Origin of the sequence: Gordonia sp. Z-3, from assembly GCF_036233855.1 — a bacterium.
In the GTDB taxonomy this organism is placed as follows: Bacteria; Actinomycetota; Actinomycetes; order Mycobacteriales; family Mycobacteriaceae; genus Gordonia; species Gordonia tangerina.
The window spans coordinates 1-42,957 of sequence record NZ_JAZARS010000026.1 but is presented as its reverse complement, the minus strand read 5'-3'; the positions used below and the strand labels follow the sequence as shown (position 1 = coordinate 42,957).

At 66.5% G+C, this 42,957-nt stretch carries 39 protein-coding genes and 1 rRNA gene; 18 read left to right on the top strand and 22 right to left on the bottom strand.

What is annotated here, in order from left to right; genetic code table 11:
• A 16S ribosomal RNA gene (locus VX037_RS22330) occupies positions 1 to 75 on the bottom strand; the annotation flags it as partial.
• A 496-nt stretch (positions 76 to 571) separates the two neighbouring features.
• On the opposite strand from VX037_RS22330, the gene VX037_RS22325 reads away from it, so the two are divergent.
• Positions 572 to 1,342, top strand: coding sequence for an alpha/beta fold hydrolase (locus VX037_RS22325; protein ID WP_328715900.1), 771 nt, complete (start codon positions 572 to 574; stop codon positions 1,340 to 1,342).
• A gap of 88 nt (positions 1,343 to 1,430) precedes the next feature.
• On the opposite strand, the gene VX037_RS22320 is transcribed toward VX037_RS22325, so the two are convergent.
• Positions 1,431 to 1,811, bottom strand: coding sequence for a hypothetical protein (locus VX037_RS22320; RefSeq protein WP_328715898.1), 381 nt, complete (start codon positions 1,809 to 1,811; stop codon positions 1,431 to 1,433).
• A gap of 428 nt (positions 1,812 to 2,239) precedes the next feature.
• On the bottom strand, positions 2,240 to 4,489 hold the full coding sequence (gene dnaB / locus VX037_RS22315; protein WP_235723421.1) for a replicative DNA helicase: 2,250 nt from the start codon (positions 4,487 to 4,489) through the stop codon (positions 2,240 to 2,242).
• A 562-nt stretch (positions 4,490 to 5,051) separates the two neighbouring features.
• Here dnaB and VX037_RS22310 point away from each other — a divergent pair.
• Entirely contained in the window at positions 5,052 to 5,717 is a 666-nt protein-coding gene (locus VX037_RS22310; RefSeq protein WP_442903735.1) for a hypothetical protein, read from the top strand.
• Positions 5,718 to 5,736: 19 nt separating this feature from the next.
• On the opposite strand, the gene VX037_RS22305 is transcribed toward VX037_RS22310, so the two are convergent.
• Positions 5,737 to 6,015, bottom strand: a complete 279-nt coding sequence (locus tag VX037_RS22305; protein WP_328715896.1) for a hypothetical protein — start codon at positions 6,013 to 6,015, stop codon at positions 5,737 to 5,739.
• Positions 6,016 to 6,542: 527 nt separating this feature from the next.
• Here VX037_RS22305 and VX037_RS22300 point away from each other — a divergent pair.
• Positions 6,543 to 7,271: a GAF and ANTAR domain-containing protein gene (locus VX037_RS22300; protein ID WP_266063682.1), complete on the top strand. Its 729-nt coding sequence runs from the start codon at positions 6,543 to 6,545 to the stop codon at positions 7,269 to 7,271.
• A gap of 85 nt (positions 7,272 to 7,356) precedes the next feature.
• On the opposite strand, the gene rplI is transcribed toward VX037_RS22300, so the two are convergent.
• From rplI to rpsF, 4 genes are all read right to left on the bottom strand, one after another.
• Positions 7,357 to 7,809: a 50S ribosomal protein L9 gene (gene rplI / locus VX037_RS22295; protein ID WP_235723418.1), complete on the bottom strand. Its 453-nt coding sequence runs from the start codon at positions 7,807 to 7,809 to the stop codon at positions 7,357 to 7,359.
• Positions 7,810 to 7,826: 17 nt separating this feature from the next.
• Entirely contained in the window at positions 7,827 to 8,084 is a 258-nt protein-coding gene (gene rpsR / locus VX037_RS22290; RefSeq protein WP_160901853.1) for a 30S ribosomal protein S18, read from the bottom strand.
• Positions 8,085 to 8,102: 18 nt separating this feature from the next.
• Positions 8,103 to 8,612: a single-stranded DNA-binding protein gene (locus VX037_RS22285; protein WP_266063684.1), complete on the bottom strand. Its 510-nt coding sequence runs from the start codon at positions 8,610 to 8,612 to the stop codon at positions 8,103 to 8,105.
• A 113-nt stretch (positions 8,613 to 8,725) separates the two neighbouring features.
• Positions 8,726 to 9,007, bottom strand: coding sequence for a 30S ribosomal protein S6 (gene rpsF, locus VX037_RS22280; RefSeq protein ID WP_235723416.1), 282 nt, complete (start codon positions 9,005 to 9,007; stop codon positions 8,726 to 8,728).
• A 267-nt stretch (positions 9,008 to 9,274) separates the two neighbouring features.
• Here rpsF and VX037_RS22275 point away from each other — a divergent pair, with 267 nt between their 5' ends.
• From VX037_RS22275 to VX037_RS22250, 6 genes are all read left to right on the top strand, one after another.
• Positions 9,275 to 10,735 carry a class I adenylate-forming enzyme family protein gene (locus VX037_RS22275; RefSeq protein WP_328715894.1) on the top strand — a complete coding sequence of 487 codons (1,461 nt, stop codon included), beginning with the start codon at positions 9,275 to 9,277 and terminating at the stop codon, positions 10,733 to 10,735.
• A 120-nt stretch (positions 10,736 to 10,855) separates the two neighbouring features.
• Positions 10,856 to 12,700, top strand: a complete 1,845-nt coding sequence (locus VX037_RS22270; protein ID WP_328715893.1) for a DUF3556 domain-containing protein — start codon at positions 10,856 to 10,858, stop codon at positions 12,698 to 12,700.
• Positions 12,697 to 14,169: a phytoene desaturase family protein gene (locus tag VX037_RS22265; protein ID WP_328715891.1), complete on the top strand. Its 1,473-nt coding sequence runs from the start codon at positions 12,697 to 12,699 to the stop codon at positions 14,167 to 14,169. The genes VX037_RS22270 and VX037_RS22265 overlap by 4 nt, the downstream gene beginning before the upstream one ends.
• Positions 14,166 to 15,470: a PucR family transcriptional regulator gene (locus VX037_RS22260; RefSeq protein WP_266063688.1), complete on the top strand. Its 1,305-nt coding sequence runs from the start codon at positions 14,166 to 14,168 to the stop codon at positions 15,468 to 15,470. The genes VX037_RS22265 and VX037_RS22260 overlap by 4 nt, the downstream gene beginning before the upstream one ends.
• 203 nt (positions 15,471 to 15,673) lie before the next feature.
• A complete protein-coding gene (locus VX037_RS22255; protein ID WP_328715889.1) occupies positions 15,674 to 17,113 on the top strand; it encodes a hypothetical protein in 1,440 nt (479 codons plus the stop codon).
• Complete coding sequence (locus VX037_RS22250) at positions 17,110 to 17,691, top strand: GNAT family N-acetyltransferase (protein WP_328715887.1); 582 nt, start codon at positions 17,110 to 17,112, stop codon at positions 17,689 to 17,691. The genes VX037_RS22255 and VX037_RS22250 overlap by 4 nt, the downstream gene beginning before the upstream one ends.
• A gap of 8 nt (positions 17,692 to 17,699) precedes the next feature.
• Here the strand turns inward: VX037_RS22250 and VX037_RS22245 are convergent, their stop codons facing one another.
• The 6 genes from VX037_RS22245 to VX037_RS22220 all read right to left on the bottom strand — a co-directional run bounded on the left by VX037_RS22245 (position 17,700) and on the right by VX037_RS22220 (position 24,325).
• Entirely contained in the window at positions 17,700 to 18,107 is a 408-nt protein-coding gene (locus VX037_RS22245; RefSeq protein WP_235723409.1) for a hypothetical protein, read from the bottom strand.
• Positions 18,108 to 18,148: 41 nt separating this feature from the next.
• Positions 18,149 to 19,147, bottom strand: a complete 999-nt coding sequence (locus VX037_RS22240) for an acrylyl-CoA reductase family protein (protein ID WP_328715886.1) — start codon at positions 19,145 to 19,147, stop codon at positions 18,149 to 18,151.
• A 10-nt stretch (positions 19,148 to 19,157) separates the two neighbouring features.
• Positions 19,158 to 19,529, bottom strand: coding sequence for an HNH endonuclease (locus VX037_RS22235; RefSeq protein ID WP_287016358.1), 372 nt, complete (start codon positions 19,527 to 19,529; stop codon positions 19,158 to 19,160).
• Positions 19,530 to 19,658: 129 nt separating this feature from the next.
• Positions 19,659 to 21,305, bottom strand: coding sequence for a glycosyltransferase family 87 protein (locus VX037_RS22230; RefSeq protein WP_328715903.1), 1,647 nt, complete (start codon positions 21,303 to 21,305; stop codon positions 19,659 to 19,661).
• A 64-nt stretch (positions 21,306 to 21,369) separates the two neighbouring features.
• Positions 21,370 to 23,706, bottom strand: coding sequence for a transglycosylase domain-containing protein (locus VX037_RS22225; protein ID WP_328715884.1), 2,337 nt, complete (start codon positions 23,704 to 23,706; stop codon positions 21,370 to 21,372).
• A 229-nt stretch (positions 23,707 to 23,935) separates the two neighbouring features.
• Complete coding sequence (locus tag VX037_RS22220; protein WP_235723405.1) at positions 23,936 to 24,325, bottom strand: DUF5318 family protein; 390 nt, start codon at positions 24,323 to 24,325, stop codon at positions 23,936 to 23,938.
• Positions 24,326 to 24,694: 369 nt separating this feature from the next.
• Here VX037_RS22220 and VX037_RS22215 point away from each other — a divergent pair, with 369 nt between their 5' ends.
• The 3 genes from VX037_RS22215 (at position 24,695) to VX037_RS22205 (ending at position 27,603) form a co-directional block, all read left to right on the top strand.
• On the top strand, positions 24,695 to 25,402 hold the full coding sequence (locus VX037_RS22215; protein ID WP_287016360.1) for a PadR family transcriptional regulator: 708 nt from the start codon (positions 24,695 to 24,697) through the stop codon (positions 25,400 to 25,402).
• A complete protein-coding gene (locus tag VX037_RS22210) occupies positions 25,395 to 26,483 on the top strand; it encodes an inositol-3-phosphate synthase (RefSeq protein WP_235723403.1) in 1,089 nt (362 codons plus the stop codon). Before VX037_RS22215 ends, VX037_RS22210 begins: the two co-directional genes overlap by 8 nt.
• Before the next feature lie 139 nt (positions 26,484 to 26,622).
• Positions 26,623 to 27,603 (top strand): phosphatase PAP2 family protein, encoded by a 981-nt coding sequence (locus VX037_RS22205; RefSeq protein WP_235723402.1) that lies wholly within the window; start codon positions 26,623 to 26,625, stop codon positions 27,601 to 27,603.
• Here VX037_RS22205 and VX037_RS22200 read toward each other — a convergent pair whose 3' ends face one another.
• The gene (locus VX037_RS22200) at positions 27,604 to 28,332 is read right to left on the bottom strand and encodes a response regulator (protein ID WP_287016366.1); all 729 of its coding nucleotides are present in this window, start codon (positions 28,330 to 28,332) and stop codon (positions 27,604 to 27,606) included.
• Between the two features lie 184 nt (positions 28,333 to 28,516).
• Between VX037_RS22200 and VX037_RS22195 the strand changes: the two genes are divergently transcribed.
• Positions 28,517 to 29,125, top strand: a complete 609-nt coding sequence (locus tag VX037_RS22195; RefSeq protein WP_266063696.1) for a helix-turn-helix transcriptional regulator — start codon at positions 28,517 to 28,519, stop codon at positions 29,123 to 29,125.
• A gap of 123 nt (positions 29,126 to 29,248) precedes the next feature.
• The gene (locus tag VX037_RS22190; RefSeq protein ID WP_287016361.1) at positions 29,249 to 30,187 is read left to right on the top strand and encodes an NADP-dependent oxidoreductase; all 939 of its coding nucleotides are present in this window, start codon (positions 29,249 to 29,251) and stop codon (positions 30,185 to 30,187) included.
• Positions 30,188 to 30,201: 14 nt separating this feature from the next.
• Here the strand turns inward: VX037_RS22190 and VX037_RS22185 are convergent, their stop codons facing one another.
• The gene (locus VX037_RS22185) at positions 30,202 to 32,208 is read right to left on the bottom strand and encodes an aconitate hydratase (protein WP_328715882.1); all 2,007 of its coding nucleotides are present in this window, start codon (positions 32,206 to 32,208) and stop codon (positions 30,202 to 30,204) included.
• A 156-nt stretch (positions 32,209 to 32,364) separates the two neighbouring features.
• On the opposite strand from VX037_RS22185, the gene VX037_RS22180 reads away from it, so the two are divergent.
• Complete coding sequence (locus tag VX037_RS22180; protein ID WP_266063699.1) at positions 32,365 to 32,991, top strand: SRPBCC family protein; 627 nt, start codon at positions 32,365 to 32,367, stop codon at positions 32,989 to 32,991.
• Positions 32,992 to 33,334: 343 nt separating this feature from the next.
• On the opposite strand, the gene VX037_RS22175 is transcribed toward VX037_RS22180, so the two are convergent.
• Positions 33,335 to 34,399, bottom strand: a complete 1,065-nt coding sequence (locus tag VX037_RS22175) for a DNA polymerase domain-containing protein (protein ID WP_266063700.1) — start codon at positions 34,397 to 34,399, stop codon at positions 33,335 to 33,337.
• Positions 34,400 to 34,401: 2 nt separating this feature from the next.
• Positions 34,402 to 35,457, bottom strand: coding sequence for an ATP-dependent DNA ligase (locus VX037_RS22170; RefSeq protein ID WP_266063701.1), 1,056 nt, complete (start codon positions 35,455 to 35,457; stop codon positions 34,402 to 34,404).
• A gap of 248 nt (positions 35,458 to 35,705) precedes the next feature.
• Here VX037_RS22170 and gluQRS point away from each other — a divergent pair, with 248 nt between their 5' ends.
• A complete protein-coding gene (gene gluQRS, locus VX037_RS22165; protein ID WP_266063702.1) occupies positions 35,706 to 36,626 on the top strand; it encodes a tRNA glutamyl-Q(34) synthetase GluQRS in 921 nt (306 codons plus the stop codon).
• 20 nt (positions 36,627 to 36,646) lie between these two features.
• Here gluQRS and VX037_RS22160 read toward each other — a convergent pair whose 3' ends face one another.
• From VX037_RS22160 to tgt, 4 genes are all read right to left on the bottom strand, one after another.
• Entirely contained in the window at positions 36,647 to 37,657 is a 1,011-nt protein-coding gene (locus VX037_RS22160; RefSeq protein WP_266063703.1) for a hemolysin family protein, read from the bottom strand.
• Positions 37,654 to 39,045, bottom strand: coding sequence for a hemolysin family protein (locus VX037_RS22155; protein ID WP_328715881.1), 1,392 nt, complete (start codon positions 39,043 to 39,045; stop codon positions 37,654 to 37,656). Before VX037_RS22155 ends, VX037_RS22160 begins: the two co-directional genes overlap by 4 nt.
• A 180-nt stretch (positions 39,046 to 39,225) precedes the next feature.
• The gene (locus VX037_RS22150) at positions 39,226 to 39,915 is read right to left on the bottom strand and encodes a GAF and ANTAR domain-containing protein (protein WP_235723391.1); all 690 of its coding nucleotides are present in this window, start codon (positions 39,913 to 39,915) and stop codon (positions 39,226 to 39,228) included.
• A gap of 236 nt (positions 39,916 to 40,151) precedes the next feature.
• Positions 40,152 to 41,402, bottom strand: a complete 1,251-nt coding sequence (gene tgt / locus VX037_RS22145) for a tRNA guanosine(34) transglycosylase Tgt (protein ID WP_328715901.1) — start codon at positions 41,400 to 41,402, stop codon at positions 40,152 to 40,154.
• Positions 41,403 to 41,546: 144 nt separating this feature from the next.
• Between tgt and VX037_RS22140 the strand changes: the two genes are divergently transcribed.
• Positions 41,547 to 41,990, top strand: a complete 444-nt coding sequence (locus tag VX037_RS22140) for a hypothetical protein (protein ID WP_235723390.1) — start codon at positions 41,547 to 41,549, stop codon at positions 41,988 to 41,990.
• Positions 41,991 to 42,068: 78 nt separating this feature from the next.
• On the top strand, positions 42,069 to 42,848 hold the full coding sequence (locus VX037_RS22135; RefSeq protein ID WP_235723389.1) for a MerR family transcriptional regulator: 780 nt from the start codon (positions 42,069 to 42,071) through the stop codon (positions 42,846 to 42,848).
• Positions 42,849 to 42,957 lie beyond the last annotated feature (109 nt).

Below are 42,957 nucleotides of genomic sequence, written 5' to 3'. Positions count from 1 at the left end.
GCCTTTCCGTTCGACTTGCATGTGTTAAGCACGCCGCCAGCGTTCGTCCTGAGCCAGGATCAAACTCTCCATGAAAAAACACTGAAACCAAAAAGTTTCAACACAATCAGGAAAGCAAAACCTGACAAAAACAATCCAAAAAACTGGCAAAAAACTCCACAAACATCCCACACACGAGGAGTGCAGGACATCCACAAAACCAATGCCACAAAAAATGGCATCAGACAATCCATCAACACACTATCGAGTTCTCAAAGAACACACACCCACCAGCACCACCTCACAGTGAGGCGAACTCCAGCAAGCTTCATGTTCGACCCCGGCGCTATTCAGGCCGCAACACAGCGACCTAGATACTACTCTCAGGGGCGGCCAGCTCGAACCCGGTCTCCACTCCCGTTCGACCTTTCGGCCTCCCGGGCGGCGCCGTGGCGCGCTGACTGGAGAAAAGTTACGCACATACGCCGTTAAACGCAAATCGCCTGGTCAGCGCCTGCTTCTGCGTGCACGAGATGCTCGTGATGGACAGATACCACTGGGGGTTGCTGACCTTCGGTGCCATCCTCGTTCTGTGTCACCGTCGTCGCACCTGGTGTTGCTGCACGGTGTGGCCTGCTCGGACCGCATCTGGCAGGACGTGGTCCCACTCGTGTCCGCACATCACGATGTCCATGCCCTGACTCTCCTTGGCCATCACGGCGGGCCGGCGATACAGCGCCATCCACCGCAGGTGTCTGACGTGGTGGACGCTGCCGAACGCGATCTCGATGACCTCGGCATCGACCGACCTCATCTGGCCGGGAACTCACTCGGCGGATGCATCGCGATCGAATTGGCTCGTAGGGGTCGCGCCGCGAGCGTGTGCGCGTTCTCGCCCGCCGGCTTCTGGTGGGACCGCGCCTCCCACCGACGACCAGCGAACGCCATTCGCGTATCTCGTGCTCTCACGCACCTCTTGCGTCCGGCCGCGCGTTTCGCGGCGAGATCCGCTTCGGTCCGGCGGCGGAGCCTGCGGCCGGTTGCACTTCACGGAGACCGGCTGACCGCCGCGCAGGTCCTCGACATGATCGACGATTCTCTCGACTGTCCATTCATGGGCGAGTACAGACCGGACGAGTGGGCACATCCTCTGGACCCGCTGCCCTGCCCGGTGACCCTGGCATGGGCACAGTTCGCTCGCCTCATCCCGGCGGCCACCTATGGTTCTACAGCGCGTGAACGGCTTCCTGGCGCGACATGGCTGCCGCTACCCGATGTCGGCCACATCCCGATGATCGACGACCCGGACCTGGTCGCCCGGACCATCCTCACGGTAACGGGCGGCGACGCCGCACAGTCCTGATGGACCGGTCAGCCTTGACACGAGTTCCGCGGAACACCGAACGCCGCGTAGGCCTCGCCGAGCCGTCGATCCTGGGGCCGCCCGAGGTTCAGCTTGTCCGACGATCGGGCACAAAGACCGTGTCCAGGCCGCCGCAGAAAATCAGCACGGTGTCGGCCATGAACTCGCGCCGCGATACACCGCATGCCCGCAGCGCCGGACCGTGATCGACAGCGACTACGACGATGACTGCCACCGCCATGAGACACCACAACTCCCGCATGACTTTTCGGGCCGGCGTCGGTGTGGCGTGGAAGCCGATGCGGAGACGGCGACCCTGGAAGGGGACGTGATGGCGTTCGTCGTCGAGTATCCGTTCGGCGACGTCGATCAGGACTGAATCGCGACCGCCGTCGGCCAGAGCGCGGTAGTAGCGAAGCGCAACGACTTCGGCGATGGTGAGCACCATCAGCTCGAGTCGTAGGCCCATCAATCTACGCAGGTGTACGAAGACGGTGTCCGACAGTGCGAGCGCTTCGTCCCGGGGCCACCCGCGTTCAGCAAGTGCGCCAGCATTCGCGCGTGATTCTGTTCCTCTGCGACAAAGAGTTCGACCGCGATCGCATAATCCGGGTCACCAGTGGCTCGGGCATTCTCGATCAGGTGCCGTCCGTCGCCACTCTCGCCCACCTGGAACTTCTGCAGACTCCGCGCCACCGCCGGGTCAAGCCGACTGCATGCAGACCACTTGGGCTGAGGGGCCGATGCTCGGCGAGCTGCCCGCTCGCGAAACTCATCCGACCAGCCGGTCGCCTCGACCTTAGGTGTCTTGTCGTGGTCCTTCACTCTTCTGAGCTGCCGGTAGTCGACGACGACATGTGCCTGCAACCGGTCGGGCCAGCAGCTAGCAAGCAAGCCCTACCCGCGCGCCATATCCACGAACTTGCTCAAATGCAGTTGGTGCGCAACGGTAATCGTCGCCGTCGGACCATTCCGATGCTTACCCAGGATGATGTCGGCCTCACCGGCGCGTGGGTCGTCGCGCTCGAAGGCGTCGGGGCGGTGCAGCAGGATCACCATATCCGCATCCTGCTCGAGTGAGCCCGATTCGCGCAGGTCAGAGACCTGCGGCTTCTTGTCTGTCCGCTGTTCCGGCCCGCGGTTGAGCTGACTGATCGCGACCACGGGAACCTCGAGTTCCTTTGCCAGCAGCTTCAATTGGCGGGAGAACTCGGAGACCTCTTGCTGGCGGGACTCGACCTTCTTGCCAGAGGTCATCAGCTGCATGTAGTCGACGACGACGAGGCGCAGGTCTTGGCGCTGCTTCAAGCGTCGCGCCTTGGCGCGGATCTCCATCATCGTCAGGTTGGGCGAGTCGTCGATGAACAGTGGAGCCTCGGAGATCTCGCCCATACGGCGGGCGAGACGGGTCCAGTCGTCGTCGGTCATCGATCCGCCACGCATGTCGCCGAGTTTGACCTTCGCCTCCGCCGACAACAGACGCATCACGATCTCGGTCTTGCTCATCTCCAGCGAGAACATGGCGCTGGTCAGCCCGTGATGGATTGAGCACGACCGCAGGAAGTCCATCGCCAGGGTCGAGTTGTGGGTGGGCACCATCGCCTCGCCGGCGAGGTACATGTGGTCGTCGTTGTCCACCTCGACGCAGCGCACCGGCACCGAGTCGATGGGCCGCACGTCGACCAGCCTGCGCACCCCGGCGCGTCGGCGGAGCTCCTTGTGCCGAATTGCCTTGTGGTGCACGGTGAACACATCGTCGTCGGCGTCCACACGCAGCCAGCCGGTGGCCGAGCGCTTGTAGCTGTACCCCAAACCCGCCACCAGGTCGGCGACGACGGCAGTCATGTGCCGCGTGGCGGCCGGCACCGTGATCCAACCGTCGTCGTCGACCGTGGCACGCGCGTCGAGCAACCCCGCGAGCAGTGCCCGACGCTGCGCGATCGACCCCCGCAGATACTCGAACGGGATGCGCCCGCCGAGATCGGCCATCAATGTCATTACGTCGACGGGGCCCTCGGCGTCGATCCGCATGCTGATCTCTGGATCGTCGAAGGCCATCCCCGCCAGCGCGGCGACGGTATAGGGCCCGTAGGCGAAGCGCTTACGCGGCAGATCCAATGGCTCGGTGTTGCGGACCACCGCGCACCCGACGTGGGCCCGCAGGGTGCCGGTGGTGACGGTCTGGCGTTTGCCGTCGATATCGGCCACCCACTGGTGCTCTTCGTCGGCGACGAGCATGGTGCCGTCGTTGAATTCGACCTCGTAGCAGGGGCGTTCGGTCATCACGTCGGTCGCGGCGACCACCCGCGTCGGTCGGCCCCGGGCGTCGAGCAGCTGATCGCCGACGCCGACGGTACCCATGGTGGTCCAGCCGGTGGGGGTGGGCAGCGGCGTGTCGAGTGCGAGCGCCTTGCCCACACCAGGTCGTGCGGCGACGATGATCATCTGCCCGGGATGCAGACCGTTGGTGATCTTGTCCAGATCCACGAAGCCGGTCGGCACGCCGAGTGAGATCCCGCCGCGCGAGGCGATGGAGTCGATCTCGTCCATCGTCGGTTGCAGCAATTCCTCGAGCGGCACATAGTCCTCGGCGGTGCGACGTTCGGTCACCTCGTACACCTCGGCCTGCGCACGGTCGACGACCTCTGCGACGTCCTGTCCATCGGCACCGGCATAGCCGAACTGCACGATGCGGGTTCCGGCCGTCACCAGACGACGCAGAATGGCCTTTTCCGCGACGATCTCGGCGTAATAGCCGGCGTTGGCTGCGGTCGGCACGGTGGAGATCAACGTGTGCAGATAGGGCGCTCCGCCGACCCGGCGCAGTTCACCGGCGCGCTCCAATTCGGCCGACACCGTGACCGCGTCGGCCGGCTCCCCCTTGCCGTACAGCTCGAGGATCGCGTCGTAGACCGCCTGATGCGCGGGTCGGTAGAAGTCCGCGGACCGAAGTTTCTCGACCACGTCGGCGATGGCGTCCTTGGACAGCAGCATGCCGCCGAGCACCGACTGCTCGGCCGCCATGTCTTGGGGCGGTTGCCGCCCGAAGTCCTCCGCGGGAACGTCGTCGTTCCGACGGCCAGCTCGTCCACCGGACACCGGCTCCAAATGGCCCGGTTCATGCCCGCGGTCATCGACTACTGCCACCCGTGTCAAACCTCTCGCAGTACTTGCACCACTCGACCTCGAGTGGGTCCGACTCTGTGGCGTCTGCGGCGTGTGCCGCCGACGTCGGTCGTGCTTGCCTCCGTGGTATCCGGTGGCACCGACAGGTTTCCCCGACGGACCCCGAGCGCTCACGCAGAAGCACTGACGGAGCACATTAGATCCCCGATCCGCGCCCGCTCAAACGCACTTGTGCACAACACTGTCAGCAAACTGTGGACGGACTGTGGACGCGATCGGGAGTGTTGTTAACCCCCTGTGCACAACATGGGGAAACACTTCCTGTGGACAAATATCGTCGCAGGTCACGGGCATAATGCTTCATCCACAGTGGGCGTGGAAAATTCCCTCGGCGTGTCACGCGGAGCGACGGAATCGGCGTGTTGCGTTCAAGGATCAACCACGCGTTGCCAACAACTCGGTAAACATCGGATGTGACCCGGGTAACACCTGGTCAATGCGTCCGCCAGGTATCAGGCCGGAGTGGGTCGACTGTCCACAGAATCGCTACGACCGGGCCCGCGCACCTCGCACGTGTGCTGGAATGGTCGGCGTGGGGAGGCAACAACTTCTGCGCCAATTGCGCACACACCGACCGCGGCGCACCGTGGCCACGATCATCGCCGCGTTCGGCGTCGCCGTGGTCACCGTGCTGACGGGTCCCGCGCCGAGTTCGTCGGCCGCCCCTCCCGGCCCGACACTGCCGGTCGAGTTCGACCTGGCCCGATATCAGCCGGTCAATCCCGAGCAGTACCGCTCCCTGGCCTACGTCGACAACGGTCGCGGATTCTTGCGGGTCGGACGCTGGATGTGTCAGATCGGTCCTGGCTACCGCTACGTGGGTTGTCAGGGGCATCCGGCGACGGCGCCGGCGGGGATCCGAGGCGCGGCGATCTCCGGTGATCAGCAGGGTCCGTGGTGGGTGCCGCCGGCCACCACGTATCGCTTCGGTGCACCGTCGGGTTTCGTGCCGCCGACGTTGTCGGTGGGCAGCAGAGTCACCCTCTACGGCGTCACCTGCACCGCGCCTCGAGCCGATGTCGTGGCCTGCCGAACCGGCTCGCGGGCGCTGATCTTCACCCCGGGCTGGCACAAATTCTTCTTCCCCAGTGGCGACACCGCGCACAGCCCGAATCCGGCGCCGCGCTATCTGCCGCCGCGACTGCAGTACTGGAATCAGTTGCCGGCGTCCCCGGTTTCGCCGCGCTGACGGTTCCCGGGGTCCACGGTCAGATGAAGGACCGGAGTTGTGTGGCGAAATCGAACACCCAAGCATGCGAGCGTCGATGCGCCTGACTGCGTGACGGAGGTGCGCTCGCGCGAGCGGCAGCGGCAGCAACCCTCCGCTCGCGGCGTTCGACCATGCGTTGGGTCCGTTCTCGGGCCGCGATGACCTGGCGTTGCTCGTAGCGTGCGAAATCGATCGACGGCTGAAAGAAGTAGACGAGCACGGCGACGATCGCGCCGGCGATGATGATGGTGATGAGCATGGCGAACGTCTCCTGCATGGCTGTGATGTGTTGTCGCACGAGCCCTGTGGACGTTCGCCTCGTTGCGCCCATCCGGTCCCCCCGGATATGGCGAACTCGTGGGAATGACGCTACGGCGGGTTTGCGGGTGTGCCACGCGTACTGCGCTACGCGAGTTTGACGGGTGGGGGCGTCATCGGTCTTCCGACTACGCAGGTGGGATCTTCGTCGTGGTGGGTGGCGCTGGTCTCGATACGTCCTCGCCTAGCGGCTCGGACTACTCGACCAGCAGTTGGGACTCGACGCTCGCACTACTCCTTGGATCGAGTAGCTGCGAACGGAGTGAGTGGCGTATCGAGATCCTTGGATCGAGTAGCTGCGAACGGAGTGAGTGGCGTATCGAGAACGACCAGGTCCGATAACCGGGCACGGAAGAATATGGGCGACACCGAGAGCGGCAATTTTTCGGGGTGGGTAAAGTTCTTCTCACGTTGAACAAGCAGCGACCCGGCACCGCCGTGTGATCGTTGCTGGCCGGGTCTTGAGCCGGTGAGAGGTCCTCCGACTTGAAATTCGACAGAGTCGACAGCGCTCGACTCCAGCGTCAGATCGCCGATCTGATGGAACGGGTGCAACGCCATGCCGAGACCGACGTATCGCTGGCCCTCGACGACCTTGCCGTCGGTGCGGCCGGGTTGATCCCGGGCGCACAGTACGCGGCGGTCACCGTGACCACCGAGAAGAACATCGTGGACACGCCTGCATCCACCCACTGCAATCCGGCGATCCTCGACGACATCCAGCACAGCGTGCACGAAGGCCCCTACCTGCAGCTCGTCGCGGACAAGGAGCCGATCCGGATAGACGATCTGGCGCAGGAGACGCGCTGGCCCACCTACTGCCGGCTGGCCCTCGAGCGCACCCCGATCCGATCGCTGCTGAAGTTCCCGCTCGCCGGTTCGACGCACACGCTCGGCGCGCTGACGGTGTGCGCCGACAACCCACACGCCTTCGACGAGGACGCCTTCGACGTCGGCCACGCCTACGCCACGCATGCGTCGCTGGCGTGGGATGCGCTGCGCCGCAAAGAACAATTCGCCATTGCCCTGGCGACCCGCGACATCATCGGCCAGGCGAAGGGCATCATCATGGAGCGTTATCGCTGCAGCGCCGACCACGCCTTCGGGCTGCTCAAAAAGCTGTCACAGGAGTCGAATCGGCCACTGCGCGATGTGGCGCGCCAACTCGTGGATGTCGATGCCCCGGTGGCCGAAGCGGGCGACGCCGGCGTGTGACGCCGCCCGTGCAGCGCCCCGACGCAACGATGCCGGCCGGCCCCCAGAGGGACCGGCCGGCATCGTTGAACGACCAGAGGTCGGGTCAGCCTGCGACGACCGCGAGCTCGACGGTCGCCCGCACGTCCGGGTGCAGGTTCACCACGACCGGGTAGTTGCCGGTGGCCTTGATATGGCCCTTCGGCAGCTCCACGTTGCGCTTGTCGACGGCCGGCCCACCGGCCGAGCGGATCGCACTGGCGACGTCAGCGGCGGTCACCGAACCGAACAGCTTGCCCGAGTCGTGGGTCTTGACACCCAGCGAGACCTCGGCGAGGCCCTCGATGGCCTGCTTCAGCTCGTTGGCGTGCTCGAGTCCACGGACCTCGCGGGCAGCCTGCACGCGACGGATGTCCTCGACCTGCTTCTCCGCACCACGGGTGGCCTTGATGGCCAGCCCGCGGGGCAGCAGGTAGTTGCGGCCGTAGCCGTCCTTGACCTCGACGGAGTCGCCGGCCTCGCCGAGGTTCTCCACGGCGGCGGTCAGGATGAGTTTCATATCAGTCCCCTTCCCGCTCAGCGTCCGGTCGAGGTGAACGGCAGCAGCGCCACCTCACGCGAGTTCTTCACGGCCACAGCGACATCGCGCTGGTGCTGCACGCAGTTGCCGGTCACACGACGCGACCGGATCTTGCCGCGATCGGACAGGAAACGGCGCAGCAGCGCAGTGTCCTTGTAGTCGATGACGGCCTTCTTGTCTTTGCAGAAGCTGCACGCCTTGGTCTTGGTGACCTTCTCGACGCGAGGCTTCCGGCTGCTCTTTGCCTTTGCCATTGGTACTCCAGTGTGTTTCTAGAAAGGTGGTTCGTCGTCCCCGCCACCGAACGATCCGCTGCTCGCGGGGGCGCTGCCCCAAGGATCGTCGGCAACCTGCTGACCTCCTCCGCCGCCGCGGCTACCGCCGCCGCCGGAGGAGAATCCGCCGCCTCCGCCGCCACGCGAGGCCTTGTTGACCTTCGCGGTGGCGTATTTCAGCGAGGGACCGATCTCGTCGACCTCGAGTTCCACCACAGTGCGCTTCTCACCCTCACGGGTTTCGAACGACCGCTGCTTGAGGCGGCCCTGCACAACGACCCGGGTTCCCTTGGACAGGCTTTCCGTCACGTTCTCCGCGGCGTCACGCCAGATGTTGCAGCGGAGGAACAGCGCTTCGCCGTCCTTCCACTCATTGGTCTGACGATCAAAGGTCCGCGGCGTGGAGGCCACCGTGAAATTGGCCACCGCGGCGCCCGACGGCGTGAACCGCAGTTCCGGATCGGCGGTCAGGTTACCTACGACGGTGATGACGGTGTCGCCTGCCATGTGTCTCCCCTTGGGTCGTGGTTGGGCACTCGTTGATCGACGCGTACCGGGATGTTGGGTTCAACCCTAGAGCCCGGCACCGACTGCATTGGTGTCGATCGAGGAACTGTGGATTACTTCCGCAGGACCTTGGTGCGCAGCACCGACTCGTTCAGCTTGAGCTGGCGGTCGAGCTCGGTGACCGTTTTGGGCTCCGCGTTGAGGTCGATGACCGCGTAGATGCCCTCGTTGTGCTTGGCGATCTCGTAGGCGAGACGGCGCTTGCCCCAGATGTCGACACCATCCACCTTGCCGCCATCCGTGCGGACAACGTTGAGGAAAGTATCCAGTGAGGGTGCGACGGTGCGCTCGTCCAGATTCGGATCGAGAATGACCATCAATTCGTAGTGACGCATAAGACCACATCACCTCCTATGGGCTAGGTCGGCCACGGACTGTCCGTGGCAGGAGGGTCGCCTGCGTCGGCAACCGCTCCAAGATACACGACACACCCCTGACCAGCGAAATCGATGCGCGATCACGAACTTCGCGAGAGCCCTCGGGCGCTTTGTGCGTTTGTGACAACGGCTGACTCAGACTTCGTTCCGGCAGGACGTGGTTTGGATCACAGTGCGCCGATTAGCGTCATTCATCACATATTCCAGACCGCGTGAAGGTGAGTGATGACAGCTTTCGACTATCTGCCGTGGCGGCTCGCCGGTCTATCGGGTTCGGCACCGGCGGTGTCCGACGACCGGATAAGCCTGACGCACAGCGAGTTTGACGACCGCGCCGCGGCGGTCGCACAGCAGCTGCGAGATACCGGGGTCGGGGTGGGCGACGTCGTTGCGGTCATGTTGCCCAACCGCGCCGAACTGGTGATCGTGGTCGCCGCGGCTTGGCGGATCGGCGCTGCGGCCACCCCGATCAACCCGGCGTTCACCGCCGCGGAGGCGTCGCGGCAATTGGACGATTCACGTGCCCGCGTCGTCGTCACCGTCGACGGGCACTCTCCGCACCCCGATGCGACCGCGATAGGCGTCGACGACCTCGCCACCGAGATCACCGTCGACGTCCCGCCGCGCGAACCCGGACCCGACGACCTGGCGCTGGTGATCTACACCAGCGGGTCGACCGGCCGGCCGAAGGGTGCGATGCTCACCCACGCCAACGTAGACGCGATGACGTCGATGATGGTCGACCATTTCGGCCTCACCCCGGCCGACCACTGCATGCTGATCCTGCCGCTGTTCCACGTGAACGCGCTGATGGTCTCCACGTTCGCGCCACTGCGCGCCGGCGGGCACGTCACCATCGTCGGCTCGTTCTCGGCAAGCCGGTTCTTCGACGACCTGGCACGGTTGCGGCCCACCTACTTTTCCGCGGTACCAACCATCTTCGCGTTGCTCGCCGCAACACCGGCCGACGTCGAGCCGGACACGTCGTCGGTACGTTTCGCGGTCTGCGGTGCCGCGCCGGTGTCCGAGGAGCTGCTGGCTGCGGTGTCGGATCGGTTCGGCTTCACCATGGTCGAGGGGTACGGCCTCACCGAGGGCACCTGCGCGTCGGCGTGCAACCCGGTCGACGGGATCCGCAAACTCGGCACCGTCGGCCCGGCCATCGCCGGTCAGCAGATCCGCATCGTCGACCCCGACGGCAACGACGTACCAGCGGGTGAACGCGGTGAGGTGCTGATCGGCGGGCCTACGGTGATGGCCGGCTACCTCAATAACCCGGAGGCCACCGCCGCCACGATCGTCGACGGATGGCTGCACACCGGCGACGTCGGCATCCTCGACGCCGACGGCTACCTACAGGTCGTGGACCGCATCAAGGACATGATCATCCGGGGCGGGGAGAACCTCTATCCCAAAGAGATCGAGTCGGCCCTCGCCAGCGCACCAGGCGTACTCGAGGTGGCCGTCGTCGGCCGACCCGACACCCTGCTCGGCGAGGTTCCGGTCGCCTACGTGGTGGGCTATCCGGACGCCGACGTCTCGGCCGACGAGCTGCGCGCGCACTGCGCCGATCATCTGACGCGCGTGAAAGTGCCCGCCGAGATCACCGTGCTGCCGGCCTTGCCCAAGAACCCGGTGGGCAAGATCGACAAACCCACGCTGCGAGCACGACTCATGGCCGTCTGAGCCCGGTCGACGGTCGTCACCCACGGCCGCCGGCCTCAACCACCGAAGACCGCACACACGAACACCTCGTCGTGCGGCGATACCCCCTACCCGAAAACACCTGACAGGAAAGGACTCCCCATGGGATTCAAGACAGCCGAGATGCCGCCGGTGGACCCGGCCGAGTTCGGCTCGATGCCGTTCATGGCGCGGATGAAGCTGTTAGCCGTGCACTGGGCCGAACACGGCTTCGGCGGCCCGAAACAGCTCAACATGCTCTACATCTACAAGATGGCCTTCTACGCCATCGTCGGCGTCGCGCTGGTGGGCCTGACGACACCCGGGTTGGGCGGGTTCGCCGAGTTCACGTCCTGGTGGACCGAGCCGATCGTCTACATCAAGCTGATGGCCTGGACGGTGCTGTTCGAAGTACTCGGACTGGCCTCCTCATCGGGTCCGCTGGCGTTCAAGTTCTCCCCGTTCATCGGCGGTTGCCTGTACTGGCTCAAACCGGGCACGATCCGGGTGCCGGCCTGGCCGGGCAAGGTGCCCTTCACACGCGGCGACACCCGGCAGTACTGGGATATCGCGATCTACGCGCTGATCCTGGCGAACCTGGTGTTCCTGGTGGTCTTCCCCGGCACCCAAACCGCGCGGGTCCCGGGCAGTGAGGCCGGCCTGCCACCGCAGTGGGCGATGTTCAGCTACATCGGCCTCATCGTCGCGATGGGCTTGCGCGACAAGACCGTCTTCCTCGCCGCCCGTTCCGAGCAGTATCTGGCGGCACTGTTCGTCTTCGCCGCGGCCGGCTCGGTGGTCGACATGATCGTCGCAGCCAAGATCTTCATGTTCGCCAGCTGGTTCGGCGCCGGCATCTCGAAACTGGGCCGCCACTTCAGCCCCGTCATCGCCGCGATGGTGTCCAACACGCCGTGGATCACCTCGACCCGCCTCAAGCGCAAGCTCTACCGCGACTTCCCGCGCGATCTACGACCCTCACACCTGAGCAGCTCGATCGGGCACGGCTTGGGCACCGTCGTCGAACTGGCGCTGCCGTTGATCCTGCTGTTCTCGACCAACAGGTGGCTGACCCTGGCCGCGCTGATCGGCATGCTCGGTTTCCACTTCTTCATCATCTCGACGTTCCCGCTCGCGGTGCCGCTGGAATGGAATGTGTTCTTCATGTTCTCGGCCTGGTTCCTGTTCTGGCTGCACCCGGCCGGTGAGGGCTGGGCGGTGACCGACATGAGCACCGGCTGGTTGATCTTCGCCATCGTCGCGGCGGCGACGTTCCCGGTCCTGGGCAACCTCCGACCCGACCTGGTGTCGTTCCTGCCGTCGATGCGGCAGTACGCCGGCAACTGGGCCTCGGCGGTCTGGGCGTTCCGCGGCCGCCACGCAGAGGAGAAGCTGAACACCTATCTGACCAAGTCCAACGCCAACCAGATCGATCAACTCACCGCGGCCTACGGCTCGGAGGTCGGCGAGATCTTCATGCAGAAGGCCGTCGCGTGGCGGACGATGCACTCGATGGGTCGTGCATTGATCTCGCTGCTGATGCGCCACACCGACGACCTCGACAATTACGTCGTCCGCGAGGGTGAGTTCGTGTGCACCACGCTGATCGGCTGGCAGTTCGGCGACGCCCATCTGCACAATGAGCGCACCATCGCCGCGGTCCAGCGCCGCTGCAACTTCGCTCCCGGCGAGCTGATCGTCACCTGGACCGAATCGCAGCCGATCCACAAGAACTACGTGACATACAAGGTCATCGACGCAGCGCTCGGCGTGGTGGAACGCGGCACGTATGTGGTCAAGGACGCCACCGAGGAACTGCCGTGGCTGCCGAACGGTCCGATCAAGCACACGATCACCTGGACCCGGCCCGGCTATGTGGCACCGTCGGACGGCTCCGCATATGTGACCGCCGGGGCTGCCACGACCGCCGACATCGAGGTCACCGCCGAGCCTAAGGTGGGTGCATGACACAGGGCGTCGTGGTCGGTAGCGGGCCGAACGGGCTCGCTGCCGCCATCACGCTGGCCGCCGCCGGCGTCTCGGTCACCGTCCTCGAGGCGGCGCAGACGCCCGGCGGTGGCACCCGATCCGCTCAGGTCACGGTGCCTGGACTGCTGCACGACGAGTGTTCGGGCTTTCATCCGCTGGCCACCGACAACCCGTTCACCCGGCGATTCGATCTCGCTGCTCACGGATTACGTTGGGCACTACCGCCGGTGCAGTACGCGCATCCGCTCGATGGCGGGCGCGGGGCTGCCGTCCACCGATCGGTGACGACGACGGCGCAGGGCCTCGGCGTCGACGGCGACCGATACGCGCGCGTGTTCGGCCCGCTCACCGATCGGTTCGACGCGATCGCCACCGAATTCCTGCAGCCGATGCTGCATCTGCCGCGCCATCCCATCGCGCTGGGTCGGTTCGGTGTCCTCGCCGCTCCCCCAGCGACCTGGGTGGGCCGCCTGTTCTCCACCGATGAAGCGGCCGCATTGTGGGCGGGGGTGGCAGCGCACGCATTTCATCCCTTGTCGACGCCGCTGTCGTCGGCGATCGGGGCCGCGTTGGGCACCGCCGCGCATCGCTTCGGCTGGCCCGTCGCGGTGGGTGGGTCACAGGCCATCGGGGCTTCGATGATGTCGCTGTTGACATCGCTGGGCGGGCGGGTCGAGACCGGGGTGACGGTCTCGAGCCTCGACGACCTCGGCGATCCCGACATCGTCCTGCTCGACACCGCTCCCCGTGCCGCCGCGGCGATCCTCGGGGCGCGGCAACCGCCGCGCATCGCCCGGGCCTACCGCCGGTATCGGCATGGCCCGGCGGCCTTCCAGGTGGCATTCGCGGTGCGCGACGGCGTGCCGTGGTCGTTCGCGCCGGCGCGGCAGGCCGGCACCGTACATGCGGTCGGCGACGCCGCCGCCGTGGTGACCGCCGAACGCGAGGTGTGGCATGGGCGCATGCCGGACGAGCCGTTCCTCCTCGTCGGCCAGCAGTATCTCGCCGATCGCGACCGGTCGGTGGGCGACATCCATCCGGTCGACGTATACGCCCATGTACCCGCCGGGTTCCGCGGTGATGCGCGGCATCAGATCATCGACCAGATCGAACGGTTCGCACCTGGCTTTCGCGAGCGGATCGTGGCCACCCATATCCGCGCGACCGCCGACATCACCGCCGACAACGCGAACTACGTCGCCGGCGACATCATCACCGGCGCGAACACCCCCACACAGCTGATCTTCCGGCCGCGGGTCGCGGCGAACCCGTACGCGACGGGCGTGGAAGGCGTATATCTGTGCTCGGCCGCCACCCCGCCCGGTGCGGGCGCCCATGGGATGTGCGGATGGCATGCGGCCCGATCCGCGCTGCGACATCGAGGTTTGCTCGACGCACTGGACCGGCCGAGCGAGCCGATGGCCGCCGACCTGAAGCGGCCGCGATGAGCAGCGGGTCGCTTCAGCGTCGTCTTGTCTCGCCGAATGCACCGGAGGCGGCCGAAGTGCATCGTCTGGTCGCCGTGGTGGGCGACCGTTTGCAGGCGCGCTTCGCCGAGATCAACGCGTCGATGAATGCGGCCATCGAGGCCGGCATGGACGAACTCACCGAACCGGATCTGCTCGACATGCTGCACGCCAGCGTAGAAGGCAACATCACCACGATCCTGCAGATGATCCGCAACGACATCCCGCTCGACCACGTGCAGCCCATCACCGCGGCCACCGAGTACGCCGACCGGCTGGGGCAGCGCGGCATCCCGGCGTCGTCGTTGCGGCGCGCCTACCACTTCGGGTCCGACGATCTGCTCGCGTTCATGTTCGAGGAGGTCCGCGGACTCGACTGTCCGCCGGAGATGCAACTGCATGTGTTGCATCACCTGTCGGGGTGGATGCACAAGTACGTGGACTGGATCACCGGGGTGGTGCTGGAGATCCACGAAGAGGGCCGACGGTTCTCGGTCGAGCAGAACGCCACCGTGGTGTCGGCGATGGTGGGCAAGGTGCTGCGCGGCGAGGACCTGACGGCCGGCGAGTTCGCACTGCGAACGGGTTACTCGCTGCAACCACTTCATCTTGCGGCGACATTGTGGATCGATCGCGCCAACCCGGGTAGCGACGACACCGGATTGCTGGAGACGACGGCACGAGAGATGGCCGGCCGTCTGGGGTGTGTGCGACCGCCGTTGTTCACCGTCGTGGACCGCAGCACGGCGTGGGTCTGGTTCGGTTCCCCCGCAGATGTGGACCCGACGAATGACGCGGTGCTGCGCTCCGTCACCGCCGCAGTGCCCGGTCTGCGGGTGGCTTTCGGCGCCCCCGCGTCGGGCACCGACGGGTTCCGTAGCAGCCACGATCAGGCCGAGGCCATCAAACATGTGGCCATCGTGTCCACCAACCCGGCGATGAGCGTCGTCGGGCACAACGTGGAAGGGATGGCGGTGGTGGCGGTTCTGGCCCGAGACCTCGACGCCACCCGACGGTGGGTGCACGACGTCCTCGGCCCGCTGTCGCTCGATACCGACGCGGCCGCGCGTCTGCGGGAGACCGTGCGCACGTTCCTGGCTTCTGGCAACAGCTACGTGACCACCGCCGAGAAACTGAATATGCACCGCAACACGGTGAAGTATCGCCTCGGGCGTGCCACCGACGAATTGGGCCGGCCGCTGTCCGAACACCGCCTGGACACCGAGCTGGCGCTGCACGTCGCCGAAATCCTGGGTTCCGTGGTGCTCACCGGGTCGTCATGAGCACGGGAAACCCCAACGGACGCCAAGGCCTCCTGAAATCAGCTCCGTGAGCGTCGTCCGAGGGGATATCCCCTCGGACGAGTCTCAGGGAGCTGATTTCAGTCAGCGTCATGCGGCACCGCCGGCCGCCGGATGGCGACGAGCGCCACGTGTGTCCAGGCCCGACCGGTGTCGGGCGCCGGGTGCCACTTAGCCTGTAGGCCATGTCCGCATCCCCCGCCGCGCCGGCGCGCTTCGGTCACGCGTTGCTGGCCGGGCGCGGCCGGATGGCGCTCATCCTCGTCGTCTCCCTGTTGGCCACCTGTCTGACGATGTGGTGGAGCTATCAGGTCAAGATCAAATGCGGCGGCGCCCCGTTCCTCGACGAGGGCCGCAGCTCGCACTGGCCGGTCGGTGACCCGGATGCGGTGATCCCCTGCTACTCCGACCTGATGTACCTGTGGATCGGCCGAGACATCAACAATCATGTGTTTCCGTTCATCCACGGTGGCATCACCCCGCACGGCAAGCTGTTCGGCGGCGTCGTCGAATACCCGGTGCTGTCGGGGATGCTGATGTGGCTGGGCGCGATCGGCGCGCACACCGACACCGAGTTCTTCCAGCATTCGGTGTGGCTACTGGTGCCGTTCGGGCTGGCGATCACCGTGATGTTGGCGTTGATGACCCGCTGGTGGGTGCTGCTGTGGGCGGCCACCCCACCCCTGGTGCTCTACGCCTTCCACAACTGGGAGCTGCCGGTGGTCGCGACCGCGGTCAGCGCGGTGGCGGTGATGGCGTGGGGATCGACGATCAGTCCGCGAACCGGGGAACGTCGCCTGTCGGTGCGGACCGCGGCGATCCTGGCGGCGATCCTGCTGGGCATCGGCTTCTGTCTGAAGCTCTATCCCGGCTTCTTCGTACTGCCGCTGGCCATCTACGTCCTCACCTACGGCGCGGGGGCCGGCCCCGGCGGCGCGGCCCCGCTGCGCCGGAAGATCGATTGGGTGGGAGCGGCCTGGGTGGCGGTGGCCGCGACCCTGACCGTGATCGCGATCCAGTTGCCGTTCATGGTCCTCGGTTTCGAGGGCTGGCGGGCGGCCCTGTCGTTCCAGGGCCAACGCAAGGCCGACGTCGACACCAACTCCATCTGGTACTGGGGTCTGCGTCACTTCACCGGCGGCCAGAACGACACCTACAACACACTGGTCGGACTCTTGTCGCCGATGCTGATCGTCGCCGCCTTCGCGCTGGCGGTGTTCCTGGGCTGGCGGGTCTACCAGCGCGAGGGCGTCTACCCCTGGATCGGGGTGTCGGCATCGATGCTGGCTGGATTCATGCTGTTCCACAAGGTGCACTCGCCGCAGTACACGCTGTGGATTCTGCCGTTTTTCGTGTTGCTGCAGGTGCGGTGGCCGGTGATCGCCGCGTATCTGATCGCCGACTTCATCCTCGACACCACCATCTTCCGGCTGTTCGGGATCTACACGTCCGGTTCGCCGATGAAGTGGTGGGTGATCACCGGCGTCAACGTGGGAGTGTGGGTGCACGCGGTGGTGCTGGCCTACCTGATCTTCGCGTTTGTCCGGGCGCCGCTACGTGAACCGCTGGCCTCCTTCGGTCGCCGGGTCCGGCCGCCGGAACCCGACCTGGTCACGACATCGTGAGCGCCTGGCTGGGCACGGAACCGCTGTCCATGGGCCGGGTGACGCTGCGGCCGTTGGTGTCCGACGATGCCGAAGCGCTGGCACAGCTCGTCGACGACCCCGATCGGTTCCGCTGGGTACCGGGCGTGCCGACGGACCCGGAGTCGAGTCGGCGGTGGCTGGAGAGCGCGCGCGCCGACCCGTCGTATCGGGTGGCCTACGCCGTCATCGACAACACCGACGGGCGTCTGGTCGGTTCGACGAGCTACTACGAGATCGACCCGTACAACCTGGCGGCCACGATCGGCTACACCTTCTATGCCGAAGATGTACAGGGCACGACGATCAACCCGACGGCCAAGTTCCTGCTGATGCGGCACGCTTTCGAGGACTGCGGCGCGGTGCGGCTGGTGTGGCACACACATGAGCACAACGCCCAGTCGCGGGCCGCGATCGCCAAGCTGGGTGCGACCTTCGAAGGGCTGCTCCGCAAACACCGACGCTTCGGAGACGGGTGGCGCACGACCGCGCAGTACGCGATGACCGACGACGATTGGCCGACGGCGAGGGCAGGCCTGATGGAGCGGATTTCCGGGTAGACGAATCCCTACGGATTCTCGGTGTGATCGGGGTGGCCGTGAGTGCGGCGTTGTTCTTTCATCCGCGCTTCGTGCAGGTGCCGCACACCGTCCATCAACTCATCGCGCACGCGCTGGTCGGCCGCTCGGAACGGCAACCAGTAGGTGTCGTCGAACTCTTCGACGACCTGAAAGGTCCACCGTCCGTTGAGCACGTTGCGCCCGACCATCTCGGTCTCGAGCGCGTCCGCGAGGTCGGTGTGGCCGTCGGCACGCAGGGCATCCACCGCCTCGCCCAGCACCAGATCGGCGTGTCCGATCAGCTGATGGAAGCTGTACAGGTGACCACGGGCCCGTTCGACGTACTCCAGGGCTTCGGAGACCTTCCCGGCCGCTTCGGCGGTGGTATCGGAGACTTGTTCGGCACGATCTGGCATGCCTTCAGTGATACCCGAGCGGGTTCATCGCCAACCCGTGATCAGAATTCGCCGGCGACGAGGACCCGGGTACGGCCCGTGACACCACCGGCGAGGATGGTCTTGATCGACTTGGGTAGGTCGGTGACCGCGACGTCGGTGGTCACGTCGTCGAGGTGACGCGGCCGCAGTTCGCCCTCGAGTTTGGCCCACAACGCGCGGCGGTTGACGATCGGCAGCTGTACCGAGTCGATGCCGGCGAGGGTGACGCCACGCAGGATGAACGGGTGGACCGTCGTCGGGAGGTCGGCGCTGCCCGCCAGACCGGAGGCGGCCACCACACCGCCGTACTTCAGCGTGCTCAGGGCGTAGGCGAGGGTGGCGCCGCCAACACAGTCGACGACGGCCGCCCACCGCGTCTTGCCCAGCGCACGGACCTTCTCGCCCTCCTCGGGAAGTCGGCCGATGATCTCGGTGGCACCGAGGGTGTGCAGCAGGTCGGCGGCATCGGCCTTGCCGGTGGAGGCGATCACCTCGAACCCGGCCGCGGCCAACAGGTCGACACTGACACTGCCGACCCCGCCGGTCGCCCCGGTGACCAGGACCGGACCGTCGGACGGGGTGATGCCGTGCGCGGTCAACACCTCCACGCTCATCGCGGCGGTGAAGCCCGCGGTGCCGATGGCCGCAGCATCCTTCGCCGACAACCCGGACAGTTTGACCACCATGTCAGCGGGCAGTCGTGCGGTGTCGGCGTAGCCGCCGTGGCGGCCGGTACCGATGTCGTAGCCGTGGGCCACCACCACATCACCCTGGGAGAACTGCGGCGAGCTGCTCGAGCGGACGGTGCCGGCGAGGTCGATGCCGGGAATCAACGGGTATGACCGGGCCACACCGCCTTTCGGAGACACCGCGAGCGCATCCTTGAAGTTCACGCCCGAGTACTCGACGGCGATCTCGACGTCGCCGTCGGGCAGGAAGCTCTCCTCGACGGTTTCATGAACGAGGTCGATGTTGCCGTCGTCGTCCTGATGTGCCACCAGCGCTTGTACGTCACCCATGTATCGCACCCTACTGAAGCGCATCGGCCGGTGGGTCCGGCACGACGACCCGGGAGGCGCGGATACTCACCAGCCGCCGCAGGAAGAGCTCTTCGTCGAGCCCTTTGCGACGCATCCAGGACGTCACCTCGGTGTTGCACTTGCTGGCATTGCAGGAGCGGCAGGCAGGGACCACGTTGAGTTCGGTGTAGCGTCCACCGACCGAGAGCGGCTGGATGCAGTCACGCTGGAGGACGGTGTCGGTGCGGCCACAGTAGGCGCATCCGCCCCAGGCCGTCTTGATCTCCTGCCACTGCAACGGGCTCAGGTCGTTGTCGGCGAGGCGCATTCGGCGCTGCCGTTTACGTCCCGCTCGCGCTCGCCGGGAGCCGCCACGTGCCATAGCGCCGAGCCTAATATCGGCCGGACCGACGACGACGCAGGCACGCGGGGATGCTGTCGACGCGACACCGGGTTCTGTCGGCGGGATTGCGGGTTCCGTCGGCGGGATTGCGGGTTCCGTCGGCAGAGATCAGGGCGCCGTCGGCGTGAGGTCGGGCGCCGGGCCCGGCGGGGCCGGGGGGCCGGGGCTGGGCGTTGACTCGACGGCGGCGCGGCGACGTCCGCCGCGCACAGTGAATCGATCCGGGGCACCGTCGAGGACACCGCCGGCGGGGTCATCCAGCAGATGCTCGGGCCCGGGGTCGCGGTCGTCGCGACGCGGATTGCGCACAAGATCGTCGGCCGGGTGCCAGATCTGCCACAAGACCACCGCGCACAGCCCGATCACCATCAGCGCGCGCAACACGATCACCGCGGTGAACCACTCGTCGGGTAGCCAGCGGCGGTCGGCGTCGAGATACAACGACATCCGCGGCACCCACACCAGTGCGTCCACGAACATCCAGGCGAACAACAAGCGAGTGTGCGGAATCGCGAGCACCGCCAACGGCACCAACCACAGCGAGTACTGCGGACTCCACACCTTGTTCACGAGCAGGAATCCGGCCACCAACAGGAACGCCAACTGCGCCAACCGAGGTCGTTGTGGCGCACCGAGCGCCACGGCCCCGACGCCGAGCGCGACGAGCACGAGCAGGCCCAGCGAGACCACGTTGAGCACCGTGACGTTCCACTGGAATCCGACTGCGGAGCTGATCACGCGATAGAGACTGTCGCTCTCGGCAGCGCGATCGGAGTTGTAGCGGAAGAACTCCCACCAGCCCTGCGGGTAGAGGATCAGGATCGGCAGATTGACGCCCACCCACACCAGCACGGCGGTGGCCGCAGCTTGCGCGAACTCCCGTAACCGCCCCGAGCGCAGACACAATACGAGCAGCACACCCAGCAACAGCACTGGATACAGTTTCGCGGCCGTGCCCAACCCTATGAAAAGACCGGCCAGCCAAGGCTTTCGTCGAGCCCAACACAGAACCGCGAGCGCAACCATGGCGGTGGCGATGGCGTCGAAGTTGGTGAATGCGTGCACCACCACCAGGGGTGAGAGTGCCGCGATCCAGGCCGCCCAGATACGGCGGCGCGCGGTGAGCGCGGTGGCCCAGATGGTGACCAGCCAGAACAGGGCGAGTCCGAGTGCCGCGAGGTCGAAGAACAGCACGACGTCGAGAGCGGCAGGCACACCCCATTTCTCGTGCGCCGACAGCCAGGCGCGCGCGACCGTCGCCATGCCGTACATGTACATGCCGGTGATGACCGGGTACTCCATGTACCGCTTGATCTGCTGGCCGTCGGGGCCTTGCTCGTACCAGAAGGTGCGGTACGGGAAGGCGCCTTCATTGAGGCGTTCGGCTCCGAACAGCCCGATCACATCCGAGTAGCAGAGGTTGGTGTACTGGCGCTGATCGTCCCAGTCGAGCCGCAGTTCGGTGCCGGCCGGGGAGTTCTCGTCGGCCGGTGCCTGCTGGAGGCAACTGGCCTTGCCGAACCAGCTCACCGCCAACGCGCACAGCGCCAGCAGGAACAGCACACGGATCGGTGTCCACGCCCGACTGCGGCCGACCGCCGCGTGTCGACCGACCGGACCGCCCACCACGTTCGACGCCTCATGCACGACGACGTCGGTGCGACTCGGCAGCACCCGCGTGCGATCGAGGCGTGTGTCGGCGGCAAGTGCCGCCGCGGACTCCCAGTCCGAGCCCGGCCCGCGGTCGTCGGTCATCGCCGACAGATCACCGGGGGAGCCCGGTTCGGTCGAGTTCTCCTCTGCCACGGTCAGTGTCGACTCAGTTCAGCGGCGGGGGTTCCGGGATGTCACCGCCGAAGCCGTCCTCGTAGCCTCCTCCGGTGGTACCCCCACCACCGTTTCCACCACCGGTGTAGTCGTCACCGCCGCCCGAGTTGCCGCCTGAGTTGCCACCCGAGTCACCGCCGGAGTTGCCACCCGAATTGCCGCCACCCGAGTTGCCCGAGTTGCCCCCTCCGCGTTCCGCGTTGCCCGGCAACGGGATCGTGACACCGGGCGCCAGAGTCAGGTTGCCGTCGCCGTTGCCGGGGAACCGGCGGGACGGACCCTGGTCGCCGGGCGACTGGGTTTGCGGCGCATCCTGGTCGTAGGTCACCGGCGGCGGCTCGTAGGGCACACCTGCCTGACCGCCGACCGCCTCGGGCTCCGGGAAATCCTGGATGGGTTTGCCCTCCAGGGCGCCGTTCATCGCGGCCTGCCAGATGTCCGAGGGCAGCATGCTGCCGTAGATCGACGAGCCGGCGTAGTTGGTGATCGCAGTGCCCTCGTCGGTACCGACCCACACCGCGGTGGACAGCTGCGGCGTGTAGCCGACCATCCAGGCGTCCTTGTTCTGTCCGGTGTCGCCGAGCTGCGCGGTACCGGTCTTGGCTGCCGACGGCCGCGACCCCAGGCTCGGGTCCGACAACGCGTGCCCGTTGGAGTAGGAGGCGATCGGCTCGAGTGCCGCGCTCACATTGTCGGCCACCTTCGCATCGAAGACGCGCTCACCCTTGTTGGGCTGGCGATCGAAGAGCACCTCCCCATCGGAGGTCTCCACCTTCTGCACGAAGTACGGCTCGCGGTACACACCCGACGCGGCGAGCGTGGCGTACGCCGAGGCCATGTCGAGCACACGCGACGGGTACTGACCCAACACCACGCCACCCTCGACGCCACCGTTGGCTTCCTGCAGCGTGTGTTCGATGGTGCCGAAGCTCTCGGCAACGCCTGCCTTGTGCGCGGCGTCGGCGACCGCCCGGGCCTGACCGTCGAGATCCATCATCAGTCGGTAGTAAACCGTGTTCAGCGACATCTTCATCGCGGTCGCGAGGTTGCAGGATCCGCAGCTCTCCCCGTCGGAGTTCTCCACGGTCAACCCACCCGGCGCAGAGTAGGGCGCCGAACTGTACGTCTTGGACAGCGGGATGTCCTGTTCGAGGGCCGCCACCAGGGCGAACACCTTGAACGACGACCCGGTCTGCAGTCCCGCCTGTGCGTAATCCCAGCCGGTGGCGTCGTTGCCGCCGAAGTAGCCCTTGACGCCGCCGGTGCGCGGATCGATCGACACCACCGAGGTACGCAACTTGTTCGGCTCGCCCTCGAGTTTGCCGTTGGCCGCCGACACCACCGAACGCTGCACCTGCGGGTCGATGGTGGTGGTGATCTTGAGGCCTTCGGTGCGGACCTGCTGCTCAGAGATGTTGAGTTCACCGAGTTCGGCAAGCACCCGGCGCTTGATCAGCCCGTTGGCGCCCGGGGTGTCGTCGCTCTGGGCGCGTGCCGCCGGCACCTTCGGGTACTGCATTCCCGCGCGATCGGTGGGCGTGAGTGCGCCGGTGCTGACCATGCCGTCGAGCACGTAGTTCCACCGCGCTTGCGCGGCCTCCGGGTTGATCTCCGGATCGTAGTAGGAGGGCGACCGGATCGCGGCCGCGAGCACCGCGGCCTCTTCGGTCGTGATCTTGCTCAGGTCCTTGTGGAAGTAGGCCTGCGAAGCGGCGGCCACACCGTAGGCGCCCCGGCCGAAATAGATGGTGTTGAGGTAGGCGGCCATGATGTCGTCCTTGGACCACTCGTTCGACATCTTGGTGGCGATCGCGAGTTCCTTGAACTTGCGCTCATAGCTGTGCTCGTCGCCGACGAGTGCGTTCTTGACGTACTGCTGGGTGATCGTCGACCCACCGCCGGCCTGTCCGCCGTTCCCGGTGACCTGGCCGATCGCGGCTCGCGACAGACCCCGTATGGAGAAGCCGGAGTTGCTCGCGAATTCGCGGTCCTCGGCGGCGATCACGGCGTCCTGCACCGATTTGGGGATGTCCTCGATCTTGACGTCGGTACGGTTGCCCTCCTCTGGGACGACGCGCGCAATGGTCTTGCCGTTGGAGGTGAGGATGGTGGCGACCTGGTTCTGCTTGATGTCGCCAGGTGCCGGCACCGACGCGCCGACGTAGGTGAGCATGAACGCCACGATGCCGATCAGGGCGACCGCCGGCACGAGTGCGCCGAACGCCCCGAGGCCGATGGCCAGCCATTTCTGCCGTTTGCGGCGTGTGTCGTCGGCTGAGGGACGAGACGTACGTCCACCGCCGGCGGGCGATGTACCGCGAGTACTCATTGTCCAACCATCCGATCCGCGCGCACGACCGTGTCAGCGCTACTCACTATCTGTCTCCGTCATTCAACTGGTCACCCAGTCCGTCATCCCGATGTCCACCGGCCCGATGCCCCCGCTCGTTATCCCACTGTGACCTACGATCGGCGTTCGGGCAAAGTTCCATCTCCCGCGGCTGGGCTGCGAGACCGGCGCCGACAGCTGCGCACACCTGCAGCGCGCTGCGCCCGAGCTACTTGGCGACCCGACGCGAACGCGACGAACGCGGCGGCAAGCCTGCAACGTAGGACTGCACCAAATGGTTCCAGCTACAGGTGCGGCACACCTCGACCACATGCACCGAGAACTCCTCGGCGGTGGTGTCGAGTCGGGCGATCTCGTCGTTGGTGCGCGCCGACCCCGATACCTGCCCCAACTTCTCACCGAACACCCAGGACACCAGGGTGACCTGCTCTTTTCGGCAGATCGGGCACAGCGTCGACGACGGGCGGCCGTGGAATTTGGCGGCCCGGAGCAGATACGGACTCGCATCGCAGACATCGGCCACGGCGGTCCGTCCGGAATGGACGTCGGACAGCCGCGACCTGCGCTGCAGGGCGTAGTCGACGATCTGGCGTTGCACGGGTTCAAGGGTACGTGGTCGCTCCGACGGCTGTCGGTGTGACCGTCATCCCGATCCGACCGTGTCGTGGTGTCGGCGGTGGTTGGGCGCCCTTCGTGACATCCCTCGGCAAGCTCCGGGATTCCTCAGTAAACAGAACAACAACCCGCCGCACGCCTGCCCCGATCCCTCAGGAGCCCGCGAGGAACGAGCGGGCGTCACGACGGGCCCGCTGTAGACGACGAATATATCGGTGCGATACATTGTCAATCACATCGCGGCGAGGTGTTGTGGCGTCAGAGTTGTCGAACACATCGCCTCGCCGGTTGGTGCACCGTGATCAGACGGTCGGCCAGGGCAGACGATCAAACGAGGAGGGAGTGGGCACCGATGTTGGAGCTCGCAGTTCTCGGATTGCTGCTCGAAGCCCCGATGCATGGCTATGAGCTGCGCAAACGACTGACCGGGCTGCTCGGCGCCTTTCGGGCGTTCTCCTACGGTTCGCTGTATCCGACGCTGCGTCGGATGCAGGCCGATGGGCTGATCGACGAGGCCACCGCGCCGACGGCCGTCAAGGTGCGACGCGGTCGGCGGGTGTACCAGCTCACCGACAAGGGCCGCGAACGCTTCAGCGAACTCGTCGCCGACACCGGTCCACAGAACTACACCGACGACGGGTTCGGGGTGCACCTCGCGTTCTTCAGCCGGACACCGGCGGTCGCGAGAATGCGCATCCTGGAGGGCCGTCGCCGTCAGGTGGAGGAACGCCGTGAAGGTTTGCGCGAGATCGTCGGGCGATCCAATCGCGCCGTCGACCGCTATACCCGTCAGCTGCATCAACTCAGCCTCGAATCCAGCGAACGCGAGGTGCGCTGGCTCAACGAACTGATCGCCGCCGAGGCCTCCGGCGATCACGACGGCGACGATCTGACCGATCCCGGCCGGGATCCGCTGGTCGACACCGCCGATACCGACTTCCATGTCGCGGGCTCAGAGCCGTCCCGCGGCAGGGGGCGAAGAGAAACCCACGAAGAAAAAACACCGGTGACGCAGCGAGCTGCGACGCCGCGATCAGAAGGAGAACCCGACCATGGGTGAGCCCAATAAGGTGCGCGTGGCCATTGTGGGCGTAGGAAACTGCGCTTCATCCTTGGTTCAAGGCGTGCAGTACTACAAGGACGCCGACGAGAACTCCACCGTCCCCGGCCTGATGCACGTGAAGTTCGGTGGCTACCACGTGCGCGACGTCGAGTTCGTCGCCGCGTTCGATGTCGACGCCAAGAAGGTCGGCTTCGACCTGTCCGATGCGATCTTCGCGAGCGAGAACAACACCATCAAGATCGCCGACGTGCCGCCGACCGGCGTCACCGTGCAGCGCGGCCAGACCCTCGACGGTCTGGGCAAGTACTACCGCGAGACCATCACCGAGGCCGACGGCGACGGTGTCGACGTGGTGCAGGCCCTGAAGGACGCCGAGGTCGACGTCCTGGTGTCTTATCTGCCGGTCGGCTCGGATCAGGCCGACAAGTTCTACGCCCAGTGCGCCATCGACGCGAACGTCGCATTCGTCAACGCCCTGCCGGTGTTCATCGCGTCGGACCCCGAGTGGGCGCAGAAGTTCACCGACGCCGGTGTCCCGATCGTCGGCGACGACATCAAGAGCCAGGTCGGCGCCACCATCACCCACCGCGTGATGGCCAAGCTGTTCGAGGATCGCGGTGTCACGCTCGACCGCACCTATCAGCTCAATGTCGGCGGCAACATGGACTTCAAGAACATGCTCGAGCGCGAGCGTCTGGAGTCCAAGAAGGTGTCGAAGACGCAGGCCGTGACCTCCAACCTGACCGGCGCGCTGGCCGGCAAGGTCGAGGACAAGAACGTCCACATCGGCCCGTCCGACCACGTCGAGTGGCTCGACGACCGCAAGTGGGCCTACGTCCGCCTCGAAGGCCGCGCCTTCGGTGACGTGCCGCTGAACCTGGAGTACAAGCTCGAGGTGTGGGACTCCCCCAACTCGGCCGGCATCATCATCGACGCCGTTCGCGCCGCCAAGATCGCCAAGGACCGCGGTATCGGCGGCCCGATCCTGCCCGCCTCGTCCTACCTGATGAAGTCCCCGCCGCAGCAGCTCGCCGACGACGTCGCGCGCGCACAGCTCGAGGAGTTCATCCAGGGCTGACCGGCACTCGCCCGGTTCACCGACCGAGACGTCCCCGGCAGCGGGTTCGACGGCTACATCCCGTCGAACACTGCTGCCGGGGACGTTCTGCGTCATCGTCCCGTGCGAAACTGAAGACCGCACCCTGGGAGGCACGGACTTGCTGGACGGCTCGACTGAGGACTCGGCGGATAACTCGGCGGAGGACTCAACGGACGAAATCGCCATCGCCACCGACGTGGCCCCGACACGGCCTCCGCACACGGTTCTTCGCTGGGTCGCGGTCGGTGTCCTCGCCATCGCGGCCGGCATCGCGACGTATGTACTCGCCGTACGGACGGTGACCGGCCAGACCATCGAGAACGCCGCCCTGCGCGGCGCGGATCAGGCCGGGCGGGCCATGACGGTGCAGGCCGACTCGGTACTGGGCACCATCACCATCACCTCGATGGTGATCGCCATGCTCGCGCTGCTGGTGTTCGCCGTGATCCGCCGCCGGTCCTGGGTCGGTCTGGCCGCACTGGTCATCATCGTCGCCGGGCAGGTCGTGACGCAGATCCTCAAGAGCTATGTCCTGTCACGGCCCGAACTCATCGACGCCTACCCGCAATACCTGCAGAACAGCCTGCCCAGTGGGCACACCACCGCGGCGATGACCATCCTCTTCGGCGTGCTGCTGGTGACGCCGTTCCGGCTACGGGCACTCGTGGCGTTGGTGGTGATGCCGTGGGCGATCGGCGTCGGCGCCTACACGATCACCGCGAAATGGCATCGCTTCTCCGACACCCTCGCCGCCGACGCAGTGGCCCTCGCGATCGCCTGCCTCGTATGTGTGATCGGTGTGCGGCTGGGATATCTGCGGATCACCCCCGCCAACTCACCTGGGCGTCCGATCGGCCAGCGCGCGGTCGTTGTCTTCTGGTCGGTGCTGTTCGTGGTGGCCACGGCCGCCGGCGCCGGGCTCTGGGTGGTCACCTGGCTCGCCGGATCGATCGATGCCGCGGCTGAGTACCGGTATTTCCTCGGCGCGCTCGTCGGTTCCGCGGCCGGATCGATCGCAACCGCACTGATCTTCTGGTGGACGCTGCAGCGGGTGACGATCGGCGACGGACCCGTGGCCCGCGACGACGCCGGCAGCTGATCAGCGCCGGAGCCCGCCGAGAACGTCCGAATGCCCGTGCCGGCGGCACCAACTCACGATGTAGCGGGCGTGTAGTCCGCACCAGCGATACACCGCCGCCTGCGACAGCGGCAGGCGCTCGTCGTGTTCGCCACGCTGGGTGATGATCGGGCCGAGATAGTGACTGGTCAGCTTGTTGGCCGTGTTGGGCGACACCTTGGCCGCGGCCGCGAGGCTCGCCGTGTCGGTGGCGCTGCCGGAAGCGATGGCGCCCGCGAGTCTGCCGGCGGTGTGCCCACGGCGCCCGACGAACAACTCGTACAGCGGCGGCATGCGACGGCCCATCGGCTGTGCCGTGGGCAACCGCTGCCCGAGGGCGACGGTGCGGATCGCGTTCATCAACGGCATCAGCCCGTCGGACTTGGCGATCACCCCTGACACCTCCGGACGCAGCCGCGCCTCTTCGAGGTGATCGCGTTCCATACTGTGCCCCTGGGTGGCCAGCAGCACCGGCGCCAGGCGATCGGCGTGACGTAGTGCGTCGATGGCGTCGAGCCCGTCGAACATCCATTCCATCGTCGGCCGATTCCAGATGAGGTCGGCGGCCACCACGTCGAACCGGACTCGCCTGGCGACGCCGTGCACGAACTCGTCCTGGTCGGCCGCCACCGTCACCACCACGTCATCGAACGACGATTCCAGCGGCTTGGCGACGACATGCCCCAGCGGCGACGCGATGAGAATGCGCATTTGACTACCCACGTGCGCAATTTAGCCTTCGATCAGCAAGTCATGCGCGATCTGGCATCAAGAGCAACCGTTTGGGTGACAAGAGCACCCGAACTCCGCGGAACTGGTCACAACAACAGCTGATTCTGTCGGTGTGGTCGGTGACAGTGGATTCATCTGATCCACCTCCACCGCAGGGGAACACATGACCGCACAGATGGACCGCGACCTACGCGTGCCGCTCTACCCGTTGCCCAGTCCGGCCACCGTCGCGATCGTCGCCGAGCGTGACCTCACCGATGCGGCGCTCGCCGCGCTCGTGGAAGGTCTCGGCTACCACGCGGTCATCATCGACGTGGACGTCGCCGCCGATCTGCTGCCGCCGACGATCGCCATTGTCCGGTCCGCCGACAAGCTGGCCCGATTCCGCGCGCGACGCGGAATGCGCAACTGCCTGATCGCCGCGATCGGCACCGACATCCGAGATGCGCCCGGGATCACCATCGCCAACACGCCGTTGGCGGCCCGTCAGCTCGAAAACCTCCTCGAGCAGACCGCGCGCCGCACACCGAGCCTGCGCAGTCGCGTCAACGTCACCGACCGCGAGCTGGAGATCCTCACCACCTACGCCCTGGGTGCGACGTTGCGCGAGACGTCGCATACCCACTATGTCGCCGAGAGCACGGTACGCGCGCACTATCGCCGCGTGTCGCAGCGCTACACCGAGGCCGGCCGTCCGGTCGGCAACAAGGCGCAGCTCCTGCTGCAGTTCATGGCTGACGGCTGGGTCCAACCTGCCCAACTCGCCGTCTGAAACGCGCGCCGGGCGGTTCTGGTCGCGCCGGACGGTTCTGGCCGCAGCTGCAGGTTCTGGCCGCAGTTTCGCCTCCAAGCCGGAACCCGCGGGTGCGGCCGGAACAGCCACTAGCCTGACGACATGCGCACACATCGATGGGTGGCGAATGGCTTCGGTGGGCTCGACGACTTCGAGTTCATCGCCGACGAACTTGCGCCACCGAGCGTCGGTGAGGTCACCATCGAGGTGCGGGCGGCCGGGGTGAACCCGGCCGACCTGAAGCACGCGCAGCGGGTCGTAGATCCGGCGGATCTACCGCTGCCGATCGGTTACGAGGTCGCCGGCACCATCGCCGCGATCGGCCCGGACACCGAGATCGCCTCCGGCGGTGGCGCCGTCGGCGACGAAGTGCTCGCCTTCCGGGTGCGCGGTGGCTACGCGACGGCACTGACCGTGCCCGCGTCGACGGTGTTCGCGAAACCGGAGACCCTCGACTTCCCGGAGGCCGCCAACCTGTTGCTCGCCGGGTGCACCGCCGCAGACATGCTTCGCGCGGCACGCATCGAGCGCGACGACACCGTCTTGCTGCACGCGGCGTCGGGCGCCGTCGGCGTCACCGTCCTCCAATTCGCCCGACTCCACGGAGTCACGGTGATCGGCACTGTCTCCCCAGCGAGCGCCGAGCGCGTACGGGCGTTCGGCGGGATACCGGTCCGCTACGGCCCCGGGTTGGCCGATCGGATACGCGCCATCACCCCACAGCCCGTGGTCGCCGCCCTCGACGCGGCGGGTACCGACGAGGCCGTCGATTCCTCACTGGAGCTCGTCGACGACCGATCGCGAGTGATCACCATCGCGGCACCACAACGCGCCCGGGCCGACGGATTCATCGCCCTGGGTGGGACGCAGCCGGAGAGCCTCGCGTTCCGGAACACGGTGCGGCCCGAGCTGATCCGCCTCGCGGCCCGCGGCGAACTGGTGGTGCCGATGGCACGAACCTATCCACTCGCCGACGCCCCGACCGCGCTCGAAGTGGTCGCAGGTGGCCATCCCGGCGGCAAGATCGCTTTGCTTCCCTGACCAAGCATGGCGGGTCAGCTGATCTCGCCACTGTCCTGCAGGACGGTCTCCTCGGCCCGATGGTCGTCGGGATGCTCTTCGGCCGCCAGCCGCGGGATCAGTCCACCCGCAAGGACATCGGACACCTGGCGACGCGAGAGACGATGCCGGACGGTGAACGTCTGATCCTTGGTGGAGTTTCGTACGGTGAGCGTGTCGGCGGAATCGATCGCTTCGCGCAGGCCGCCCAGACGCAGCACATCGTCCCGGTCGATGTCGTCGTAGTCAGCCGGGTTGTCGAACTCCAAGGCCAAGACCCCGAAGTTCGCCAGGTTCTGCCAGTGGATGCGTGCGAACGACTTGGCGATCACCACGCGCAGACCGAGATGTCGCGGCGCGATGGCCGCATGTTCCCGCGAGGATCCCTGACCGTAGTTCTCCCCACCGATGATGACGTGACCGCCATCGGCCTGACGGGCACGCTCGGGATAGGTCTCATCGACCTGGGTGAAGCTGAACTCGGCGAGCTTGGGGATGTTGGACCGCAACGGCAATGCACGCGCGCCAGCCGGGGAGATCTCGTCGGTGGAGATGTTGTCACCCACCTTGAGCAGTACCGGTGCCTCGACGTCGTCGGGCAGGGGGTCCAGTTCGGGCAGGCTGGAGATGTTGGGGCCCTTGACCGGTTGGATCTTCTCCGCTTCGTCGGGCGGCGGGGGCGCCACCAGCATTGCCGTGTTGATCGAATGCTGCTTCGGCAGATCGAGCTTCGGATAGGCCATCTTCACGTCGGCCGCCCAGTCCCGTGGGTCGGTGATCGCCCCGGTCAGCGCGGAGGCCGCCGCCGTCTCGGGGGAACACAGCCACACCGCGTCCTCCTTGGTACCTGAACGCCCCGGGAAGTTGCGTGGCATGGTGCGCAACGAGCTCCGTCCCGTCGCGGGGGCCTGCCCCATCCCGATACAGCCCATACAGCCGGCCTGATGGATGCGGGCACCACCGATGACGAGTTCGGCGGTGGCGCCCATCTGTGTGAGGTCGGTGAGGATCTCCCGCGACGTGGGGTTGACGTCGAAACTGACCTCGGGCGCAGTCTGCCGCCCGGCCACCATCGCGGCGGCGATCGCAAAGTCCCGCAGCCCGGGGTTGGCGCTGGACCCGATGACGACCTGAGAGATCTCCTCGCCGGCCACCTCGCGGACCTGCACCACGTTGCCCGGCGACGACGGCTTGGCGATCAGCGGTTCGATGTCGCCGAGGTCGATGGTCTCCTCGATGTCGTAGGTCGAGCCCGGATCGGCGACGAGTTCGGACCAGTCGTCTTCGCGGCCCTCGGCCGCCAGGAACTCCCGCACTGCGGCGTCACTCGGGAACACCGTTGTGGTGGCGCCTAATTCGGCGCCCATGTTCGCGATGACGTGCCGATCCATCGCGGTGAGCCCGTCGAGGCCCGGTCCGTGGTACTCGATGATCCGGTTCACGCCACCTTTGACGTCGTGGCGTCGCAGCATCTCCAGGATGACGTCCTTGGCCGAACACCACTCGGGTAGTTCACCTTCCAGGCGGATACCCCAGATCTCCGGCATCCGGATGTTAAGCGGGCGACCGGCGATCGCGAGGGCAACCTCCAACCCACCGACGCCGATCGCGAGCATCCCCAGCGATCCGGCAGCGGGGGTATGCGAGTCGGAGCCGACCATGGTCTTCCCGGGTATCCCGAAGCGCTGCATGTGGGTGGGGTGGGAGACACCGTTGCCGGGTTTGGAGAACCAGAGCCCGAAGCGGGCGCATGCCGTCCGCAGATACTCGTGGTCTTCGGCGTTCTTCTCGTCGGTCTGCAACAGGTTGTGATCGACATACTGGACGCTTGCCTCGGTCCGGGCCCGGTCCAGCCCGAGCGCCTCGAGTTCCTGCATCACCAGCGTGCCGGTGGCGTCCTGGGTCAGCGTCTGGTCGATGCGCAGCGCGATCTCCTCGCCGGGAGTCATCTCGCCGGCTTCCAGATGTGCTGCGATGAGCTTACGGGCGACGTTCTCGGGCATGATGTGCTCCTCCGACACGACTGGGCGGTCTTGTTCGGCCGTCTCATTGGGGTATGACTCCACAGCAGGCTTACCCAGAACACGCCGATTCGACACTCCGGAAGTGGTGCCTTTTGGCCCACGACACCGCCCTGGTCGTCGGCGCACGCTGAAGATATGAACACCGCATGGATGTTCGCCGCTGGTGCGCTGGCTGCCGCCGCGGTGGGCTATCAACGTGTGCTGAGGCAGCCGATCCTGAACTGGGGCGCCACCGACGACGAGGTCAACGCCGCGTTGCCCGGCGATGAGCTACTGCCCGACCCCGACGGGGTGTCGACCAGGGCCATCACCATCCTGGCCCGTCCCGAGTACGTGTACCCGTGGCTGGCGCAGATGGGCCCGGACCCCCGAGGTGGCGCCTACACCTACGACTGGATCGAGAACCTTCTCGGCCTGCACATGCACAGCGCCGACAACGTGCTCGACGACTTCCAGCACCCGCAGATCGGCGACGAGATCGGACTGGGCCCCAACACGATGCGCATCGAGATCGCCGAGCCAGATCACGCGTTCGCGACGCGCTCGGCCGACGGCAACTGGGTGTGGGCGTTCACCCTGGCCGATCGGCACGACGGCACCACCCGGCTGATCAGCCGCAACCGCTTCCGGCTGCCTCGGCTGGTCGACCGTCTCGGCATGCTGCCGATGGAACCGGGTTCGTTGATCATGGAACGCAAGATGCTGCACGGGATCAGGGATCGGGCGGAGAGGTTGGCGGGCACCGGGGTGCACGTCACCTGACGGAGGTCTCGACGTGGCGGTCCAGCGGAACAATCAACACCCGGCCACCGCTGGTCGAGTAGCAGCGAACGGAGTGAGTCGCGTATCGAGACGCCTTGTGCCGTAGGTGGTCTCGATGTGGCGGCCAGCGGAACAATCAACACCCGGCCACCGCTGGTCGAGTAGCAGCGAACGAAGTGAGTCGCGTATCGAGACCCCGCATGCCGTAGGTGGTCTCGATACAGTGCTCGCCTAGCGGCTCGCACCTACTCGACCAGCGGAAAGGGCTCACTCGGGCAGCCGACCTACTCGGGCAGCGGAAAGGGCTCACTCGGGCAGCCGACCTACTCGGGCAGCGGGAAGATCAGTCCTCAACCCGGTTGCCTTTCTCGTCCCAGTGCGCGGCGACCTTCTTGCTCGGCTGCACCCGCGGCGGTTCCCCCGGCATCTTCGGATAGCTTGGCGGATAAGGCATGTCGCCGAGACCGTTGGCGTCGTCGCGCTGCACCATCTCCAGCAGCGGCTCGATGCCCCGGCGGTGCGCGGCGATGTCGGACATCGGGTCTCCACGGCGCGCAACCAGATCCGGGACGGTGGCGATAGTGCAGTCGTCCGGGTTCACATCGGCGAGTTCGTCCCAGGTCACTGGCGTGGACACCCGGGCGTTGTGGCTGCGCCGCGCCGAATAGGGTGAGGCCATCGTGCGATCGCGGGCATTCTGGTTGAAGTCGATGAAGATGCGTTCCCCGCGTTCCTCTTTCCACCACGACGTGGTCACCGCGTCGGGGTCGCGCCGCTCGAGCTCGCGGGCCAGCGCGATCACTGCGCGCCGGGTGGCGATGAAATCCCACTTGGGTTCGATGGGAACGAACACGTGGATACCGCGGCCGCCAGAGGTCTTCGGAAATCCCGTGTAGCCCATATCTTCCAGGAGCGGTTTCAGACCTTCGATCGCGACGCGGCGCACGTCGTCGAAGTCGGTGCCCGGCTGTGGGTCGAGGTCGATCCGGAGCTGGTCGGGATGATCGTTGTCCGGGTCGACGGTCGGCCAGGTGTGGAAGGTGACCGTGCCGAGATTGGCGCCCCACACGATGTCGGCCGGGATGGTCGGCTTGATTGCGTCACCGGTTCGGCCGGAGGGGAACACGATTCGGGTCGACTGGACGTGTTCGGGCCTCTTCTTGGCGATGTGCTTCTGGTAGATCTCGTCGCCGTCGACACCGTCGGGAAATCGCTGCAGGAAGGTCGGACGGTCGTGCACGGCAGTCATGATGGCACCTTGCAGAGCGATGTCGCGATAGTAGCCCACCAGATCCCTTTTGCGGCCGCCGTTCTCGCCGAGTTCAGGGAAATAGATCTTGTCCGGGTTGCTCATCCGGACGGCCACACCGTCGACGTCGAGTTCCTCGGCAGGAGAACGAGAAGGCATGTCTAGGACGTTCCTTCCAGCACGTCGTGCAGGTCGTAGGTCAGCGGCACGTCGAGCTGGTCGTAGGTGCAGCTCTCCGGATCTCTATCCGGCCGCCAGCGCAGGAATTTCACGGTGTGCCGGAACCGATGATTCTCCATCTGGTCGTAGGCCACCTCGACCACCAGCTCGGGCCGGATGGGAATCCACTCGCCTGATTTCTCCGAACGCCAGCGGGTCGGTTCACCGGCCGACGGCTTGTCGGGGTCCAGACGCATCGGTTCGAACATCTGTTGTAGCTCGATGCGTTTGGCATCGGAGAAGGCGCCGGCCCCACCGACCATCCGCAGCTCGCCGCCGGCGTAGAGCCCCAACAACATGGACCCCAGACCGGTACCGCTCTTGTGCACGCGGTAGCCGAACACGACACAGTCGGCGGTGCGCTTGTGCTTGACCTTCACCATCTCGCGCTTGTTCTCGACGTAGGCGCCGGCGAGTCGTTTGGCGACGACACCGTCGAGTCCGGCGCCCTCGAATGCGGTGAACCAGTTGGTCGCGACGGCAGGATCGCCGGTCACCCGGCTGACGTGGAGTCGACGGTCGGCGCCACCAGATGGGGCGATGGCCCGCAACAATGCTTCGCGCCGCACTCCGAAGGGCTCACCCATCACGTCCGCCGGCCCCAACGCCAACGCATCGAAGCCGATGAAGATCGCGGGCGTTTTCTCGGCGAGCATGGTGACCCGCGACTCGGCGGGATGAATACGTTGGGCCAGGGAGTCCCAGTCCAGGCGATGGGTGTCGCCGATCAGCGCCGGGACGCCGATCTCTCCGTCCACCACGGCTTTCTCGGGCAGTTCGGCCTTGGCCGCACTGACGAGCTCGGGAAAGTAGCGCGCCAGATCCTTACCGCCACGCGATCCGATCGACACTTCGTCGCCGTCGCGAAAGATCAACGCCCGAAAGCCATCCCACTTGGGTTCATACGACCACACAGGGTCGTCGCCGGGCTGGTCGGGCACCGCGGTGACGGCCTTGGCGAGCATCGGCGCGATAGGTGGCATAACCGGGAGGTCCACGGGTCACATGGTACGGGCCGGGAAGGTGTGGGAAGACGGTGTTGGTTGCGTGGTTTCGATACGGTCTCGGCCAGCGCCTCCGACCTACTCAACCACCGACACACACCACCACCTCGGCCAGCGCCGGTTCGGAGGACGGACTCACGCCAACAACGCTCGCTGGACAACTCGCGGATTGAGTAGCCGCGAACAGAGTGAGTGGCGTATCGAAATCCGGCGTCGCCAGCCGGTCGGTAGGGTGATCGGCGATGGACCTGGGAGGAACCGCGATGCCGGCGGGGCGGTATGCGCCGTCCCCGTCGGGTGATCTGCACGTGGGTAATCTGCGCACCGCAGTGCTGGCCTGGCTGTTCGCCCGCACCACCGACCGGGCGTTCTTCATCCGGATGGAAGATCTCGACCGCACCGCGGTGGGCTCCGATCGCGGGCAACTGGCCGACCTCGCAGCGCTGGGCCTGGATTGGGACCCGCCGGTGATCTACCAGTCGCATCGACTGGCGTCATACCGTTCGGTCATCGACGGGCTGCGCGACCAGGGCCGCACCTTCGAGTGCTTCTGCACGCGGCGCGAGATCCTGGAGGCACCGTCGGCGCCGCATGCCCCACAAGGCGCCTACCCGGGCACCTGCCGCGACCTCACCGAGGCCGAACGCGCCGATCGGCGCCGTTCACGTCCGCCGGCCATCCGAATCCGCGCCGACGTCGACCATTTCACCGTCGACGACATCCTGCACGGGCCCTACACGGCGATGGTCGACGACTTCGTGATCCAACGTAACGACGGCACCCCCGCCTACAATCTCGCGGTGGTGGTCGACGACGCTGCGCAGGGCGTCGACCAGGTGGTACGCGGTGGCGACCTGCTGTCGTCGGCACCGCGTCAGGCTTACCTGGCCGCGCTGCTGGGGCATCGGCAACCCACCTACGCCCACGTTCCGATGGTGCTCAACGACAACCGCATTCGCCTCAGCAAACGCGACGGCGCGGTGACCCTGACCGATCTGGCCGAAAACGGCGTGTCCGCCGCGCAGGTGCTCTCACACATCGCGCAGTCACTGTGGCTCGCCGAGGACGGCGAGTCGGTGGACCTGGCCGCGCTGGCCGAGCGTTTCCAGCCCGACGCCCTGCCGAAAGAGCCGTGGATCCTGACCGACGCCGAGTGGCGCTGACCCCGCCGACTCCCCACCGGTCAGGCGGTCGCGAGCAGCCGATCCAGCACGTCGTGCAACGTGAGCACACCGGCCACGTCGTCGTCGGCCACCACGATGGCCAGATGCTGCCGCGTTTCACGCATCGTGGCCAGTGCCCGGTGCACGGGCTCGGTCGCCGCGAACGTCTGGACCGGACGCATCAGATCCGCTGCGGTGGCCTCGGGGGCTGCCGACAGGCAGTCCCGGACGTGGACGACGCCCACATACCGGTCGGCGCCGGTGGCGTCGCCCTGCACGAGTAGTCGTCGATGTCCCGTCGACCTCGACGTCGCGCGGATCGCCGCGGGCGATGCGGTCGACTCCACTGAGCTCACCACGGCGCCGGCCAGCACGTCGGCGACGGTGAGCCGCTGCAGTTCCAGCGCCCCGGACAGGTGCGCGTGATAGCGCTCGTCGAGGGTGCCGACGGTGGCGGAGTGTTCGACGAGATGACGCAGGGCATCAGCGTCCTGCCCGGCGGCGACCTCGTCGACGGCCTCCACACCCACCCGGTGCAGACACCAGTTGGCCAGCACATTCAGCCGCACGATGAGCGGTCGGGTGACCCACATGAAAGCCCGCATCGGCAGAGCCAGCAACGTCGCCGACCGTTCCGGATGCGCGATCGCCCACGACTTCGGCGCCATCTCACCGACGACGAGGTGCAGGAACGTGACCGCGATCAACGCGAGGACGAACCCGGCGACGTCGGCGGACCACGTCGGCATACCCCATGTCTCGAACAGCGGCGTGAGCCAATGGTGCACGGCCGGCTTGGTCACGGCGCCGAGCGCTAGCGTGCACACGGTGATACCCAGTTGCGAACCCGCCAGCAGCACCGACAGTTCCGAGGCGCTGCGCAGCGCGGCGCGGGCCGAGCGGCTGTCGGCGGCCGCGTCTTCCAACCGGTGCCGGCGGGCGGCGATGAGCGCGAACTCGACGGCGACGAAGAAGGCGCTCGCCGCGATCAACGCGATGGTGACCAGTAGAACAACCCACGGATTGCTCATCGTGCACCCTCCTCGGCGGTGGCGTCGTCGGGAATGGTGAGCAGCACCGACGACGGCACATGCCGTCCCACCGACAGCACGGTCATCGTGGCGGTGGCGGGCCGCAGATCGTCCTCGTCGAGCAACACCGGGTCACCGACCAGGTCCACCTCGACCACGTCGCCGATGGCGGGCAGGCCGCCGAACTCGGCGATGACCAGTCCGGCGACGGTTTCATGGTCACCTTCGGGCAGGTCACGGCCGATCACGCGGGACACCTCGTCGAGGTGCGCGTCGCCGCGAACCCGCCAGCCCTCGTCGACACGTGCGATCGGTCGCGCTACATCGGAGTCGTGTTCGTCGTCGATCTCGCCGACCAATTCCTCGGCGATGTCCTCGACGGTCACCACACCGGCGAATCCGCCGTACTCGTCGATGACCACCGCCAACTCGTCGTGAGCGGCGTCGATTTGGGCTAGCACCTCGGGCAGCGGCAGCGATACCGGCACGATCACTGCGGGCCGAGCGAGATCGGCCGCGGTGGAGTCCCCCGCGTCGGCCTCGGGGGTCGCGTCACCATCCGACCAGACGAGCAGGTCGTGGAGGTGGACGACCCCGGTCACGTCGGCACGATCGTCGACGACGGGGTAACGCGTGTGCCCGGCGCTCATCGCGGCGAGCACCTCGGCGGCCGGATCGGTCGCGCGCACCACATCCACGCGCGTCCGCGGGATCATCGCGTGCTCAGCGGTTCGGGTGGGAAAGTCGAGCACTCGATCGAGCAGCGCCGACAGTTCCGCGGGCAGCTCGCCCGCGTCGCGGGATTCGGCGACGATGTGTTCGAGGTCGCGCGGGGTGGCCGAATGCTCGACGTCGTGCACCGGTTCGATCCGCAGTGCCCGCAGCAGCAGGTTCGACGCGGTGTCGAATAGGCTGATCAGCCAGCCGAAAACGGCCAGGTAGATGGTGGTGGACCGAGCCAACCACCGCGCGACGGGCTCGGGCCGCGCGATCGCGAGGTTCTTCGGGAACAGCTCACCGAACACCATCTGCACCACGGTGGAGAAGCCGATCGCGATGACCGTGCCGAGGGTGACCCCGACCGCAACCGGGACCCCGACGTCGCCGAGTAGTTCCCCGACGCCGCTGCCGATGAGCGGTTCGGCCACGTAGCCGACGAGCAGTCCGGTGACGGTGATGCCGAGTTGGGCTCCGGAGAGCATGAACGAGGTGCGCCGGGTGACGGTCAATGCACGGGCCGCGGCTGCGTCGCCGGCCTCGGCGCGAGCCTGCAACCGCGACCGGTCGACGGCCATGAAGCCGAACTCCTGCGCGACGAAGTAGCCGGTCAGGGCGGTGATGAGGACGACGACCAGGATTCCGACGATGATTCCGAGGACGGTCAACATGTGGCCACCGCCGTCGGTTCAGGCTTCGGCGAGCCGGGTCTTCGAGGTTTCTTGCGTTTCGGACGGGGGCGCTTGGCGCGTCTCATCGGGTCTTTCTCACTGGCGGTCGGGGCGGGGAGGGTGCGGTGTACGCACTGTCCTCACAAGTGCGCAACGAATGTTACGGCAGTCGGGTTCCCGCTAGTCCGGTGTGGCTTCGGTCACCTGTCGCGCGACCTCGACGAGCGGTGTGTTCGTATCCTGCGACAGACGCCGCAGCAACTCGAAGGCAGCCACCGCGTCGATGGTGAAGCGCTCCATCAACATCCCCTTGGCCTGACCGATCAGATCACGGCTGGCCAACGCGCTGCGGAAGTCGCCCTGCTGACGGGCCCGATACAGCGCCAGCGACGCATGGGTGGCGTAGACCAGACCCACCTCGACGGAGTCGTCGTCGAAAGCGTTGACCCGGTCGGAGAACAGGTTCAGTGCACCGATGGTGGCGTGATGGGTGAACAGCTGGAACGACAGGCTGGATCGGGCCGGCGTCTCGGCCACGGTGCGCGCCGACAACTCGGGCCAACGCGGATCGGCGGCGATGTCGTCGACCCGGACCATGTGGTGCTGCCATGCGGCTTCCACACAGGGGCCCTGTCCGGTCTCTTTCTGCAGAAGATCGAGGTGGACCATGATCTCGTCGGTCGGGGCGATGGTCTCGTACTCGCGGGCCTTCGGGTCGACGAGCAGGACGCCTGCGTGATCGGTGCCCGCCACGTGCTCGACAGCACCGGCGGTGATGGCCTCGATCACCTCGTCACTTGCCGCGCGGTCGGTCTCGGGGATTGCGTGCATCGTGCGTGATAGGTCGGCGATCGCCTGATGGACACTCATCTGTCATCTCCTCCGGTCCCACGACGCCCCGGGCCCCCGGGCGACACGATCGTCGACGGCGGCCCGGTGTCCACCGTAGTAGGCCGCAGGCGGCGGCGGGCGCCCGCCATCAGAGCGGTCCCCGGGGCTACAGATTCCGAACCCCGGGGACCTGGCCCTCGGCGAACTCCGCGGCGCCCGCCCGGGCTTGGTTGGCGGCTACCCGCAGCTGCGAACGGTCAAACGCGCGGCTGCAGTCAGCTGCCGGTTCCCGCGTAGTAGCGCGCCAGGAACTCGTCTCGGTACTCCGGGTAGGTGCCGTCCTCGATGGCCTGGCGCGCGCGGTCGACCATCGTCACGATGAACGAGACGTTGTGCAGCGTGGCCAGCGTCGCGGCCAGCCCCTCCTTCGCCTTGAACAGGTGATGCAGATAGGCCCGGCTGTACTGGCTGGTGTAGTTGTCGATCTCGGGATCGAGGGATCGGAAATCCCTGCGGTACTTGGCATTGGTGATGTTGTAGCGCCCGTCGAGGGAGTAGATGGCGCCGTTGCGCGCCACCCGGGTGGGTGAGACACAGTCGAAGGTGTCGGCACCGTTCTCGATGGCGGTGAAGATGTCGTCGGGTTCGCTGATGCCGAGCAGGTGCTTCGCGGTGTCCTCCGGCAGTTCCTGGTTGACCCAGCCGACGATGGTGCCCAGATTGTCCTTCTCCAGCGCCCCGCCGATGCCGTAGCCGCCGAAGCCGCGTCCACCGTCGGCCTGATCCATCGCACTCATGGTGACCAGGTCGCGGGCGGCCTTGCGGCGCAGGTCCTCGTACTGCGCACCCTGAATGACCCCCCACAGCGACTGCGCCGGACGGTGGGTGCGTTCCCGGGACAGCCGGTTGTGTTCGGCCAGGCATCGGATCGCCCACAGCCGGGTACGCTCCAACGAGTTCTCCTGGTAAACGCGCGTATTCATCAGAGTGGTCAGTTCGTCGAAGGCGAAGATGATGTCGGCGCCCAGCTGATGCTGGATCTGCATCGAGACCTCCGGGGTGAACCGGTGCGCGGACCCGTCCAGGTGCGATTTGAAGGTGACGCCGTCGTCGTCGACCAGCGACAGACGTTCGCGACCCTCGGCGGTGATCTCGTCGTTCTGCTCCCCGGTGACATCCATCGAGATGACCTTCTTGAATCCGGCGCCCAGCGACATCACCTGGAATCCACCGCTGTCGGTGTAGGTGGGGCCGGGCCAGTTCATGAATGCACCGAGCCCGCCGGCCTCGTCGATGATGTCCGGCCCGGGCTGTAGATAAAGGTGATAGGCGTTGGCGAGCACCGCCTGCGCGCCGAGTTCGCCCACCGCCTCGGGCAGCACCGTCTTGACGGTGGCCTTGGTGCCGACCGGCACGAAGGCCGGCGTGCGGATGCGGCCGTGCGGGGTGTCGATGACGCCGGTGCGGCCCATCGTCCCGGGCAGAGAGGTCCCGACGGAGAACGAGTGGTCGGGGGACAGAGACATGGAGCTCACCGGCGAATTCTCGCAGTTGGACACCACCACACAAAACCCGACGTTCGACGGGGGACACGTGTTGGGTCCGGTTGCGCCGACGCGTGGGCCGTCGCTCGGTCGGATACGCGGCATGCGATTCGTTACGGTGAATCCATGTCGCGAATCGTCACACGGTTGTCTCTCGGTTTCTGCGCTCTGGCCCTCTGTGCGTTCGCCACCGCTTGCGGAACCGAGGAGCAGGCGGTCCAGACGACCACCGCCACCCTCAGCGAGAACCCGTCGGCGCCGGTGGTGGCCGGTCCGAGTCCGCGGCCTACCAGCGACACCACGCAGGCGCAGCCGACCGACGATCGCGAATGCGGCACCACGTCCGGCCCCGATGGCGCACTGCGCGTACTGATCACCGACGGGACCGTCTCCTGTGAGGAGGCCATGGCCCTGGCGGCGCAGTACGGACCGATGATCGCGACGGGACGCGACCAGATGGTCGACGGGTGGGAATGCGGCCCGTCGGACGACGCCGGAGTCCTCGCGAAGTGTGAACGCGACAACGACGCCACCACCGATGACGACGACGAGATCGACTTCGCGCCCTGATCCAACGGGGCCGGCCGCCCTGGATTGTGGCGCTCATGACCTGACGCCCTTGACCCTGACGCAACGTGAGGCGCAACAGTGTCCGGTGTGAACGATGCGGAACACGAGTACACGGTCGGCGCGGTGGCACGGCTCGTCGGGATCAGCGTGCGCACCTTGCATCACTACGACCACATCGGTCTGGTGGTGCCGTCGGGACGCACCGGTGCCGGATATCGGGTCTACGACGATGCCGATGTCGAACGACTGCACCGGGTACTGACCTACCGTCAGCTCGGGTTCTCGCTGGAGCAGATCGCGACCCTGCTCGACGATCCGTCGGTCGATGCGCTGGCGCATCTGCGTGATCAGCACGAATTGCTGACCGACCGGATCGATCGGTTACGTCGGATGGTCGCCGCTGTGGAGGACATGATGAATGCGAAGCGCGACGGCATCCAATTGACGGCTGCCGAACAAGCCGAGATCTTCGGCGACGACTGGCCGGGCGAGGACTACGCCGCCGAAGCAGAAGAACGCTGGGGTGACTCCGACGCGTGGCGGCAGAGCCAGGAGCGCACCGCCGGGTTCTCGAAAGGCGACTGGCAGGCGGTGAAGGCGCAGACCGACGCCCTCGAGGAGCGGTTGGCCGAGGCGATGCGTGCCGGCGTGATGCCGGGGACACCGGAGGCCAACGCACTCGCCGAGGCCCACCGGGCGTCGATCAACCGGTTCTACGACTGCGGACATGAGATGCAGGTGAACCTGGCGCAGATGTACCTCGCCGACCCCCGGTTCACGGCACACTACGACGAGCGCGCCGAGGGTTTGGCGCAGTACGTGCACGATGTCATCGTCGCCAACGCCGACGGGCAGTGATCTCGATACGCGTGCTCGCCTGGCGGCTCGCAGGCTACTAATGGGAGCTACTGGGTCTGGTCGTGAGTTTGGGTCAGACTTGGTGTTGGTGGCTGCTGCTGGGTGAGCA

Excerpts from the sequence above, each read along its gene's own strand:
- VX037_RS22320 (WP_328715898.1), bottom strand. The coding sequence starts at position 1,811 with ATGGGCCTACGACTCGAGCTGATGGTGCTCACCATCGCCGAAGTCGTT.
- VX037_RS22310 (WP_442903735.1), top strand. The coding sequence starts at position 5,052 with ATGGTCGGCGTGGGGAGGCAACAACTTCTGCGCCAATTGCGCACACAC.
- VX037_RS22305 (WP_328715896.1), bottom strand. The coding sequence starts at position 6,015 with ATGCAGGAGACGTTCGCCATGCTCATCACCATCATCATCGCCGGCGCG.
- rplI (WP_235723418.1), bottom strand. The coding sequence starts at position 7,809 with ATGAAACTCATCCTGACCGCCGCCGTGGAGAACCTCGGCGAGGCCGGC.
- rpsR (WP_160901853.1), bottom strand. The coding sequence starts at position 8,084 with ATGGCAAAGGCAAAGAGCAGCCGGAAGCCTCGCGTCGAGAAGGTCACC.
- VX037_RS22285 (WP_266063684.1), bottom strand. The coding sequence starts at position 8,612 with ATGGCAGGCGACACCGTCATCACCGTCGTAGGTAACCTGACCGCCGAT.
- rpsF (WP_235723416.1), bottom strand. The coding sequence starts at position 9,007 with ATGCGTCACTACGAATTGATGGTCATTCTCGATCCGAATCTGGACGAG.
- VX037_RS22275 (WP_328715894.1), top strand. The coding sequence starts at position 9,275 with ATGACAGCTTTCGACTATCTGCCGTGGCGGCTCGCCGGTCTATCGGGT.
- VX037_RS22270 (WP_328715893.1), top strand. The coding sequence starts at position 10,856 with ATGGGATTCAAGACAGCCGAGATGCCGCCGGTGGACCCGGCCGAGTTC.
- VX037_RS22265 (WP_328715891.1), top strand. The coding sequence starts at position 12,697 with ATGACACAGGGCGTCGTGGTCGGTAGCGGGCCGAACGGGCTCGCTGCC.
- VX037_RS22260 (WP_266063688.1), top strand. The coding sequence starts at position 14,166 with ATGAGCAGCGGGTCGCTTCAGCGTCGTCTTGTCTCGCCGAATGCACCG.
- VX037_RS22255 (WP_328715889.1), top strand. The coding sequence starts at position 15,674 with ATGTCCGCATCCCCCGCCGCGCCGGCGCGCTTCGGTCACGCGTTGCTG.
- VX037_RS22245 (WP_235723409.1), bottom strand. The coding sequence starts at position 18,107 with ATGCCAGATCGTGCCGAACAAGTCTCCGATACCACCGCCGAAGCGGCC.
- VX037_RS22240 (WP_328715886.1), bottom strand. The coding sequence starts at position 19,147 with ATGGGTGACGTACAAGCGCTGGTGGCACATCAGGACGACGACGGCAAC.
- VX037_RS22235 (WP_287016358.1), bottom strand. The coding sequence starts at position 19,529 with ATGGCACGTGGCGGCTCCCGGCGAGCGCGAGCGGGACGTAAACGGCAG.
- VX037_RS22230 (WP_328715903.1), bottom strand. The coding sequence starts at position 21,305 with ATGACCGACGACCGCGGGCCGGGCTCGGACTGGGAGTCCGCGGCGGCA.
- VX037_RS22225 (WP_328715884.1), bottom strand. The coding sequence starts at position 23,706 with ATGAGTACTCGCGGTACATCGCCCGCCGGCGGTGGACGTACGTCTCGT.
- VX037_RS22215 (WP_287016360.1), top strand. The coding sequence starts at position 24,695 with ATGTTGGAGCTCGCAGTTCTCGGATTGCTGCTCGAAGCCCCGATGCAT.
- VX037_RS22210 (WP_235723403.1), top strand. The coding sequence starts at position 25,395 with ATGGGTGAGCCCAATAAGGTGCGCGTGGCCATTGTGGGCGTAGGAAAC.
- VX037_RS22200 (WP_287016366.1), bottom strand. The coding sequence starts at position 28,332 with ATGCGCATTCTCATCGCGTCGCCGCTGGGGCATGTCGTCGCCAAGCCG.
- VX037_RS22195 (WP_266063696.1), top strand. The coding sequence starts at position 28,517 with ATGACCGCACAGATGGACCGCGACCTACGCGTGCCGCTCTACCCGTTG.
- VX037_RS22190 (WP_287016361.1), top strand. The coding sequence starts at position 29,249 with ATGCGCACACATCGATGGGTGGCGAATGGCTTCGGTGGGCTCGACGAC.
- VX037_RS22185 (WP_328715882.1), bottom strand. The coding sequence starts at position 32,208 with ATGCCCGAGAACGTCGCCCGTAAGCTCATCGCAGCACATCTGGAAGCC.
- VX037_RS22180 (WP_266063699.1), top strand. The coding sequence starts at position 32,365 with ATGAACACCGCATGGATGTTCGCCGCTGGTGCGCTGGCTGCCGCCGCG.
- VX037_RS22175 (WP_266063700.1), bottom strand. The coding sequence starts at position 34,399 with ATGCCTTCTCGTTCTCCTGCCGAGGAACTCGACGTCGACGGTGTGGCC.
- gluQRS (WP_266063702.1), top strand. The coding sequence starts at position 35,706 with ATGGACCTGGGAGGAACCGCGATGCCGGCGGGGCGGTATGCGCCGTCC.
- VX037_RS22160 (WP_266063703.1), bottom strand. The coding sequence starts at position 37,657 with ATGAGCAATCCGTGGGTTGTTCTACTGGTCACCATCGCGTTGATCGCG.
- VX037_RS22155 (WP_328715881.1), bottom strand. The coding sequence starts at position 39,045 with ATGTTGACCGTCCTCGGAATCATCGTCGGAATCCTGGTCGTCGTCCTC.
- VX037_RS22150 (WP_235723391.1), bottom strand. The coding sequence starts at position 39,915 with ATGAGTGTCCATCAGGCGATCGCCGACCTATCACGCACGATGCACGCA.
- tgt (WP_328715901.1), bottom strand. The coding sequence starts at position 41,402 with ATGTCTCTGTCCCCCGACCACTCGTTCTCCGTCGGGACCTCTCTGCCC.
- VX037_RS22140 (WP_235723390.1), top strand. The coding sequence starts at position 41,547 with ATGTCGCGAATCGTCACACGGTTGTCTCTCGGTTTCTGCGCTCTGGCC.